At 70.2% G+C, this 56526-nt stretch carries 48 protein-coding genes and 2 pseudogenes (2 of these 50 running past the window's edge); 23 read left to right on the top strand and 27 right to left on the bottom strand.

The features are described from left to right. The 5 genes from B9S57_RS18970 to B9S57_RS18990 all read left to right on the top strand — a co-directional run. Window positions 1-231: the final stretch of a MerR family transcriptional regulator gene (locus B9S57_RS18970; protein WP_103516746.1), read on the top strand. 504 nt of this gene lie to the left of the window's left edge; 231 of the gene's 735 nt are visible here — the last part of the coding sequence; its start codon lies off the left edge, out of view; it ends in the stop codon at window positions 229-231. 5 nt (window positions 232-236) lie between these two features. Further along, entirely contained in the window at window positions 237-1010 is a 774-nt protein-coding gene (locus B9S57_RS18975; protein ID WP_103516802.1) for a TIGR03084 family metal-binding protein, read from the top strand. A gap of 92 nt (window positions 1011-1102) precedes the next feature. Continuing rightward, complete coding sequence (locus B9S57_RS18980; protein ID WP_103516747.1) at window positions 1103-2413, top strand: AarF/ABC1/UbiB kinase family protein; 1311 nt, start codon at window positions 1103-1105, stop codon at window positions 2411-2413. A 202-nt stretch (window positions 2414-2615) separates the two neighbouring features. After that, a complete protein-coding gene (locus tag B9S57_RS18985) occupies window positions 2616-3650 on the top strand; it encodes an SDR family NAD(P)-dependent oxidoreductase (RefSeq protein ID WP_103516748.1) in 1035 nt (344 codons plus the stop codon). Beyond that, entirely contained in the window at window positions 3647-4348 is a 702-nt protein-coding gene (locus tag B9S57_RS18990) for a maleylpyruvate isomerase family mycothiol-dependent enzyme (protein ID WP_103516749.1), read from the top strand. Before B9S57_RS18985 ends, B9S57_RS18990 begins: the two co-directional genes overlap by 4 nt. Window positions 4349-4414: 66 nt before the next feature. On the opposite strand, the gene B9S57_RS18995 is transcribed toward B9S57_RS18990, so the two are convergent. The 5 genes from B9S57_RS18995 to B9S57_RS19015 form a co-directional block, all read right to left on the bottom strand. Beyond that, the gene (locus B9S57_RS18995) at window positions 4415-5212 is read right to left on the bottom strand and encodes a helix-turn-helix transcriptional regulator (protein WP_103516750.1); all 798 of its coding nucleotides are present in this window, start codon (window positions 5210-5212) and stop codon (window positions 4415-4417) included. Between the two features lie 355 nt (window positions 5213-5567). Beyond that, a complete protein-coding gene (locus B9S57_RS19000; protein WP_103516751.1) occupies window positions 5568-6623 on the bottom strand; it encodes a carboxymuconolactone decarboxylase family protein in 1056 nt (351 codons plus the stop codon). Between the two features lie 276 nt (window positions 6624-6899). Then, window positions 6900-7778, bottom strand: coding sequence for an SDR family NAD(P)-dependent oxidoreductase (locus B9S57_RS19005; protein ID WP_103516752.1), 879 nt, complete (start codon window positions 7776-7778; stop codon window positions 6900-6902). Further along, complete coding sequence (locus tag B9S57_RS19010; RefSeq protein ID WP_103516753.1) at window positions 7775-8410, bottom strand: carboxymuconolactone decarboxylase family protein; 636 nt, start codon at window positions 8408-8410, stop codon at window positions 7775-7777. The genes B9S57_RS19005 and B9S57_RS19010 overlap by 4 nt, the downstream gene beginning before the upstream one ends. Before the next feature lie 257 nt (window positions 8411-8667). Beyond that, window positions 8668-10215 (bottom strand): GMC family oxidoreductase, encoded by a 1548-nt coding sequence (locus tag B9S57_RS19015; protein ID WP_103516754.1) that lies wholly within the window; start codon window positions 10213-10215, stop codon window positions 8668-8670. Window positions 10216-10536: 321 nt separating this feature from the next. Between B9S57_RS19015 and B9S57_RS19020 the strand changes: the two genes are divergently transcribed. From B9S57_RS19020 to B9S57_RS19040, 5 genes are read left to right on the top strand one after another with little or no spacing between them, the layout of a single operon-like run. After that, on the top strand, window positions 10537-12477 hold the full coding sequence (locus B9S57_RS19020) for an ASPIC/UnbV domain-containing protein (RefSeq protein WP_374935961.1): 1941 nt from the start codon (window positions 10537-10539) through the stop codon (window positions 12475-12477). Continuing rightward, window positions 12474-13493: an enediyne biosynthesis protein gene (locus tag B9S57_RS19025; protein WP_103516756.1), complete on the top strand. Its 1020-nt coding sequence runs from the start codon at window positions 12474-12476 to the stop codon at window positions 13491-13493. The genes B9S57_RS19020 and B9S57_RS19025 overlap by 4 nt, the downstream gene beginning before the upstream one ends. Continuing rightward, window positions 13490-19375: a type I polyketide synthase gene (locus B9S57_RS19030; RefSeq protein WP_258036454.1), complete on the top strand. Its 5886-nt coding sequence runs from the start codon at window positions 13490-13492 to the stop codon at window positions 19373-19375. The genes B9S57_RS19025 and B9S57_RS19030 overlap by 4 nt, the downstream gene beginning before the upstream one ends. Then, the gene (locus B9S57_RS19035; protein ID WP_103516758.1) at window positions 19372-19848 is read left to right on the top strand and encodes a thioesterase family protein; all 477 of its coding nucleotides are present in this window, start codon (window positions 19372-19374) and stop codon (window positions 19846-19848) included. Before B9S57_RS19030 ends, B9S57_RS19035 begins: the two co-directional genes overlap by 4 nt. 5 nt (window positions 19849-19853) lie before the next feature. Further along, a complete protein-coding gene (locus B9S57_RS19040; protein WP_374935962.1) occupies window positions 19854-20423 on the top strand; it encodes a flavin reductase family protein in 570 nt (189 codons plus the stop codon). Window positions 20424-20577: 154 nt separating this feature from the next. Here the strand turns inward: B9S57_RS19040 and B9S57_RS19045 are convergent, their stop codons facing one another. Together B9S57_RS19045 and B9S57_RS19050 are read right to left on the bottom strand one after the other, a co-directional pair. Then, the gene (locus tag B9S57_RS19045) at window positions 20578-21975 is read right to left on the bottom strand and encodes a cytochrome P450 (protein ID WP_103516759.1); all 1398 of its coding nucleotides are present in this window, start codon (window positions 21973-21975) and stop codon (window positions 20578-20580) included. Continuing rightward, window positions 21972-22955, bottom strand: a complete 984-nt coding sequence (locus B9S57_RS19050; RefSeq protein ID WP_103516760.1) for a DUF1702 family protein — start codon at window positions 22953-22955, stop codon at window positions 21972-21974. The genes B9S57_RS19045 and B9S57_RS19050 overlap by 4 nt, the downstream gene beginning before the upstream one ends. Before the next feature lie 266 nt (window positions 22956-23221). Here B9S57_RS19050 and B9S57_RS19055 point away from each other — a divergent pair, with 266 nt between their 5' ends. Continuing rightward, window positions 23222-24190: a hypothetical protein gene (locus tag B9S57_RS19055; protein ID WP_103516761.1), complete on the top strand. Its 969-nt coding sequence runs from the start codon at window positions 23222-23224 to the stop codon at window positions 24188-24190. A 47-nt stretch (window positions 24191-24237) separates the two neighbouring features. Here the strand turns inward: B9S57_RS19055 and B9S57_RS19060 are convergent, their stop codons facing one another. Next, window positions 24238-24888 carry a TetR/AcrR family transcriptional regulator gene (locus B9S57_RS19060; protein WP_103516762.1) on the bottom strand — a complete coding sequence of 217 codons (651 nt, stop codon included), beginning with the start codon at window positions 24886-24888 and terminating at the stop codon, window positions 24238-24240. Between the two features lie 80 nt (window positions 24889-24968). On the opposite strand from B9S57_RS19060, the gene B9S57_RS19065 reads away from it, so the two are divergent. Beyond that, a complete protein-coding gene (locus tag B9S57_RS19065) occupies window positions 24969-26354 on the top strand; it encodes a carotenoid oxygenase family protein (protein WP_103516763.1) in 1386 nt (461 codons plus the stop codon). Window positions 26355-26493: 139 nt separating this feature from the next. On the opposite strand, the gene B9S57_RS19070 is transcribed toward B9S57_RS19065, so the two are convergent. The 3 genes from B9S57_RS19070 to B9S57_RS19080 form a co-directional block, all read right to left on the bottom strand. Next, window positions 26494-27867, bottom strand: coding sequence for an MFS transporter (locus tag B9S57_RS19070; protein ID WP_103516764.1), 1374 nt, complete (start codon window positions 27865-27867; stop codon window positions 26494-26496). A gap of 294 nt (window positions 27868-28161) precedes the next feature. Beyond that, a complete protein-coding gene (locus tag B9S57_RS19075; RefSeq protein ID WP_103516765.1) occupies window positions 28162-28518 on the bottom strand; it encodes a metalloregulator ArsR/SmtB family transcription factor in 357 nt (118 codons plus the stop codon). After that, window positions 28515-28961, bottom strand: coding sequence for an SRPBCC domain-containing protein (locus B9S57_RS19080; RefSeq protein ID WP_103516804.1), 447 nt, complete (start codon window positions 28959-28961; stop codon window positions 28515-28517). Before B9S57_RS19080 ends, B9S57_RS19075 begins: the two co-directional genes overlap by 4 nt. Window positions 28962-29430: 469 nt before the next feature. Here B9S57_RS19080 and B9S57_RS19085 point away from each other — a divergent pair, with 469 nt between their 5' ends. Further along, window positions 29431-29772: a VOC family protein gene (locus B9S57_RS19085; protein WP_096627468.1), complete on the top strand. Its 342-nt coding sequence runs from the start codon at window positions 29431-29433 to the stop codon at window positions 29770-29772. 190 nt (window positions 29773-29962) lie between these two features. Here the strand turns inward: B9S57_RS19085 and B9S57_RS19090 are convergent, their stop codons facing one another. The 9 genes from B9S57_RS19090 to B9S57_RS19130 form a co-directional block, all read right to left on the bottom strand. Beyond that, a complete protein-coding gene (locus B9S57_RS19090) occupies window positions 29963-30466 on the bottom strand; it encodes a pyridoxamine 5'-phosphate oxidase family protein (protein WP_103516766.1) in 504 nt (167 codons plus the stop codon). A 104-nt stretch (window positions 30467-30570) separates the two neighbouring features. Next, the gene (locus tag B9S57_RS19095) at window positions 30571-30978 is read right to left on the bottom strand and encodes a GFA family protein (protein ID WP_103516767.1); all 408 of its coding nucleotides are present in this window, start codon (window positions 30976-30978) and stop codon (window positions 30571-30573) included. A gap of 95 nt (window positions 30979-31073) precedes the next feature. Then, window positions 31074-31790, bottom strand: coding sequence for an NADPH-dependent F420 reductase (locus B9S57_RS19100; RefSeq protein ID WP_103516768.1), 717 nt, complete (start codon window positions 31788-31790; stop codon window positions 31074-31076). A gap of 57 nt (window positions 31791-31847) precedes the next feature. Further along, on the bottom strand, window positions 31848-33032 hold the full coding sequence (locus B9S57_RS19105; protein ID WP_103516769.1) for an acyl-CoA dehydrogenase family protein: 1185 nt from the start codon (window positions 33030-33032) through the stop codon (window positions 31848-31850). A gap of 33 nt (window positions 33033-33065) precedes the next feature. Further along, window positions 33066-34013 (bottom strand): alpha/beta fold hydrolase, encoded by a 948-nt coding sequence (locus B9S57_RS19110; RefSeq protein WP_103516770.1) that lies wholly within the window; start codon window positions 34011-34013, stop codon window positions 33066-33068. A 279-nt stretch (window positions 34014-34292) separates the two neighbouring features. Further along, entirely contained in the window at window positions 34293-35030 is a 738-nt protein-coding gene (locus B9S57_RS19115; protein WP_103516771.1) for an SDR family NAD(P)-dependent oxidoreductase, read from the bottom strand. A 140-nt stretch (window positions 35031-35170) separates the two neighbouring features. Then, window positions 35171-35869: a DUF899 domain-containing protein gene (locus B9S57_RS19120; RefSeq protein WP_103516772.1), complete on the bottom strand. Its 699-nt coding sequence runs from the start codon at window positions 35867-35869 to the stop codon at window positions 35171-35173. A gap of 35 nt (window positions 35870-35904) precedes the next feature. Continuing rightward, a complete protein-coding gene (locus tag B9S57_RS19125) occupies window positions 35905-37455 on the bottom strand; it encodes an AMP-binding protein (RefSeq protein ID WP_103516773.1) in 1551 nt (516 codons plus the stop codon). After that, window positions 37452-38276 (bottom strand): p-hydroxycinnamoyl CoA hydratase/lyase, encoded by an 825-nt coding sequence (locus B9S57_RS19130; RefSeq protein WP_103516774.1) that lies wholly within the window; start codon window positions 38274-38276, stop codon window positions 37452-37454. Before B9S57_RS19130 ends, B9S57_RS19125 begins: the two co-directional genes overlap by 4 nt. A 497-nt stretch (window positions 38277-38773) precedes the next feature. Between B9S57_RS19130 and B9S57_RS19135 the strand changes: the two genes are divergently transcribed. After that, window positions 38774-39547: a DUF6008 family protein gene (locus B9S57_RS19135; protein WP_219818570.1), complete on the top strand. Its 774-nt coding sequence runs from the start codon at window positions 38774-38776 to the stop codon at window positions 39545-39547. A gap of 1214 nt (window positions 39548-40761) precedes the next feature. Further along, a complete protein-coding gene (locus B9S57_RS19140) occupies window positions 40762-41640 on the top strand; it encodes a helix-turn-helix transcriptional regulator (RefSeq protein WP_103516775.1) in 879 nt (292 codons plus the stop codon). A 207-nt stretch (window positions 41641-41847) separates the two neighbouring features. On the opposite strand, the pseudogene B9S57_RS19145 reads toward B9S57_RS19140, so the two are convergent. Beyond that, window positions 41848-41994 (bottom strand): annotated as a pseudogene (locus B9S57_RS19145) (PEP-utilizing protein); the annotation flags it as partial. A 52-nt stretch (window positions 41995-42046) separates the two neighbouring features. On the opposite strand from B9S57_RS19145, the gene B9S57_RS19150 reads away from it, so the two are divergent. From B9S57_RS19150 to panD, 3 genes are all read left to right on the top strand, one after another. Then, window positions 42047-42337, top strand: a complete 291-nt coding sequence (locus B9S57_RS19150; RefSeq protein WP_103516776.1) for a transposase — start codon at window positions 42047-42049, stop codon at window positions 42335-42337. Window positions 42338-42548: 211 nt separating this feature from the next. Beyond that, a complete protein-coding gene (locus tag B9S57_RS19155; protein ID WP_103516777.1) occupies window positions 42549-42788 on the top strand; it encodes an integrase core domain-containing protein in 240 nt (79 codons plus the stop codon). A 263-nt stretch (window positions 42789-43051) separates the two neighbouring features. Further along, window positions 43052-43477: an aspartate 1-decarboxylase gene (gene panD, locus B9S57_RS19160; RefSeq protein ID WP_103516778.1), complete on the top strand. Its 426-nt coding sequence runs from the start codon at window positions 43052-43054 to the stop codon at window positions 43475-43477. A gap of 399 nt (window positions 43478-43876) precedes the next feature. Here the strand turns inward: panD and B9S57_RS19170 are convergent, their stop codons facing one another. The 4 genes from B9S57_RS19170 to gndA all read right to left on the bottom strand — a co-directional run bounded on the left by B9S57_RS19170 (window position 43877) and on the right by gndA (window position 48711). Beyond that, complete coding sequence (locus B9S57_RS19170) at window positions 43877-45163, bottom strand: diaminopimelate decarboxylase (RefSeq protein WP_103516780.1); 1287 nt, start codon at window positions 45161-45163, stop codon at window positions 43877-43879. A 125-nt stretch (window positions 45164-45288) separates the two neighbouring features. Beyond that, window positions 45289-46086 (bottom strand): family 1 encapsulin nanocompartment shell protein, encoded by a 798-nt coding sequence (locus tag B9S57_RS19175; RefSeq protein ID WP_103516781.1) that lies wholly within the window; start codon window positions 46084-46086, stop codon window positions 45289-45291. Then, on the bottom strand, window positions 46086-47153 hold the full coding sequence (locus B9S57_RS19180; RefSeq protein ID WP_103516782.1) for a Dyp-type peroxidase: 1068 nt from the start codon (window positions 47151-47153) through the stop codon (window positions 46086-46088). The genes B9S57_RS19175 and B9S57_RS19180 overlap by 1 nt, the downstream gene beginning before the upstream one ends. A gap of 118 nt (window positions 47154-47271) precedes the next feature. Beyond that, entirely contained in the window at window positions 47272-48711 is a 1440-nt protein-coding gene (gene gndA / locus B9S57_RS19185) for an NADP-dependent phosphogluconate dehydrogenase (RefSeq protein ID WP_103516783.1), read from the bottom strand. A gap of 161 nt (window positions 48712-48872) precedes the next feature. Here gndA and B9S57_RS36440 point away from each other — a divergent pair. After that, window positions 48873-49288: pseudogene (locus B9S57_RS36440) on the top strand (alpha/beta hydrolase); the annotation flags it as partial. A 33-nt stretch (window positions 49289-49321) separates the two neighbouring features. Here B9S57_RS36440 and B9S57_RS19195 read toward each other — a convergent pair. Both B9S57_RS19195 and B9S57_RS19200 read right to left on the bottom strand, forming a co-directional pair. After that, a complete protein-coding gene (locus tag B9S57_RS19195; protein WP_103516784.1) occupies window positions 49322-51151 on the bottom strand; it encodes an ABC transporter ATP-binding protein in 1830 nt (609 codons plus the stop codon). Between the two features lie 679 nt (window positions 51152-51830). Next, on the bottom strand, window positions 51831-52307 hold the full coding sequence (locus tag B9S57_RS19200) for a DUF5709 domain-containing protein (protein WP_103516785.1): 477 nt from the start codon (window positions 52305-52307) through the stop codon (window positions 51831-51833). Between the two features lie 215 nt (window positions 52308-52522). Between B9S57_RS19200 and B9S57_RS19205 the strand changes: the two genes are divergently transcribed. The 4 genes in view from B9S57_RS19205 to B9S57_RS19220 are tightly spaced (at most 41 nt apart) and all read left to right on the top strand, a layout consistent with a single transcriptional unit that may run on beyond the window. After that, the gene (locus tag B9S57_RS19205) at window positions 52523-53779 is read left to right on the top strand and encodes an ATP-grasp domain-containing protein (protein WP_103516786.1); all 1257 of its coding nucleotides are present in this window, start codon (window positions 52523-52525) and stop codon (window positions 53777-53779) included. A gap of 41 nt (window positions 53780-53820) precedes the next feature. Next, complete coding sequence (locus B9S57_RS19210; protein WP_103516806.1) at window positions 53821-54609, top strand: Rossmann-like domain-containing protein; 789 nt, start codon at window positions 53821-53823, stop codon at window positions 54607-54609. Continuing rightward, on the top strand, window positions 54606-55691 hold the full coding sequence (locus B9S57_RS19215; protein WP_103516787.1) for a PLP-dependent cysteine synthase family protein: 1086 nt from the start codon (window positions 54606-54608) through the stop codon (window positions 55689-55691). Before B9S57_RS19210 ends, B9S57_RS19215 begins: the two co-directional genes overlap by 4 nt. Further along, window positions 55688-56526, top strand: the 5' portion of a protein-coding gene (locus B9S57_RS19220; RefSeq protein ID WP_103516788.1) for an enolase C-terminal domain-like protein. It continues 265 nt past the right edge of the window; 839 of the gene's 1104 nt are visible here — the first part of the coding sequence; its start codon is at window positions 55688-55690; the stop codon falls past the right edge of the window. Before B9S57_RS19215 ends, B9S57_RS19220 begins: the two co-directional genes overlap by 4 nt.

Below are 56526 nucleotides of genomic sequence, written 5' to 3' on the forward strand. Positions count from 1 at the left end.
TGGGGACCCGGGGAGGCCGCCGAACGCGCCGTGGTGGTGATTCTCCTGCTGGAACCGGCGCTGCTCGCGCTGCGGCGCCTCGCCGTGGAGGACAAATCAGTCCGTCACTTCCAGGGCGTCGAAGGCGGCGCGGAGAGCACGTGCGAAGAAGCGGCGGTCCGCCCGCGCCCGGAGGATGGACGCGGTTCGCCCGATGCGTTCTTCGGCGCGTCGAAAGGAATGGCCACGTGACCGCGATGCAGGACGTGTACGCCGACCTGGCTGTGGAGGGCACCGAACTCGGTGATCTCGTGTCAGGACTGAGTCCCGAGGAATGGGCGGCGGAGACCCCCGCCGCCTCCTGGACGGTCCGTCACCAGGTGGCTCACCTGGCGTACGTCTCCCGTCTGGTGCGGCTCGCGGTGAGCGACGAGGAGGCCTTCGCGGCCGAGACCGCGCAGGTCCGGGAGGACTTCCAGTCCGGGATGGACGCCGGGCTCGCCGAGTACGTCGCGGAGCCGGTCCCCCGTCTGCTGCGTCGCTGGGCCGAGGAACGGGCTGCCGCCGAGAAGGGGCTGTCCGCACTGGAGCGCCATGACCAGGTGCCGTGGCCGGCCGGGCCGCTGCCGGCCAGTGTGCTCGCTGCGGTCGCGCTGACGGAGCTGTTCGCGCACGGCCAGGACATCCGCGACGCCCTCGGGCGTCCGCGCGTGCTCACCGACCGGATCGGCCACATCGTCTTCCTCGGGACCCGCACCCGGGACCTGGCCTACCGAGCCCGGGGTCTGCGGCCTCCGGCCGAACCGTTCCGTTTCGAGCTGACGGCCCCGTCCGGGGAGCTGTGGGCCTTCGGCCCGCCGGAGGCCGGGCAGCGGATCGCCGGCCCGGCCCAGGACTTCTGCCTGCTCGTCACCCGGCGCAGACACCGCGACGACCTCGCGCTGACAGGGGTCGGGACGGAGGCCGGCCACTGGCTGGACATCGCACAGTCCTACGTCGGACCGCCTGGCACGAGCCGGGCACCGCAGTGAGCAATATGGCGTATAGCTCACCGGCCCAGGGGCTGCTTTCTTAGCTGGCGGGCCTTCTTCGGTCCGCCCGACACGAGGGATCTGGAGATGCCGTGCGAGAACAACGGACCAGCTGGTGGCTGCTGCCGAAGCGCGCCTGTGCCACCGCCCTGATCGTCACCGGACATCTGATCGCCGCACTGCCGCACACGATGACCCGCGGCGGCCGGGCCAGGCTGGCGCACCGCGCTCCCCGGCTGCTGACCACGCTGGGGCCGTTCTTCGTCAAGGCCGGGCAACTGCTCAGCACACGCCGTGACCTGGTCCCCGAACGCTGGTGCGACGCGTTGGGCGAACTGGCCGACGAGGTGCGGCAGCCGAGACGGGCGGCGGTGGCACGCACCCTCGCCGAGGCCGGATTCTCCGATGCCTTCGCCGAGTTCGACTGGGAGCCGGTGGCCTGCGGCAGTATCGCCAGTGTGCACCGCGCACGGCTCGCCGACGGCACCGAGGTCGCCGTCAAGGTGCAGCGGCACGGCATCCGCCCGGTGCTGGAGGCCGATCTGCGGCTGGCCCTGCTCGGCGCGCGGGCCGGCCGGCTGCTGCCGAGCATGCGGGACCTGCCCGCCGAGGAGATGATCGGACAGCTCGGCGGCGCCGTCCTGCGCCAGCTCGACTTCACCGCCGAACACGATTCCCTGCTCGCGCTGCGCGGGAACCTCTCCGACCACACCGAACTGCGCATCCCCGCGCCCGTCGAGGGACTGTGCGGACCGACGGTGCTCACCATGGAGTTCGTCCCGGACATCGGCCGGTTCAGGCCCCAGGGCATGTCGATGGCCCGCCGCCAGGAGGTGGTCCGAGACGTGCTCCGGGCGGTCTACCGGATGCTCTTTGTGGACGGCGTGGTGCACTGCGACCTGCATCCGGGCAACCTATGCCTGGACGGTGAGGGACGGGTCGTGGTGCTGGACGCCGGCTTCGTGGTGCAGCTGCCCGACGCGGTGCGGCGCTCCTTCGCCGGCTTCTTCCTCAATATGGCCCAGGGCAACGGCCCGAAGTGTGCGGACATCGTGCTCGACAGCGCCGCGCGGCTCCCCGCGGACATGGACCGGGAGGGCTTCCGCAGCGCGGTGACGGAGCTGGTGGACGAGGTGGCCGGGGCGCTGTCGAAGGACTTCGACCTCGGGGCGTTCGCTCCGCGGCTGTTCAAGCTCCAGAAGGATTACGGCGTCTTCGCCGCTGCCGAGTTCGCCTTTCCGCTGCTGTCGCTGCTGGTGCTGGAAGGAATGATCAAGGAGTTCGACTCCGAGGTCGACTTCCAGGCCGAGGCGGTTCCCGTACTCATGGCCTCCTTCGCCAAGGACGTCCAAGCGGACTCCGAGCGCCGCGAGAACGGCCCCTCCGGCGGGTGGGCCGCCTGAGAACCGTGCCGGCCCCGCCGCACCCCGCACGGTCAGCGGTCGCATGTACGCGCCCTCGTGTGGCCCGGGCCGGACGGCACGATCCGCCGCATGGCGGACATCACCCGACAGCTCCTGCCGGACCGACTGTGCACGCCTGTGGGCCGGCCGCGCCGGCGGGCGAAGCGGCACGTCGAGCAGGGGACGGAAAAGGAGGAACGACATGTTGGTCTGTGTGACAGGAGGCACCGGCTTCCTCGGCTCGCACACGGTCGCCGCCCTCGCGGCCGGTGGAGCACGGATCCGGCTGCTGGTGCGCGATCCGTCACGGCTGGCGCCCGCGCTCGGCCCGCTCGGCATCGACCCGGACACGGTGGAAACCGTCACCGGCGACGTCGCCGACGAGGCGGCGGCGGCCCGCGCGGTACGCGGCGCCGACGCCGTGATCCACCTGGGCTCGGTCTATTCCTTCGACCGCCGGCGCCGTGACGACATCACCCGCACCAATGTGGCGGGCACCGAAGCGGTCCTGAAGGCGGCGGTCCGGGCCGGGACCGGCACGGTGCTGTACGTCTCGACCGTTGGCGCGCTGATTCCCACCACCGAATCCGAACTGCGCGCCGAAAGCCCGGTGGGGGAGCCCGACGAGCCCTACCTGGCGAGCAAGGCGGCCTGCGAGACGCTCGCCCGGCGGCACCAGGACGACGGGGCGCCGGTCCACATCGTCTACCCCCCGGCGCTGCTGGGCCCGGACGACCCGAGGCTCGGTGACCAGACCGGCCGGCTGCGCGACGCGCTGCGCGGCCTGATGCCGCTGTGGCCCACCGGCGGCTTCCCGCTGGGCGACGTGCGTGACACCGCCGCGGTACTCGGGGAACTGACCCTCGGCCCGCCGCCGGACAAGCCGGTACGGGTCTTCGGGCCCAACCGGTACGTGACGACGGCCGCCTACCTGACGGAGCTCCGCGCGGCGACCGGCCGCAGGCTCACGACTCTGCGGCTGCCGGGGCGGGCCATGCTTCCCGCCGCCCGGGTCGCCGATGAGGTCCAGCGGTGGTGGCCGTGGCACATACCCGCCGAGTTCGGCGCCGCCTACACCTGCGTGCACGCGGTGCCGGTGGCCCGGGCCGCTACGGCCGACGTCCTCACGGCGCGGCCCGTCGCGACGACGATGGCCGACACCGCTCACTGGCTCCGCCGGGCCGGCCTGCTGACGCGGCGCCAGGCCGGTACCGCGGGCGAGCGGAGCGGGTCATGACGGCGACGGGGACCGGACACGATCCGGCCGAGCAGTACCACGCCTACCGGCGGACCAGGAGAAACATCACCGGTCTGGTCACCCGGACGCCGGACACGGCCGCCGCCGGTGTGCCCGCGTGCCCCGACTGGACCGTGCGCGACCTGATCGGGCACCTGGTCCACATATGCGAGTCGTTCGTCGCCCTGGAGGACAACCAGATAGATCTGCGCCCGTCGGAGGGCGTTGACCTGCCCGGCCTGCTGGACCGGTGGGACGCCCTGGACAGCGAGTTGAGCGAGGCACTGGACCGCACCCCCGAACTGCGGCGGCGCATCCTGTTGCTCGACGTGTTCTCGCACGAGATGGACCTGCGCGTCGGTCTGGGCGAGACGGTCGCGCCGTCCGGCCATCCGGCGTTCCCCGGCGCGCTGGATCTGGCCACCATGGGCTTCGGCCTGGCGTTGCACGGAGAGAACCTGCCGGCGCTGCGGATCGACACCCCGGAGCGGAACTGGGTGGTGGGAGAGGGGGAGCCCGTCGCCACGGTCCACGGCCCGGCCTTCGACGTGTTCCGGTCGCTGACCGGCCGCCGCACGCGGCACCAGATCGAGGACCTGCGCTGGTCCGGGGACCCGTCGGTGACCTGGATGCCGGCCTTCGTCTGGGGGCCGTTCGCGCCGCCCGCGAGCGAGGTGGAGCCGGTCCACGGGTTCTGATCCACCGGGCCCCGCGAGGGCCACGGCAGGATCGCACCGGCCTGTGCGTCTCCTTCGCACCTGCGGTCAGGTGCCGGTGATGGCGGACAGTTCGAAGGGAGCGCCGCCCGCCTTCGGCAGACCCGAGAAGTCCAGCTCCGGCAGCGCCAGCAGGATCGGAAGGTCCAGGGGGGTCATCGGACGCCCGATCAGGTTGACCCGGGTGTCCTGGCCCCGCCGCACGTTCAGTACCTGGCTCGAAGCCACCAGCAGCGGGCGCCGCTGACCGAGCGGCGAGGGCGGGTCGTCCATGGCGAGTACGGCCGCCCGGATGTACCAGGCGCCCTCCGGCAGGCGTAGCGAGAACGAGCCGGGCCCGTCCAGGATCGCGCAGGCGGTCGGACGGCCCTGCACGATGGACTCGCGGAACGCACCGACGTAGATCCGTACCGGCTGTGCGGCGCCGGGGAGACGAATGGTGCCTTCGAGGTCACCGGTAAGCCGGGCACCGTCGAGGAGGTGCTGCGGCCCCGTGGCGGGCCCGCCACTCGGCGCGAGCAGCCCCGCACGGGCCAGTGCCCGGTAGCGGGCCGGGGAGTGGCTCACACTGCGGGTAAAACGACTGGTGAAGGTGCCGAGACTGTTGTAACCGACCCGGTAGGAGATCTCGGTGACGCTGAGATTGGTCTCCAGCAACAGGCTCTTCGCCTGGTGCAGCCGGACCACGGAAAGGAATCGGCCCGGAGAAGTCCCGGTGAGATTGCGGAACACCCGGGAGAAGTAGAACTTGCTGAGAATCGCGGTGTTGGCGATCTCGTCGAGCGAGAGTGGTTCCTCGTATCGGTCCCACATCGTCGCTATCGCGCGCTCAACGGCGACCTGCATGGCAGTGCTCCAAGCTTGTCGATGAATCGAATGCGTCCTGACGGAAATGGCCGAGCAACATCTCAGAACTGACGCTCTGTTGGTGCGATAATGTGTACCGCAAAAATTTGCACGGTATTTCTCCGAGCGTGCCGATGAAGCGAGTGCGTCCTGACCGGACGCGCAGGGCAGCGCCTGCCGACCTCAGGTCGGCGGGGGAAAGGGACCCGCTTTCGGGCGATGAAAGTGTTGGATCCCGCTGCGGTGCATCGGTTATCAACACCTGGAGAATTCAGGGCGCACGGACCTTATATCGGAACACCACCGCGAGGCGGTGGGCGGAACAACTGCTTCCGACCCGGGGGGAGCTGGGTATTCAGTTGTCGCGGAGCAGCTGGCCGCTGCGCCGCTGGGCCGCCCGCTGGGCGGCCCACGACGTGACCGCGAGGATCTCCCGGTCCCCCCCGCCGTTCTGCCGGAATGCCGCGATGACCTTGTCGTCCACCCGGTAGGAAGCCAGGGCGGTGAGCAGCGCGAGGGTGCCCGCCGGTCGGTTGGCCGGCGGCAGTTCCCGCAGCGGTGCGTCCAGCCAGGCCCGGCCGAGGCCGGGGTCGCCGCCGTCCCAGCGGGCCAGTTCGGCGGCCACCAGGTCCCGGACCGGCTCCGGCACCAGTTCGGTCGCTGCCAGCTCGACGGCCGCCGTACTGCGGGCCAGCGCCGCGGCGATCCGCAGATCGGCCGCCGCCCAGCCCAGGTCCGCCGGCAGCGGGGCGTCGGGCAGTAGGGACAGCGACGTACCCGCTCGGGGCCCGGCTCGGACGGAGCTGCGCATCAGGCCGGTCAGCACCCGCAGCACCGGGCCCACCGCCCGGTCCGGGGCGTGCGGCGGCAGCGGTTGCGCGCCCAGGAAGACGTTGACCATCCGGTTGAGGTACTGGAGGCAGAGCGCCGTACCGGCCAGCTCCGGCATCAGTTCGGGTGCGAACGGAGGCCTGCCCGCCGAGCTGATCCACGCCGTCAACTGGCCCGGCGCCGTCCCCGCGCCGCGGTTCGGTCCTGCCTTCACGCCCCGCCCGGACGAAGTGGGCCGGGCGGCCAGGGAGTTGTGCATCGTGGAGTGCATGGTGGTGCAGAAGGGGCACTGGTTGCTCCGGGACACGGCGGCGGCCACCGCTTCCTTCGCGGCCCGCGCCACCAGCCCGTCGACCAGCATGGTCTCGCGCAGCGTCATCCAGGAAGCAGCGAGCAGTTCCGGCACCGGGGCGTGCAGGGCGATGGGCGGAGCCAGCACCCCGAAGTCCTGTTCGAGCTCCCGGTAGACCCGGGCGGTGTCGCCGGTCGCCTCACCGAACTGCACGGTCGCGATGTGCCGGACCTGGAGCAGGGACAGCCTCCTGAGCGGCGACTGGACGAGTAGTCTCGGGTCCTTCATGCGTCCGCTCCGGGACCCCGACCGGTGACGCCGCGCCGCGGTGGCTCCGCGTGGCCTTCAAACATCGGTGGCACTTCCCTCAGCTCCTCGGCGGATGTCCTTCGGTGCGCCAGTCAATCGTCACACCGATGCGGGGTTCCTCCTTCTTCATTCTTGCGGTCTGACGGCCGGCGCCAAACGAGTTGAAGGCGCGGCCTGCCATCAGGTTCCGCCTTCGTGCGGCCGCACCACCGGGCCCCGCCGACGTTCCGGGCGGAGCCACGGTGACGGCACGCCCTAAGGAACGGGAAAGAACGCCCGGACGAAGCGTTCGAACATCCTGTCCCCGATGGTCCACCGCATCCGCGGCAACAACCGGGACGGCATCCCGATCCGGTACCTGATCTTCGGGTTGTCACTGGTCACCGCCTTCTCGATGACCTTCGCCACGGTCTCCGCGCGCACCGCCATCCGACCGCGGCCGCTCGGCTTCTCCGTCTCCCGGTAGGCGCCGTGCCAGTCGACGAAGTACCGCCAGAAGTCGTCGTACAGACCGCCACGTTCCTGCCCGGACATCCCGAGGTCGGCGACCGACATCGGTACGAACCCGCCGAGTACCGGCGACGGCTCCACCAGCACCACCTTGATGCCGAACGCGTCCACTTCCAGGCGCAGCGAGTCGCTGATGGCCTCCAACGCGTGCTTGGTGGCCTGGTAGTAGCCGCGGCCCGGGGTAGCGAACTGACCGAAGATGGACGACATCATGATCACCCGGCCGTTGCCCCGCGCCCGCATGCCGGGCAGCACGAGCTGGGTGAGCCGGCACAGTCCGAAGAGGTTCGTTTCGAACTGGCTGCGCACCTCGTCCATCGGCGTCTCGCCGATGGTGCCGTTGAGGCTGTAGGCAGCGTTGTTGATCAGAGTGCCGACCGAGCCGTGCTCGGCGGTGATCTTGTCGACGACGGCCGTCATCGAATCCTCGTCGTTGACATCCAGTTGGAGGACCCGGATGCCCTCGGCCTCCAGCTCGGCCAGTGCCTCGGGCCGCCGTGCGGTCGCGTAGACCGGCCAGCCGGCCCGGTGCAGCCGCAGTGCCACGGCCTTTCCGGTGCCGGAGGACATGCCGGTGCTCGACGACGCCCCGGTCAGCAGGATCGCTCGCGAGGGGCTGCTCACCGGGGTTCTGCCAGCCGCTGCTCGGACACCGTGGCGTCCTCCGGCTGCGAGGCGATCCGGCTGCGGGCCACCGAATCGCCCAGGCCCAGGCCATCCACCAGGCGGTTGATGAAGGCGAACAGTGAAGCGGTGAACACCGCTTCCAGCATCTCCGCGTTGGTCCAGCCGGCGGCCTCGGTCCTGGCCCAGTCCTCGTCGGTGACCCGGAACGCACCCGTGCAGATCTGGGTGACCAGGCGCATGAGTTCCTTGGTGCGCTCGTCGATCGGCAGGTCCTCCACCGAGGCGGATTCGGCGATCGCGTCGGTGAGTTCCTGGTCGCCGCCGAACTGAGCCAGGAACCAGTTGTGAGTGCCCACGCAGTACGGGCAGCCGTTGACCTTGGAACTCCAGGCGGAGATCATCTCGCGGGTCGCACGCGGCAGCACGCCGTCGTTGAACACGCCGCCGTAGCCGGCGATCACGACCTCCAGCAGGTCGGGTCGGCTGGACACCAGGCGGAACATGTCCGGCACGAAGGGAATGCCCATCCGGGACTTGATCGCCTCGTACAGCTCGGCGGTCCTGCCCTGGGCTTCGTCCTCCCCCACCAGGGGTACGCGGACCGTGCTCAGCACATTCGGATCGGTCATGGATGATCGCCTCTTCTTCCGATTGCGGGAGCCGCCCCGCGAACCAATTCAGAAGAACGGGAATATATCCGGGTCTGTTGTCCGGCGGGTAATTGCGGCGTTGTTTTCTCTCATGGTGGCAGTAATGGTGACAGCGTTTCGTCTTTCAAATTGCCCTGCGTGCGCCGGCCGGCGGGTCCTGGATCTGGACATACGGGCGGCCGTTCCGGCGCGGCAGGTGCCGGAACGGCCGTCGAGGGAGGCCGGGCGGGTTCAGTTCACTCGGCGCGCAGCCAGTCCGCCAGCCGCTCACCGATCATGATTGAGGTGAGGTTGGTGTTGCAGTTGACGATGCTCGGCATCACCGAGGCGTCGGCCACGTACAGGTCCTCCACCCCGTGCACCCGCAGCTGTTCGTCCACCACGGCGCCCGCGTCGTCAGCGGTGCCCATACGGGCCGTGCCCACCGGGTGGTAGCCGCTGTCCAGGCTCACCTTCACGTACTGCTCGATCATCGCGTCCTTCTCGATGAGCTTGTCGTTCAGCACGATGAAGCCGTCGCCCTGCGACGCGATCCCCGGGTGGTTGGCCAGCTCCCAGCAGGTCCGAACGCCCTGGACCATCTTCTCCAGATCCCGTTCGGTGGAGAGGAAGTCGAGCTGGATGTCCGGCCCCGCCGCCGGGTCGGCCGAGGCCAGCCGCAGCCGGCCGACCGACTCCGGCTGCTGGTCCACCACCATCACGCCGAAGATCTTCGAAGCGCCGGCCAGCATCTGAAGCTCGGGGAAGAGCTCCAGGTCGAAGTGGTTGACCATGTAGTACTGCATGTCGTTGAAGTCGGTTGATCCCTTGGCCGTGGTCCGCACCATGGACTGCAGGAACGGCACGTTCTCGTCCAGAGCTCCCTCCTTGGGCCGCATGAACACGCCGGTCCGCGGGTGGTCCATCAGGTGGGCGCCGACCCCGGGCCGGTCCAGCCGGACGTCGATCCCGAGCCTGGTCAGGTCGTCGGCCGGGCCGATTCCCGAACGCATCAGCAGCGTCGGGGTGTTGACCGCGCCAGCCGACAGGACGATCTTGTGCGCCCGCAGTTCCTCCGGCTTGCCGGCGCCGGCCGAGGCCAGAACGCCGACCGCGCGGTCGCCCTCGAAGAGCACCTCGTGCACCAGCGTCCCGCTCCGGACGGTCAGATTCTCCCGTGCCCTTACCTCGCCCGTCAGGTACGCCATCGCCGTCGAGACTCGGTAGCGAGGGTCGCGCCGGTTGGACGGGATCGGGCCGATACCGGTCGCCTCGGGGTGGTTGTGGTCGGAGACCTCGGGGAATCCGGCCGCCAGGCTCGCTTCGGTGAAGGCGCGCTGCATGGTGGTCATCTCGTCCGGGTGGAACCGGCGGATCGGTACCGGGCCGCCCTTGCCGTGGTATCGGCCCTCGAAGTTCAGGTCGTCCTCCAGGCGTCGGAAGTACGGCAGCACCTGCTCGTACGCCCACGCCGGATTACCCGCCGCCGCCCACTTGTCGTAGTTCTCGGGCACACCGCGCAGCGCGATGGTAGCGCCGACCGCGGACGAGCCACCGGTGATCTTTCCACGGGGGAAGAGGATGCGCCGGCCGTCTATGATCTCCGCGCGGTAGTGCCAGTCGTGCTTGCTCATCGACATGGCATTGCCGTTGGTGATGTCGAGCGGGATGTCGGCGGGATCGGGAAAGTCCGGGCCCGCTTCGATGAGGAGTACCGAACGGGCCGGGTCCTCGCTCAGCCGGGCTGCGAGCGCCGCACCCGCGGAGCCCGACCCGACGATGATCGCGTCATACGTGTGCGTCATGGATTTAAACCTCGCCAGACTGTGATTCGACAGGGTCCGATCACACCCGAGTTTTTCAGGCCGCCAGCATCCGGTCTTCTCCGAGACTGCTCAATGGTCGGGGCCGTGGATATCCCCCGAACTGAAGGCAAGTACTCACTTCGAACCGTGGCAACGTCAGAGAAGCAACCCTTGCCCGGGTGATAGATCCTCAAGTGCCAGGTACTGCGACAGTAATTTCTGAATTGCATTCGCAATGGCCTTGGCCAGTCGTTCGTTTCTCGTTCACGGGAGGGAATTGGGATGTCGTACCGACAGCGATTCCGCAGGCTCATACCAGGGGTGGTCACGATATTGGTGGCGACCTCACTGTTCTTCGTCGTCCGCACATCGGTATCTGTCGCGGGCGGTGACCAGGCTGCTGCGGCGTACAAGTTCAAGGAGATGCCGATTGCGATGCCGCCCGGCTACGACTCGCAACCGATGAATACGACCCGTAAGGTGAATCCGGCCTACGAAAAGATCCGCGCCTGGATCTCCTCGGTCGGCGCCAGCATCGCGATCAACGATGTCACCGGCCACGGAATCGCCAACGGTATGTGCATTGTCGACACCCGTACCGACTCGGTCGTGGTCACCTACACCCCGACCGCTCCTACCGCCGACCGGTTCACCCCGTTCGTGCTGGACGGCAAGCCGCTGCCGATGGACGACGCCATGGCACCCACCGGCTGCACCCCCGGCGACTTCAACGGCGACGGCCGCAACGACTTCCTGGTCACCTACTGGGGACGCACTCCGGTGCTGTTCCTGGCGAAGTCCGACGCCAAGTCCCCGTCCGCGTCCGCTTACGTCCCGCGCGAGGTCGTCGCCTCGCAGAGTCTCGACGGTAAGTACCACGGGCCGCGGTGGAACACCGACGCCGTCTACGTCGCCGACCTCGACGGCAGCGGCCACCCGTCGATGATCGTCGGGAACTACTTCCCGGACTCCGACGTGCTCGACCCGAACGGCCTCAACAACGTCGAGATGAACGACTCGCTGTCCAGCGCGAAGAACGCAGGCGGTGACCGCGTGCTGCGCTGGCACAAGGGCTCGGCCGGCCCCAACCCGGACGTCTCCTTCGTCGAGGAGAAGGACGCCATCCCGTACGCCAACTCCACCGGCTGGACGCTGGCCATCTCCGGCGCCGACCTGACCGGCTCCGGGCTGCCCGATGTCTACATCGCCAACGACTTCGGCCACGGGCACCTCCTGTACAACCGCTCCACTCCCGGCAACATCCGCCTCACGGAGGCCAAGGGCGAGCGCACCGCGACGACCCCGAAGTCGTTCGTGCTCGGCGACGGCTCCTTCAAGGGCATGGGAGTCGACTTCGGTGATGTCGACGGCAACGGCAGCTTCGACATGATGGTCAGCAACATCACTGTCGCCTGGGGCCTGGAGGAGAGCAACTTCCTCTGGGTCAACCAGGCCGACAGCCCGGCCGCCGCGAAGGCCAAACTGCAGGACGGCATCGCCCCGTTCAGGCAGGAGGCACGGAAGAACGGCGTCGCCTGGAGCGGCTGGGGGTGGGACGCCAAGATGGGCGACTTCCTCAACAACGGCCAGCAGAACATCCTGCAGGCCACCGGCTTCGTCAAGGGCGACATCGACCGCTGGCCGTGGCTCCAGGAATTGGCCATGACCAACGACAACCTGCTCTCCGACCCTAAGATGTGGCCGCACGTCGGCCCCGGCGACGACCTGGCCGGCGACGAGGTGATGGCGTTCTACGCCCGTACCAGCAGCGGCAAGTACGCGAACGTGAGCAAGCAGCTCGGCCTCGACGTCCCGATCCCGACCCGCGCGATCGCCACCGCCGACACGACCGGCAGCGGCGCGCTGGACTTCGCGATAGCCCGCCAGTGGGGCCCTCCGGCCTTCTACGCCAACCAGGCCCCGAAGCTGGGCAACGAACTGACACTGCGGCTGTACCGGCCCGCGCCGGACTCCACCGCCGGAGAGGGGCTGGCCGCGACCGGCTCGCCCGCATACGGCACCACGGTGAGCATCACCACGCCGCAGGGGAAGCAGATCGCCCAGCTCGACGGCGGCGGCGGGCACGGGGGCTTCCGCAGCTTCGACGTGCGCTTCGGCCTCGACACCTACACCGGCCCGGTGAAGGCGCACTTCACGTGGCGCGACAGCGGGGGCGGCCTGCACACCAAGACCCAGCAGCTCTCCGCGGGCAGCCACACCCTCATGCTGACCGACGACATCCAGGAGGTGACGAGCCGATGACCGACAACCGTACCCAGACCGTCAACGCGGCTCCGCACGCCGCTCACCCCCACGCCGAGAAGAAGAAGCCCAACCGGGACCCCCGCTACCTGGCACTGCGCAACTTCGCCATCTCCATGACCGTGTTCAACATCCTGGGCTACACCCTGCTCGGCTTCGAGCAGCCCTGGTTGTGGCCGATCATCTGCGCGCCGTTCGCCTACGCGGTCGAGATGGTGCTGGAGGTGATCAGCGCCTGGGCCCAGAAGCGCCGGGCCCGCTTCCTGGGTGGCGGGTTCCGCAGGGTGTACGAGTTCCTGCTGCCCGCCCACATCACCGCGCTCGCGGTGAACATGCTGCTCTACGCCAACGACCTGCTGCTGCCCATCCTGCTCGGTGTCTTCATCGGCGTGGCCGGCAAACACGTCCTCCAGGCGCCGATCAACGGCCGCATGCGGCACTACATGAACCCGTCCAACTTCGGAATCACCGTCTCGCTGCTCATGTTCGGCTCCTGGATCAGCATCGCCCCGCCGTACGAGTTCACCGAGAACGCGAACACGTTCTTCCGGGTCGGCATTCCGCTGGTCATCGCCACCGCCGGCACGGTCATCAACGCCATGCTGACCAAGCGGATCCCGCTGATCGTCGGCTGGCTCGGCGCCTTCGTCATCCAAGCGGTGCTGCGCCACTTCATATGGGACGTGGCGATCTGGTCCGCGCTCGGGCCGATGAGCGGTGTCGCCTTCGTGCTCTTCACCAACTACATGATCACCGACCCCGGAACCACCCCCTCGAAGGGGCGCAACCAGTTCATCTTCGGATCCTCGGTCGCCATGGTCTACGGGCTGCTGATGGTCTTCAACGTCGTGTACACCCTCTTCTTCGCCACCACGATCGTGTGTGCCGTCCGCGGTATCGGCTGGTGGGTTGCCCACGGCCTGCAACGGCGCCGGGGCAACGACGCGACCAGCGGCACGGTGGCGCAACCCGCCGAGCCACAGCGCCTGGCCGGCAACGAGGCGGTGGCGGCATGAGCGTAAGCGAGCCGAGGCCCGTGACCACGGCCGAGAACGACGAGCGGGCACCCTTGGGCCGCATCGCGGTGGTCGGCATCGCCTGCCGCTACCCTGACGCCGAGAACCCCGAACAGCTCTGGCAGAACGTGCTGGCGGGCCGCCGTGCCTTCCGGAAACTGCCCGACCAGCGGATGCGCGCCGAGGACTACTACTCACCCGATCCCGCCGCGCCCGACCGCTTCTACAGCGCCAAGGCAGCGGTGATCGAGGGATTCGAGTTCGACCGGGTCCGCTACCGGGTGGCGGGCAGCACCTTCCGCTCCACCGACATGACCCACTGGCTCGCCCTGGACACCGCGGCCCGCGCCCTGGAGGACGCCGGCTTCCCGTTCGGCGAGGGGCTGGCGGACGTCAACACCGGCGTCATCATCGGCAACACCCTCACCGGGGAGTTCAGCCGGGCCAATCTGATGCGGCTGCGCTGGCCGTACGTCCGTCGCACCGTCGGCGCCGCGCTGCGCGAGCAGGGCTGGGACGACGAGGCGCTCACCGCCTTCCTCGACAGCCTCGAACAGCGCTACAAGAGCGCCTTCCCGCCGATCGGCGAGGACACCCTGGCCGGCGGCCTCGCCAACACCATCGCCGGCCGCATCTGCAACCACTTCGACTTCAAGGGCGGCGGTTTCACCGTCGACGGCGCGTGCTCGTCCTCCCTGCTGTCGGTCTCCACCGCGTGCGACGCGCTGGCCCGCGGCACGATGGACGTGGCGGTGGCCGGCGGTGTGGACCTGAGCATCGACCCCTTCGAGGTGATCGGCTTCGCCAAGACCGGCGCGCTGGCCACCGGCGAGATGCGGGTCTACGACAAGGGCGCCAACGGCTTCTGGCCCGGCGAGGGCTGCGGCATGCTGGTCCTGATGCGGGACGAGGACGCCCGCGCGCAGGGCCGGTTCCGCTACGCCACCATCGCCGGCTGGGGCTACTCCTCCGACGGGAAGGGCGGCATCACCCGGCCCGAGGCCAGCGGCCACCGACTCGCCATACGACGCGCTTACCGCACGGCCGGCTTCGGCATGGAGACCATCGGCCTCCTGGAGGGCCACGGCACCGGAACGGCCGTCGGTGACGCCACCGAACTGCGCGCCTTCTCCGAGGCCCGCCGCGCCTCCGGGGCTCTCGCCCCGGCCGCCCTGGGCACCGTCAAGGGCAACTTCGGCCACACCAAGGCGGCGGCCGGGGTCGCCGGGCTCCTCAAGGCGATCCTCGCGGTCCGCCACCAGGTGATCCCGCCCGCCACCAGCCACGTCGACCCGCATCCCGAACTCCTCGGCCCCGAGCCGGCGCTGCGGGTCCCGGACCGTGCCGAGCTGTGGCCCGAGGACATGCCCATCCGGGCCGGGGTCTCCTCCATGGGCTTCGGCGGCATCAACGCCCACGTCGTGGTCGAGCACGCCGACGGCTTGCGGCGCAACGCCGTGCCGAGCGTCACCCGCAAACTGGTCGCCTCCCGGCAGGACGCCGAGCTGTTCCTGCTGGACGGCGCCGACCCGGAGGAACTGCGGGAGAAGGCGACCCGCCTCGCGGAGTTCTGTGCCCAGCTGTCGTACGCCGAACTCGGTGACCTGGCAGCCACGTTGCAGGGCGAGCTGGACGGCCGGCCGTTGCGCGCCGCGGTGCTCGTCGCCTCGCCCGAACAGGCCACCGAGCGGCTCACCGAGCTGGCCGGGCAACTGGCCGCCGGGGCCCGCTCGCTGCTGGACACCCAGGGGGGCGTCTTCCTGGGCAGCGCCGGATCGGCCCCCCGGATCGCCTTCCTCTTCCCCGGCCAGGGCGCCGGAAAGCGGGGCGACGGAGGCGCGCTGCGCCGCCGGTTCGCCGCCGTGGACGAGTTGTACGACCGGCTCTCGCTGCCCACCGACGGCGACCTGGTCGCCACCGACGTCGCCCAGCCCCGGATCGTGGCCGCCTCGGTCGCGGGCCTGCGGATCCTGGACATCCTCGGCATCGAGGCGGTCCGGGGCACCGGGCACAGCCTCGGGGAACTTACGGCCCTGCACTGGGCGGGCGCGATGGACGAGCCGACCGTGCTGAGCGCGGCCGGCGCCCGTGGCCGGATCATGGCCGCGGCCAGCGACGGCGACGGCACGATGGCCGCGCTCGCGACCACCCCCGAACTCGCCGAGACCCTGACCGCCGGCGAGCCGGTGGTGATCGCCGGCTACAACAGCCCGCGGCAGACCGTGGTGTCCGGCCCGGTCGCGGCGGTCGAACGAGTCTGCGCACTGGCGGCCGGACAGGGCGTCGGCACGGCGAGGATCAATGTCTCTCATGCCTTCCACTCACCGGCCGTCGCCCCGGCCGCGGCCGGACTCGCCGAGCACCTGGCAACCGAGCGGTTCGGCCCGGTCGGCGAGGGACTGGTCTCCACCGTCACCGGCGGGCTGCTGCCCGCCGACACCGACGTGGTGGACCTGCTCACCCGCCAGGTACTTCAACCGGTCCGGTTCACCGAGGCGCTCCAGGAGATGGACGGCGAGGTGGACCTGCTGATCGAGGTCGGACCGGGCCACGTACTGAAGTCACTGGCCGCCGAGATCCTGCCGGATGTGCCCGCGGTCGCCACTGAGGCGGACGCCCTGTCACTGACCGGGCTGCTCGGCACGGTCGCCGCCGCCTGGACGATGGGCGCGCCGGTCCGGCACAGCCGGCTCTTCGCCGGGCGCTTCACCCGGCCGCTCCCGCTGGACAAGGAGTTCCTGTTCTTCGCCAGCCCCTGCGAGTCCAACGGCGAGGACTTCGTGCTGGAGCAGTCGATGCCGACCGCACTGCCCGAGCTCACCGCTCTCGCGGCCACCGCCGGCACCACGGCAGCCGACGGGGAGGACGCCTCCAGCCTGGAAGTGCTGCTCCGGCTTGCCGCCGAGCGGGCCGAACTCCCGGTCGAAACGGTCGATCCGGCGGCCAACCCGCTCGACGAACTGCACCTCAGCTCCATCACCGTCGGCCAGATCATGAACCAGGCCGCCCAGGAGCTGGGCATCTCCGCCCCCATGGTCACCACCGCGTTCGCCACCTCCACGCTGGGGCAACTCGCCGAACTCCTCGACGAGCTGTCAGAGCAGTCGCCCGACGACCACCAGCCGTCCGCCGCCCCCGGCGTCGCGAGCTGGGTACGCCCGTTCGTGGTCGATCTGACACCGGCCGAGCTGCCCGGCGGCCCCGCCGCCGGGCCCGGTGGCGACTGGGAGGTCTTCGCCTCCGACCGGCACCCGCTGGCCGGCCCGCTGGCCGGGAAGCTGCGCGCGACCGGGCCCGACGCGGGCGTCCTGCTCGCCCTGCCCCGCGACTGCGGTCAGGAGCACATCGGCCTGATGCTCGACGCCGCCCGAGCCGCACTCGACCCTGAACGGCGGGCCGCCGGAACCCGGCTGGTCGCCGTCGGCGACCGCAGGGGAGCGGCGGGCCTGGCCAAGACGCTGCACCTGGAGGCACCGGACATCCCGGTCACCGTCGTCACCCTGCCGTTGCCCGGGGACATGACGGCCGACGCCGCCGAACGGATCAGCGTCCGGATCACCGCGGATGTCCTGGCCACCACCGGATTCAGTGAGGTGCACTACGACTCCGAGGGGGTGCGGCGGGAGCCGGTCCTGCGGGCGGTGGAGCTCGCGACGGACTCCACCCACCAGACGCTGGACGACGGCGACGTCCTGCTGATTACCGGCGGCGGCAAGGGCATCACCGCCGAGTGCGCCATCTCGCTGGCCGGGCAGAACGGCGCGGCGATCGGCCTGATGGGCCGCTCCGACCCCGCCGAGGACACCGAACTCGCGGACAACCTGGCCCGGATGGAGGCGGCGGGTGTCCGGGTGTACTACGCGCGGGCCGACGTCACCGACGTCGACCAGGTCAAGACCGCGGTCGGCGAGATCACCAAGGCGCTCGGCCCGGTCACCGGGCTGCTGCACGGTGCGGGCCGCAACCAGCCGCAGGCACTCGCCAACCTGGACGAGGACTCGTTCCGCCGCACACTGGCCACCAAGATCGACGGCGTGGAGGCCGTGCTGGCCGCGATCGACCCGGCGGCGCTGCGGCTCTTCGTGACCTTCGGCAGCATCATCGGCCGGGCGGGACTGCGCGGCGAGGCGGACTACGCCACCGCCAACGACTGGCTCACCGAGTTGACCGTCCAGTTCCAGCAGGACTACCCCGACTGCCGCTGCCTGGCACTGGAGTGGTCGGTCTGGTCCGGTGCTGGCATGGGGGAGCGGCTGGGCGTCCTGGAGGGGCTGGTCCGCGAAGGCATCGAGCCGATCCCCGCCGACCAGGGCGTGGAACTGCTCGGCCGGCTGCTGGCCGACACCGGTGCCCCGCCGGCCCTGGTGGTGATGGGCCGGGCCGGCGGCCTGCCGACGCTCACCCTGGAGCAGCGCGAACCGCCGCTTCTGCGGTTCCTGGAACGCGTCCAGGTCCACTACCCCGGCATCGAACTGGTCGCGGACGCCGAACTCGGCGCCGGCGGCGACCTCTACCTGGCCGACCACCTGCTGGACGGCGACCTGCTCTTCCCCGCCGTCCTCGGCATGGAGGCCATGACCCAGGTGGCCACCGCGTTGACCGGCCACCGGGACACGCCGGTGCTGGAGGACATGCGGTTTCTGCGGCCCATCGTGGTGCCGGTGAACGGCACGACGACTCTGCGGGTGGCCGCCCTGGTCACCGGACCCGGCACCGTCGAGGCGGTCGTGCGCAGCAGTGAGACCGGCTTCCAGGCCGACCACTTCCGGGCCACCCTGCGCTTCGGCGTGCCGGAGCCGGTCGGTCACCCGGCGCCGGTCACCGACCAGGTGCCGCGGGTGCCGCTGGCCCCTGGTGAGCTGTACGGGCCGGTGCTCTTCCAGGGCGACCGCTTCCAGCGGCTGCTCGGCTACCGGGACCTGGCCGCCAAGCACTGCCTGGCCGAGATCGACGACACTCCCCGGAACGACTGGTTCGCCGCCTACCACCCGGACGAACTGGTACTGGCCGACCCCGGTACCCGCGACGCGCTCATGCACTCCATCCAGGCCTGCGTGCCCGACGCCACGCTGCTGCCAGTGAGCGTGGCACGGCTGCGTCTCGCGGCCCGGTCGGCGCAACACACCGGCCGACTGCTGTTCCTCGACGCTCGCGAGCGGTCCCGGGACGGCGACAGCTACCTCTACGACCTGGACGTCCGCGACGAGGAGGGCCGGCTGGTCGAGCGCTGGGAGGGCCTGCTGCTTCGGGCGGTGCGCAAGCAGGACGGAGCCGGACCCTGGCTGCCGGCCCTGCTCGGCCCCTTCCTGGAACGGCGCGTCGAGGCGGCGCTCGGCCACCCGCTGCGGTGTGTCGTGCTGCCCGGAGGCCCGATGGGCGGGTCCTCGGTTGACGAGCGTCGGCAGCGCACCGCCCAGGCGGTGAGCTGGGCGCTGGGACGTACCACCGAGGTGCACCACCGGCCCGACGGACGGCCCGAACTGGCCGACATGCGACGGGTGTCCTCCTCGCACGCGGCGGGTGTCACCTTCGCCGTGGTCGCCGCCCAGGCCATCACCTGCGACGTCGAGGTGGCCGCCGAGCGGCCTGCCGAAGCGTGGGCGGCGCTGCTCGGCGCCGACGGCCTGGCGCTGGCACGGCTGCTCGCCGAGGGGCGGGGCGAGGCGCTGAGCCTGGCCGCCACCCGGGTGTGGGGCGCGGTGGAGACACTGCGCAAGGCGGGCCACGCGGTGGCCACGCTGAGTCTGGACGGCGACGCGGGACTGCCGGCCGGCTGGGTGGCCTTCCGCGGCGGCGCACACCGCATCACGTCCTTCGCGACCGCCCTGGAGGGCGTCGCCGATCCGGTGTCGTTCACCGTGCTGACCGAGGGGACCCGATGACGCAACCGGACTACTACGAGTACCGCCACCTGGTCGGCTTCGAGGAGACCAACCTCGTCGGCAACGTCTACTACGTCAACTACCTCCGCTGGCAGGGCCGCTGCCGGGAGATGTTCCTGCGCGACCGGGCTCCCGACGTGCTCGCCGACATCCGGGCCGACCTCAAGCTGTTCACCCTGAAGGTGGACTGCGAGTTCTTCGCCGAGATCACCGCCTTCGACGAACTGTCCATCCGGATGCGGCTGCTGGACCTCACACAGACCCAGGTCGCCTTCACCTTCGACTACGTGCGGCTCGGGCCTGACGGAAGCGAAACCCTGGTCGCGCGCGGGCAGCAGAGGATCGCCTGCATGCGCGGCCCCAACACCGACACCCGCCCGACCAGGGTCCCCGAGCCGCTGCGGCTCGCCCTGGTTCCTTACAGCGTCTCTGGTACGGCGTCCTCCCGGACGCTCACCACTACTGCGGGGTGATCCACATGTCCATCGTCCCATCCGCCTCTGTTCCGCTGCCCGGTCCGCTCGACCTGCCGCCACTTCCCGCGGAGGCGCCCGAGGCGGACATCCATGACCGTCGCGCACTGCGCGGGGTGCTGGGGCGTTTCGCCACCGGGGTGACCGTACTGACCGCGGGACGCGACGCGCCGCGCGGCATGACCGCCAACTCCTTCACCTCCGTCTCCCTCGAACCGGCCCAGGTGCTGGTGTGCGTCGTGAAGTCGGCGGCCATCCATCAACTCGTCCTGGCCGAAAAGGCTTTCGCGGTCTCGGTGCTCAGCCGGGACCAGGAATGGGTGGCCCGCCACTTCGCCGACCACTCACGCCCGCGCGGTGCGGCGGAGTTCGCCGGCATCGACCACGAACCCGGCCGGCACACCGGAGCCCCCGTGCTGGGCCACGTCCAGGCATGGCTGGAGTGCCGGCTCAGCGCCATCCACGACGGGGGTGACCACACCATCTTCGTGGGCTCGGTACTGGGCGCGGGCAATGCGTCGGGCGAGGACCCGCTGCTCTTCCTGGGCGGGGCCTTCCGCCGCGTCGCCGCCTGACCCCGGTTAGAGCAGAAAGCCCGGCCGACTGCCCCGGCCGGGCTTCCCGCGTCGCCCGCCGCACCTCGCGGCGGACTCCGGAACGCGAACGGCCGCCCCGGGCTACTGCTGCCCGGGGCGGCCATCGGCGTGGCCGATCCTTCCTGGCACGCCGTCAGTTCCGCGCCTCCACGGTCATCGGCAGGCCGCCCTTGACCCGCAGGGTCAGCATCGGCTCGGCCCGCACCTTGTGGCCCGGGGGGACCGAGAGCCGCAGCCGGCGCAGCAGGACGGCGAGCACCACCGTGGCCTCCATCATCCCCAGGCTGCTGCCGACACAGACCCGCGGTCCCGCACCGAACGGTACGTAGCTGTACCGGTGCCGGCTCGCGGAGCGGCCCGTGGCGAACCGTTCCGGGTCGAACCGGTCCGGGTCCTCCCAGAAGTCCGGGTGCCGGTGCAGTGTGTAGGGGCACAGCACCACATCGGCGCCGGCCGGCACCCGGTAGCCGCCGATCTCGTCCTCCGCGAGCGCCCTGCGCGGCAGCAGCCACACCGCCGGGTACAGCCGCATCACCTCCTGGAGCACCATCGACGTGTACGTGAGCCGGTGGAAGTCCTCGATGGTCGGCAGCCGGTCGCCCAGCACCTCGTCGACCTCGGCGCGTACCCGGTCGCCCGCCTCGGGGTGCCGGTCCAGCAGATACAGCGTCCAGTTGAGGGTACTGGCGGTGGTGTCGTGCCCGGCGAGCAGCAGGGTGATCAGCTCGTCGCGCATCCGGTTCTGCCGGACCGTCGGATCCCGCTCGTCGGCCGTCGCGTCGATGAGGCGCGAGAGTACGTCGTCGCGGGTGCCGTCGGAAGCCGGATGCTGTTCCCGCTCCTGGGCGAGCGCGGCCACGATGCGGTTCAGTTCGGCCCGCGCCCTGCGGAACCGCAGCTGCAGGGGCAGCGGTACCCAGGTTGGCACCGAACTCAGGCTCATCATCTCGAAGACGGCCTGGTTCTGGACGACTTCGAAGGCCTCGCCGATGGACTCGTACGCGCCCAGGTCTGCGTCCAGCAGCGAGCGGCCGAGCACCCCGAGGGTGAGCCCGGTCATCTCCTGCCGGATGTCCACCGTTCCCGCGCCCGCCGACAGCCTCAGCCGGTCGGCCAGCAGCAGCGCCTCCTCGCCGATGGTCCCGATCTGCCGGTTGATCCGGCGCGGCTGGAACACCGGCTGGATCACCTTGCGCTGGGCACGCCACAGCGGGCCCTCACTGGTCAGCAGGCCGTCGCCGAGCGCGCGGCGGGCGTGCACCAGGCCGATGCCCTTGTGGTAGTTGGCGCTGTTGTCGGTCAGCACCCGGCGGATGTGGTCGGGGTGGTTGAAGAAGTACAGGGTCTTGGGGCCGAGCGGCAGCCGTACCGCGTCCCCATAGGTGGCCGCCGCCTCGGTCATCACTGTCAGCCGGTCGGAGGCCATCCGTGCCAGCAGCACCGGGGTGGCGGCCCGCGACGGCCCCGGTGGCCGCCGCGGCCGGCCGCCGCTCGGCAGGGCCGGGGCCGGTACCGAGTCCACGCCGTTCATGCCCGCGCCTCGGGGGCGTCGCTGGAGACCCGCTCGGCGATCTCCCGGCGCCATACCTCGTACGCCGTCAGCCGGCCGTCCACGACGGGATCAGGCCGGGCTCGCGAGCAGACTTCGGTGGCCTGCTGCGGGGTCATACCGCAGAGCAGTTGCGCGGCCATCTCGGTGTGCGGTGTCAGCAGTCCGGACTCCACCCGGGTGGTCGAGGCGAAGGCGATGCCCTGGGCGAGTTGCGGCCGGTAGTGGCCGGCCCGTTCGAGCAGGTACAGCAGCTCGGCCTCGGAGGCACCGCCGGCGTAGCAGGCGGCCAGGCCGACCCCGCTGTAGAGGTCGGCACGCCGGTCGGCCGCGAAGCTGTCCACCAGGTCGGAGACCACGGCCGGGTCGGTGCCGCCGATGAACCAGAGCGCCCGCCCGATGCCCTGGTCGACGGCGTGCCCGGCATACCGCCGGGTCTCGTCGCCGGGCCACCGGAAGGACGGGTCCCGGTACTGCTCGCGCACATAGCGCTGGGTACGGAAGTAGGCCTGGTGGAACCCGTATCCGTCCAGTGCCAGCCAGCGCAGCAGTGGGTCGGTGGGCGCGATGGACGCCCACCGGAAGCGGGGCAGCCGGGCCATCGACCAGCCGACACCGACGTGCACCATGTAGCGGTGCGGGGCGCCATGTCCCGCCAGGAAGGCGGCCACCCGGCCGTTGCCGGGTACCGGAAGTCCGTCCAGCATGGCCAGTCCCATCGCCGCGCCCTCGTAGGCGAAGCCGCGGAACCGCACCGGGACCTGTTCCAGCCGCTGGTGCGTCTCGTCCTGGTCTCGTGCCTCGACGGCGAACGCGTACCCGTCGAGGAAGGTCGCCCCGACCGTTTCGAGCGTCTCCCGCGCCTCGGGGCTCTTCTCGTGGAAGCCTCGGGTCGACAGCTTGGTCTCGTTGTGGCTCGGTGTCATCAGACGGCGCCTGACCGCTCGCCAGCTCGCGCTCATCGTTGCCCTCCAGCCCGCCGCGCGCCCGGACGGCCGCAGCTCTCCGGTTACATGCTCCGGTTCCGCGGCCCGCCGTACTACTTCTGCCGTGCCGGCACCGGGCAATTCAGGAGTAGGCACGGAACGGGTCGGGTCCCGACAATCAGTCGCGTCGCCCGCACGTCCCGGCACCGAGGTCTCGCATGCGGCCGTCCCGAACGTGAGCGGTTGCCTGCGAGACCTCGTGCACCAGTTCCGGCACCACCCCACCCCAGAGGAGGCCTCACATGCCCGATACCACCTCCGTTCCGGCCCCGACGGCACCGCCGCACGCCACGTCGCTCTTCGTCAACGGGCTGTTCCCGCGCCGCCGGGTCCTGCTCCTCGTGCTCAGCCTGCTCGGCGGCTTACTGATCGCCTACGCATGGTCCTCGAAGCTGGCGGACGACGAGATCGGCTTCCGCACCGCCAGCCAACTGCTCGGTCATGACGCCAAGGACACGCCGCTGTCCGGCATCGCCTCCGGGGTGCTCTTCGCCCTGGTGTCCGGCCTGGCGGGTTCCTTCACGGCCTGCAACGTGGCGGTGTTCGGGGCGGTGGGCCCGCTGGTCGGGCAGATCAGCCTCACCCGCCGTCAGCGGTTGGCACACGTGCTGCGGCCGCTCGGCTGGATGGCGGCCGGCATGCTGCCGGTCTCGGCCGCCTACGGGGTGCTGGTCGGTCTCGTCGGCACCCACATGCCACAGTTCTCGATGGCACAGACACACGGCATCTCGCCCCGGATCGCCCAGGCCATGATCGTGTACGGGGTGCTCGGCCTGTTCATGCTGGCGCTCGGGCTCGCCGCGGCCGGTATGATCCCCGACCCGCTGGCGGCAGTCTCGCGCCGGCACCCGAACGCTCCACTGGTGCTGATCGGCGTCATGGTGGGCGCCTTCCTGATCGGCCGCCCCTACCCGCTGTTCCGCAACCTGTTCCGGCAGGCGGCCGAGGAACACAACCCGCTCTTCGGGGCAGTCGCCTTCTCGCTCCAGTCCATCGGCAACTTCCTGGTGATGGCGGTGCTCTTCCTGATCCTGTCCTACAGCCTCAGCCGGCCCGTCCAGCGCTGGCTGGCCACCAAGCCGGGCCGGGTGGCGACGCTGACCGCGTCCGCGTTCCTGGTGGCCGGCGCGTTCACGGTCATCTACTGGGACATCCGGATGCTGGGCAGGCTCGACTACATATGGTTCCCGACTGCTCCCTGGAACGCGTAGCGGCATTCTCTCCGCCCCGGCGGAACCACCAACGGCGGCTCCGGACCCTACTGGGTCCGGAGCCGCCGTTGCGCGGCCCTGGTCAGGGATTCCAGGGCTCGCTGCGGATCGTCCCCCGCGCCCAGGATCATTCCGCTCACCTGCGCCTCGAAGCAGACGTCCGCGGTGTTGGGCTCGACCAGGTAGCCGCCGAGGTCCAGGGTGACCAGGCCGTGCAGGGCGATCCACAGCTGATGGGCGACCAGTTCGGGGTCGAAGGGACGGAAGCGGCCGGTCGCGGCACAGCGCTTGACCGCTCCGACGAGGATGTCCAGGGTGTAGCGGCCGTGCTGCCGGTCGGCGTCGGTGAGGGAGAAACCGCTGAGGCCCGAGCCGCCGAACATCACGTTGTACAGGTGCCAGTGCTCCCGGGCGTTGTCCCGGTACGCCCAGCCGAGCGCGAGCACGTCGGCGACCGGGTCGTCGCTCTCCTCGACCGCCCTCATCCTGTCGCCGAGCAGCCTGAACCCCTCGTGCACCATCGCGCGCACCAGGTCGTCCATTCCGCCGAAGTACGTGTATACGGCCGTGGTCGAGGTGCCCACCATGGCTGCCAGCTTGCGGGTGGACAGTGCGGCCGGCCCCTCTTCGCCGAGCAACTTCGCTGCGGCGTCGATGAGTTGGGGACGGAGGTTCGGGTCAACTCGGCGTGGGCTCACCCTTGACAGTATGGCGGGCGGCTGTGACGCTATTACGTGACAGTGTTACGTAACGGTGATGCTCAACGGAGGGGGCGGCCATGCCTCGCACCACTGACCCGGCCCGCGGCACACTCCCGCACAGCACGGCGCACCTTCTCGGGCGTGGCTACCAGCCGGTGTCGGCCGAGACCGACCACACCGGACTGACGGTGCGCGGCACGTTGCCGCCGCAGCTCGCCGGAACCTTCCTGCGGATCGGGCCCAACACCCGGGGCACCCACGACCCCGCCATCGACCACGCCCTGGGGGGCGACGGCATGGTGCACGCGATCCGGCTGGGCGGCGGCCGCGCGCTGTCGTACCGCAACCGCTGGTTGCGGACCGACGCGATCAGCGGCGCGCTCAACGAGCTGCCCACTCCCGGGCCCCGTAAAGGACCGGACGACAACGTCAACGCGAACCTGGTCCGGCACGCCGGCCGCACCCTGGCCGTGGCCGCCGCCACCGCCCTGCCGCTCGTCATCGACTCCGGTCTCGCCACCCGTGCCCGCACCGACTTCGACGGCACCCTCCCCGGCGGCTTCTGCGCGCACCCCCTCACCGACCCGGTCACCGGCGAACTCCTCGCGGTCGCGACCGACCACGCGAGGGACGAGGCGGTCCTGCTCACCCTCGACGTCGCGGGCCGGGTCCGCGAAACACTGCCGATCCCGGTCAAGGGCCGCCCCTGGATGCACTCCTTCGCCCTCACCGAACGCCACGCCGTCCTCTTCGACCTGCCGGTGACCCACGACCCCGCCGAGGCACGGGCCGGCTCGCCCGTGCCCCACTCCTGGCAGCACGACCACGGCGCCCGGATCGGGATCGTGCCCCGCGGCGGCACGGATGCGGCCGCACTCTGGCTCGATGTCGCACCCTGCTTCGTCTTCCACCCGGTCAACGCCTTCGAAGAGGGCGACGGCCGGATCACCGTGGACGTGATCCGCCACGAGCGGGCCTTCGACCGTGACCGGCTGCACGCCAGCGAGTCGGCGCCCACCCTGTGGCGATGGACCCTCGATCCGCGGGGGAGCGCCGTGATGGAGCGGCAACTCGACAGCCGGGTGCAGGAGTTCCCGCTGATCGACGAGCGGTACACGGGGCTGCCGTACCGGTACGCCTTCACCGTCGAGCTCGACGCGGGCCAGGGCGCCGCCCTCTGCGGCCCGGCACTGCTGCGCCACGACCTCGCCACCGGCCGTTCGGAACGTCATGCCCTCGCCGGCGGACGGCTGACCGGCGAACCCGTCTTCCTGCCGCGCGAGGCGCGGGCGGCGGAGGCCGACGGCTGGCTGCTGACCCTGGTGTACGACCCCGCCACCGACCGCAGTGAACTGGTGGTCCTGGACACCGCCGACTTCACGGGGCCGCCCGTCGCCGTGGTCCCGCTGCCGGTGCGGGTGCCGCACGGCTTCCACGCGCAGTGGGTGCCGGGGGAGCGGTGAGCGGCGCGGAGGCCCACGAAGACCCCGCCGGGGACGGCCACCGGGCAATCATCCGGGCCCACCGGTATGAACTCGGCGGATCCGGCCCGAAACGCCACGGAGTCGCACTCGGCCGAGTGCGACTCCGTGGGGCCAGGTGTCAGTCCAGCGGACGGGCCAACGCCTCGTCGGTGTTCCCCGGCAGCGGCACGACCGCCGCCGGAGCCTCCGCGCCGCGGGCACGCAACCCCAGCCAGACCAGGACCACGCTCGCCAGGGTCACCGCGACGTTCACGATCAGCGCGAGGTGGAGGCCGTCCAGTTCCACCGCCTGGGTCGCGGCGACCGCGCTCAGGACCGGGATGCCGATCGTGACGGCCACCTGCTGGGTCATCGCGGTCATGCCCGTGGCCAGGCCCTGCTCCTCGTTGGGCAGGCCCGAAGTTCCGGTCACGGTGTAGGCCACGATGGAGGTCACATGCCCGAAGAACGCGATGAACAGCGCGGGGATCACGATCGGGAGCGCCACCCGGTCGGTACCGAGGAAGATCAGCGGAACGATCGCCAGGCCCTGCACGGACATACCCACCGCCAACACCTTCCGGCTGCCGTGGCGTCCGATGGAGCGCCCGGCGATGACCCCGGCGACCATGGCCGCCAGGCCCGGGACACCGAAGACCAGGCCGGTGATCAGCGGGGAGTAGTGCAAAACGTTCTGAAGGTAGAGGGTCATCAGGAAGATCATGGCGGTCCCCATGGAGAACGTCACGAGACCCCCGTAGTTGCCCCACTTCACCGTCGGCCGCTTGAGGATGCGCACCGGGGCGAGCGGCGCGGGCGAACGCAGCTCGATCATCCAGAACGAGGCCAGCAGAACCACGCCGATGATGGCCGAGTAGATGTTCGTCTCGATGATCGCGTAGATGACGGCCAGCAGACCGCCGGCCGCGGTCACCGCCCCGGGCACGTCCAGCTTCACCCGGTCGGGGACGCTGCTCTCCCTGATCAGCGAGGGGGTGAACGCCAGGATGACCACCGCCACCGGGACGTTGATGAAGAACGCTGCCCGCCAGCTGAGCAGGCTGACCAGGACTCCGCCGACCAGTGCGCCGACCGTGAAGCCGCCGGAGAGCAGCGCGCCGTTGAGGCCGAGGACCCGGTCTCGCTGAGCGCCTTCCGCGAAGGTGCTGGTGAGCAGGGACAGGGACGCGGGGATCGCCATCGCGGTGGCGAAGCCCTGCAGTGCGCGGGCGGCCAGCAGTACCTCGGGATTCTGGGCGAACCCGCCGAGCAGCGAGGCTGCGGCGAGCAGTGCCAGCCCCATGATGAAGAGCCGGCGACGGCCGAACAGGTCGCCCATCCGTCCGAAGAGGAGGGCGAAGCCCGCCGCCGGGAGGGCGTAGGCCGAGGTGATCCAGGGCAGCCCGGACAGCCCCAGCCCGACGCCCGCGCCGACCTCGGGCAGCGCGACGTTGAGGATCGAGAAGTCGACGGACAACATGAATCCGGACCCGAGCAGGAGGAAAAGGATCATCCGTTCCCTGCTGGTGAAACGTGGAGCTGAGCTCGCTTCGCTCTTACCTGCGTCGGTCGTCATGAGATGGTTCCCTCGATCGAGAGTCCGATTTCGTGAACGGTCACCGGGTCGGCGGACCGTGCCGCCTGGCGGCACGCGTCACCGGACGCCGGGCCGACGCCTGATAGGCCGTCAGTTCGGTGCCCCTGCCGAGGTGACCTGGAGCTGGGGGAGTGCTGGGGGCTGCCGCCCCGTTCCCGTCGTTCGCCCGGCGGGCAGGCCGTGCGACGGACGGGAATGGGACGACAGGGTCTAAGGGGTGTCGTGCCGTTCCGCTGCCTCGGCGATGTGCTTGATCTTCGCCAGACGCCGATCCCAGTCGGCTGCGAGCATGGTCATCCAACGCGCCGTCGCGTCGAGGGTCGCCGGCTTCACCGCGTAGCGGACCTCGCGTCCGACCCGGCTGCCGGAGACCAGTCCGGCGGCGTCCAGGACGGCGAGGTGTTTGGCCACCGCCTGTCGTGATATCGGAAGACTCTCGGCAAGCGTCGTCGCCGTGGCCTCGCCCTGCGCGGCGAGCAGTTGCAACAGCTCGCGTCGCGTGTTGTCGGCCAGCGCGACCAGCACGCTGTCCACCACCCCGACGGAGCCCTGGCGTTCGTCCGTCACACGGACGACGCCTCGACGCGCGTCCTGACCGCGTCGAGCACCTGGGGCCAGCCGTCGGCGTTGTCGCTGTGCGCCTTGGCACGCAGATCCTCGGATCCGGCCAGCGCCGCAAACCCGCTCTCGACGACGCGCAGCCGCGTCTTGTCACCCTCGGCGGTGAGCGTGAACTCCACCAGAGTGCTGTTGTTGTCGCTCAGCTCCTCACCGGGGAACGCGCTGGCCCAGCGGTACGCGACGTAGGTCTGCGGCTCCACCTTCTCCACCCGCACGGGGAAGCTGCCGTGCTCGGGGTTCTCGGCCACCGTCGATTCGCCCTCGACGGCCACGGTGCCGGACGAACTGGCCGGGTCGGCGACCCAGAACCCCGGCTCGGTCACCAGTGACCACACCCGGCCGACGGGGGCTGCGATCAGGGTTTCGCGTTCGATCAACCGGTCGCTCATGAGGGACTCCTTCATTGGTGCTCTTGCCAGCAACCCGATGGTTGCACATCGGATCGTCAGGCGCAATCGAAAGGTTGCGTTCAGTGGGCGGGGCGCGGTACTGCCGCGGAGGGTGCTTCGTCAGGTCTGGGTGCGCGTGTTGCCGCGCTTTCGGCAGCGGTGGCGCGTCGCGCAAGAGTCGGGTTGCGGAAGGGTCGGGCCACGTGCAACACTTTGGTTGCGGAATCCGACGGACCAGCCGCCGGGCAGGTCGGCTGGTCCTCGGCGACGGGTCGGGCGCGCGGTGAGGCAACCTGCGGCTTCCCGGCCGGACGGCACCTTACGGTGGAGGTCTCCGCGGCCGGCCGGTGCCATCGGGCGGTGGGCGTCGAGCGCGCCGCCGAGGCGGACGACTTCACACAGCACCGAGAGGCGTGGCGTGGCGACAGCCGCTGCCGTGACCTCGGATCACACATCAAGGAGATTCGACATGGCGACACTGAAGCCCGGAAGCATGCTGGTCGGCTCGACTCGTCCCGAGGAACTGCGGGCCTGGTACATCAAGGCGCTGGCTCCGGGGTTCACCGGCGAAGGCCCGATCGACCTGGGCGGCTTCCACCTGGTCGTCTGCGAGCGCGACGACATCGACGCGAAGAACGACCAGCCGGGTCGCTCCATCGTCAACTTCCATGTCGACGACTTCGACGCGGTGGAGGCCCAGCTGAGCGCGGCCGGCGCGGAGTGGATCTCGGTCGACGACCGGGAGCCGGGCAAGTTCGGTACCTTCTCCGACCCCGACGGGAATTACCTTCAGATCATCCAGTGGAAGTAGGACGCCCGAGGCCGGGTGTTCTCGCAGCCCCTCTTCCGGTCCGACACGGACCGGAAGAGGGGCTGCCCCGTGTGCGCCGCTCCCCACGCCGCGTCCGTGCGAAGACGGCGGCGCTTCCCTCGGAGCCGTGCGGCGCCGGTTCGTGCCGACGGCGGTGGAGGCCGCCGGGGCGTTCGGTTTCCGGCCGGCCTCAGTCCTGCTCCGCGCCGTAGGCGTGGGCGTAGTCCACAGTCCGCGGTGGCGGGAAGCGGGTGACGAAGTCGCACACGACGACATGAGTGGGGACGATGGTGATCACGGCCATCTCGCTGGTGCTCTCCCGTTTCACCCGCATCCACTCCTCCATCCGCGCCTCGTCGCCGATGTTCCGGCGGGACGCGTCGATGTGCTCCTGGGGGATCCCCTGCCGGATCTCGACCGAGGCTGTTCCGCGTACGTTCATGATCAGCGGTGTGTAGGTGGTGGTGTCGACCGTGAAGGCGACCTGCGGGTGCGCCGTGAGAGCCTTGACCTTGTACGCTCCGGTCGGGGTGGCGAAGACGAAGGCCTTGCCGTTCCAGATGTAGGAGACCGGCACCGCCCTTGGGTGGCCGTCCAGCCCCACGTAACCGAGCCGCATCGGGATCGGTGCCTCGATCAGCGTCCGGATCACCGGGTCAGTTTCCATCAGGTGCAGGATCTCGGCGTAGTTCATGGACACCGCTCCTTCTCGCCGGGCGGAACTCTCGGTCCTGTCTCTTGGGCGTCGTGGACGCCCGCTGTTGTCATCGTGCCCGGCCACAAGGGGGCGGGCCGCGGTCACACGGCGGCTGTGGGCTCCGGTACCTGCGGGAGCCAGGACACGGCGTCGTCGCGGAAGTGCTGGTTCCGCGGAACGAACACAGCGTCGTCGTCCAGGCTCATGATGGTCACGAAGACGGCGTCCGAGCCGTCGTCGAGCGCGCACACCCGGGAGCCGCAGTCGCCGCAGAACCCGCGCCCGGCGCCCGGCGAGGTCGCGTACCAGGTGGGCTCGCCGCCCGGACCGTCCCAGGCGAAGCCGGACAGAGGGAGGCCCACATAGGCCATCATCGGGCCGCCGGAGAGCTTCCTGCAATGCGAGCAGCTGCACACATGGGGATAGAACGGCTGGCTCTTCGCGCTGTACCGGATCTTCCCGCACAAGCAGCCGCCGGTACGGGTCTGCTGCTGGTCGATCTCGCTCATCTTGGTGTCCCCAGGCTCTCGGTCCGTCGGCTGTGCTGCGGGAAGCCCGCCGTCGTCGGCGGGCTTCCCTGTTCTCTCCGGGCGTCGGGCAGGGGTCAGAAGGTGCGCTCCGCCACCCGGACCCTCTCGACGTTCTCCAGTGCGGCCCGCAGCGCGGCGGCCGGCAGGGGAGCCCCGAGGGCTTCGGTCCGGTCCTCGAAGGCGGTGTTCTTGTCGGCCATGTAGAGCCAGGTGTAGGCGGAGGTCTCCGGTTCGATGCGCCAGCTGTCCGCCAGCGAGCCCACGTCGACGGTGTCGAAGCCGATCGTGTGGATCAGCGCCGACGCTCCGGACTTCACGGAGGCGTCGTTGCCGGCGATGGCCACGGCGCTGCGCTCCGGATGGCCAGAGGGACGGGCGAGCTGGGTGATGTGGTGGGCCAGGATGCCGCTGAACGCCTTGACCAGGTGGACCCCGTCGAAGTGCTGCTGGATCAGTTCGCTGGTGGTCAGCTTCTCCGAGTCCAGCTCTTCGATGCGGCCGTCGCGGATCGGGTAGTAGTTGCTGGTGTCCAGCAGGGTCCGACCCCGCAACGGCGCCGCCGGGACGGACCGGTAGTCGGTGACCGGCAGGGCCATCACGACGAAGTCACCGGCTCGTGAGGCCTGTTCGACGGTACCGGCCGTGGCCAGCGGGCCCAGGTCCGCGACGAGGCCGGCGAGGCTCTCGGGGCCGCGGGAGTTGGACATCACGACCGGAATGCCGTTCCCGACGGCGAGCCGGGCGATCACTGTGCCCATGACTCCGCTGCCGATGATTCCAAGGGTGGACATGACGACTCCTCAGGGTTTTTGGTGGACTCTTTCGTGCCGGGGACGGCTCGGCACCGGTCAGATGTAGTAGGTGTTGGGCTCCAGGCCGCAGAGGATCCGGCCGTAGGTCTCGGCGTTGACATCCGGATTCATCATCGCGTGCAGGCCGAAGGTCTGGAGGTCGTTGGCTATCTGCTGCACCGGCACCTTGGTGTAGGCGGCGGAGCCGCCGCTGGACGAGGCGAGGATCTCCACCGCTTCCCGGGTCAGCCGCACGGCCGAGCCCTCGTCCGCGCGGCTGCGGCCGCGATCCGACATCTCCCAGGGCTCGGCCGAGGCGCACTTGGCGTCCAGCTGGGCGGCCAGCCGGGTCGCGTGGAACTCCGCCTCGTCGAGCTTCATCGCCGCTTCGGCGACCCGCAGATGGGTCACCGGGGCCTCGCTCTGGCTCGGGTACTCGGTGTAGGTGATCTTGCGGCCGGGGAGCCGCTCGAAGAAGAGGTCCCGCACCGCCTTGCCCATGCCGACGGCGACCCCGACCGTGGACGCCGCCCCCACCGTGATCAGCGGAGCGCGGTACATCGGCGAGTCGGCGTTCAACTTGGAGACCGACTGGCCACCGAGCACCATGGGCGCCGGCAGAATGCGTTCCTGCGGGATGAACAGGTCCTTCGCGGTCGTGGTGACGCTCCCGGTTCCGCGCAGGCCGCCGGTGTGCCAGTCGTCGACGATCTCGAGCTCCGACACCGGGACCGGGCCCATCACCGGGTACGGCTGCCCGTCCGGGTCCAGGAATATCGCCGCGACCTGCTGCCAGGTGCTGCTGAGAGCGCCGCTGATGAACGGCCACGAGCCGTTGACCAGGACGCCGCCGGGAACGGGGACGGCCGTCGCGGTCCCGGGTCCGATGGTGGCGCAGAGCCCTGTGCCGGACTCCGCGAACACCTCGTCCTGGACCTCGTCCGGGTACAGACCCACGCTCCAGCCGGCGACCCAGGAGCTGGCCACCACCCATGCGGCGGACCCGTCGGCCTTGGCTATCTCCTCGGCCACCGCCACCATGGTCTGCGCGTCGCTCTCGTACCCGCCGTAGCGCAGCGGGATACGCATCCGGAAGACACCCGCGTCGCGCAGGGCGTCTACCGAGTCAGAGTGCAGTCGGCGGTTCTCCGCCGACCACGCGGTGTTGGCCCGCAGCACGGGCGCGATCGCGGACACCTGCCGCACCAGCTGTTCCCGGGTCGGGATGACGGGAGTTGACATGACTTCTCCTTAACGGGCTTGTGGGATCAGAGATCAGACGAAGAAGGCGTTGAACGCGTCGATGACGGCCTGCGGCGCCTCCTCGACGAAGTAGTGGCCCGCGTCCGGCACCAGCACGACCCGCACGTCGCTCCCCTGGGTGGGCAGCGTCGCCTCCATCTGCTTGGCGAACATGCCGTCGGCGAGGTTGGAGACCAGGCCGAGCATGGGCGCGCTCACCTGCTCGTAGGTGCCGAGGTCGGCGATGTCCTGGCCGAACGTCTGGTACCAGCCGTTGCCGCCGCGGATCCCGTCCGCCGTGTCGTAGGCCCGGGTGTAGACGGCCCGGTCCGCCGGGGTCACCGCGCCCGGGTCCAGCAGGAAGTTGTCGAAGACCCAGGCGATGAGGAAGTGGGCGCGTCCGGCCAGCAGTTGTTCGGGCAGGCCGACGACCTGGTTGAAGGCGAACCACCACGGGAAGAAGGGCAGGCCCGGGGCAGGCAGCACGGGGATCTGGTACATCGACGCGTCCGGGTGGAGCACATCGAGCAGGGCGACCCTGCGGGTGGCCTCCGGGTGGTTGACCGCGAAGCTGAAGGCGACCTGTGCGCCGACGTCGTGGCCCGCGATGTCCACCTGGTCGTAGCCGAGGGCGCGGACGAATCCATGGACTACCCCGGCCATCGTCTTCTTGTCGTATCCGGTGGCGGGCTTGTCCGAGCCGCCCATGCCGGGGAGGTCGAGCACGATGACCCTGCGGCCGGCCGCGGCGAGGGCGGGCATCACCTTGCGGAATTCCCACCAGGTCTCCGGCCAGCCGGGCAGCAGGACCAGCGGAGTGCCCTCGCCGCCGGCGACGTAGTGGAGGCGGAGACCGTTCACGGTGGCGTATTCGCTGCTGAAGCCGCCCTCCAGGGAGCTCGCGAGTTCGGCATCGGTCGGGACGCCCGGGGCTTCCCCGCCGGTGTCCGGTGTGCTCGTACTGCTGCTGTTCGTCGTCACTGTTCCCACTCCTCGTCGTCGTGGCCGAAACAGGTGTGCGAAGGACCGGCCCACGGGCTCGGTGCTGCTCAGCCATCATCGAAGATGGGAATCCCCCCGGCCTCTTCCTACGTGCCCTCCCTCGTTCCCGGGTGGGCGGACGTCGGGTTCGGGGCATGCGTGCTCAACGGCTCGGCAGGCCTGTTTCCCTGCCCTGCCCTGCCGTATCCGGGAGGCGCGACGACGTACGGGGCAGGGCCGATCAGCGGCCCTGCCCCGTACCCATGACGTGGAACCGAGTCAGGGCAGCTTCTTCAGTCCGGTCCCGGTCAGGAGGTAGCCGGGCGCGACCGCGGCCGCCTCCGTCCGAACCAGCTCGACCATCGCTGAGCCGGCGATCTCCGGGGTGAGGAGCGGCCCCATCTGCTTCAGGTACTCCTCCTCGGACCGGCCGTCGCGAGCCGCGTACGCGCGGGCCGCCGACCTGCCCAGCTCGGTCACCGGGGTGATCCGGGGAAGCACCGCGGAGAACGTGATGTCCAGTCCGGCGCGCTTCGCCTCGTCCTGGGCGTATCCGGTGATGAAGCGCTGGGTGGCCTTGGCGCCGGCGTAGCCCCCGGAGAGCGGCGAACCCGCTATCGCGGCACCGCTGCTGACCACGATCACCCTGCTGCCGGGCCGCAGCGGAGTGAGCAGGGCCTCGCGCAGCCAGTGGAACGCGATTCTGACATCGGTCTGCCAGTTGACCGAGAAGGTCTCCCAGGTCTGGTGTTGTAGCGGACGCATGTGCGGGCTCGCGCCGGCCGCCAGGACGACGGCCTCGGGCCGGTATCGGTCGAGGAGGCTGCCTGCCACTGTGGGGCCGCCGGCGTCGGCGAGTTCGGGAACGGTGTTGCCGGCCGGATCGGCGATCGGCGCCGCGGTGCGCGAGACGGCGACCACTCGGGAACCGGCCTCGGCGAAGGCCGTGGCGATCCCGTGGCCCAGGCCGCGGCTCGCGCCGACGACGATGGTGGTCTTGCCGGACAGGTCGCTCATGATGTCCTCCAGGTGATGGGCGTGTCCGGTCGCGGACGGTCGAGAACTCCGGACCCGGGACCTGTCGCGGGGAGGCAGCAGGTCCCGGAGCCGGAGTCACGGGCCCTCCCGGCTGTCGCCGGAAGGGGGTAGTCGACGAGCTACGACTTGAAGCGTGTCCCATTCCACCAGTTGTTGCCGGGCATGGCTGCGTCCTTGCTGTCGTAGCTGTCCTTGTAGCGCCACCAGTCCCAGGGGTGCTCGAGTTCGTCCTCCTGCCGGCCCAGGGCGGTGATGTCCAGGTAGTTGTAGAAGTTCTTGAAGATGTCCCCGCCCCGGTCGAAGACCGAGTAGGTGTGGAAGACGTCGTCGCCGTCACGGATGAACGCGCTCACCCCGGGCGACTCGCCCATCTCGGTGGCGGCCTCGAAGTCGTAGTTGAAGTCGGTGCCGAACGACGAGTACCAGGGGTACTTCCAGCCCATCCGGGCCTTGAAGGGTGCGAACTTCGCCAGCGGCGCCCGGGAGACCAGGGTGAAGCTGGTGTCCCGGGCCCACATGTGGGCGAGTTCGCCGACGCTGTCCGTCTGCATGGAGCAGCCGATGCAGCCCTCGTCATCGTTCGGGCCGAACATGAAGTGCCGGACGATGAGCTGGCGGCGGCCCTCGAACAGGTCGAGCAGCGTCGCTGTGCCGTCCGGCCCTTCGAAGAGGTACTCCTTCTCCACCTTGACCATCGGCAGCTTCCGGCGCTCCGCGGCGATCATGTCGCGGGCGTTGGTGACCTCCTTCTCCTTCTCCAGGAGCGCCCTGCGGGCCTCCAGCCACTCCGATCGGGAAACTATCTTCGGAAGGTTCATCGGTTCTCCCTGGGTGGTCTGCTTCAGAGTTGCGATTACCGGCCGGTCCGCTCGCGGGCCAGAAGACTGCGGCGCTCGATCTTGCCGACCGGCGTGCGGGGGATCTGATCGATGAACTCGATCCGCCGGATCTTCTTGTAGGGGGCGACCCGTTCGGCGACGAAGGCCATGATTTCCTTCGGCGTGACCGGTTCGCCGGTCACCACGAATCCCTTGGGGATCTCGCTGGCCTCCTCGTCGGGCACGCCGATCACCGCCGCGTCCGTGACCTTCGGGTGCGACATCAGGACCGCTTCGAGTTCGACAGGGGACACCTGCTGGCCCTTGTACTTGATGAGTTCCTTGATGCGGTCGACGAGGAAGAGCTCTCCGTTCTCGTCCACATGGCCGAGGTCGCCGGTGTGCAGGAAACCGTCCGGTTCGAGCACCTTGGCGGTGGCCTCCGGGGCATTGAGGTAGCCCTTCATCACATGCGGGCCGCGGATGAGGACCTCGCCGTCCTGGTTGTGCCCGAGTTCGTTGCCGGTGGTGATGTCGACGATCTTGCACTCGATGTTGGGGGAGTTGGGGCCGACCGACCCAGATGCCACCGGGTCGGCGAGCTGCATGAACGAGACCAGTGCCTCGGTGAGCCCGTATCCCTGGCCGATGCTCACGCCCAGGCGCCGCCGGCAGAGCTCGGCCGTCCCGGGGTCGAGCGCGGCGCCGCCGGAGACGATCGAGCGGAGCGAGGAGAGGTCGTACCGGTCCGCCAGCGGGCTCTTCGCGAGGAGGACGGCGATGGTCGGCACGACGTAGAGGCGTGTGACGCGGTGGTCCTGGATCGCGTTGAGGTAGGCCTCGGGGTCGAAGCGCGGCATCGTCACGAGTGTCGCGCCCTGGAGCAGACTGGCGTTCATCGTCATGATCAGGCCGAACGCGTGGTGAAAGGGCGGGACGGCGAGCACCGTCTCGTGCTCGTCGAGGGGCGCGACCAGACTGGTCTGGAGGACGTTGGCGATCATGTTCCGATGGGTCAGCAGCACCCCCTTGGGGTAGCCGGTGCTACCGCTGGAGTGGAGCACGGCCACCACGTCGTGCGCCGGGTCGACGGCCGGCTCGGGCGGCACACCGTCGGTGAGCAGCGCGGAGAACGACGTGGCGCCCTCCGCCTCACCGAAAACGATGATCTCTTCGACTTTCGTTCGCGCGGTCACTGCCGCGGCCTTGACCACCTCGGACGGCATGGTCACCAGCAGGCGCGCGCCGGTGTCGTTCAGGTGGGCGGTGAGCTCGTCCGCCGTGTCGAGGGGATTGAGCACCACCACCGTGCCGCCCGCCAGGGCGGCGGCGTGAAACGCGATCGGATACGCGGGCACGTTCGGCGCGAGGATGGCCAGCACGTCGCCCTTGCCGAAGCCGCGGGCATGAAGCCCGGTGGCTGCGCGGCGCACCGCCGATGCGAGCTGGCCGTAGGTGTGACCGTTCTCCCCGTCGATGTCGACCGTCGCCAGGCGGTCCGGGTACTGCTCCGCCTGTCGCAGTATGTAGGCGGTGAACGTGGTCTCGGGGACGTGGACGCGTGGACGTGGGCCGGTGAAAATCACGACGCGGCTTCCACCCGGCTGTACGTGCTCAGGCCGGGCTGGTAGTCGCGCTTTTCGAACTGCTTGAGCGCCACGTTGATCCACTCGTTGCCGCTGAGACGGGAAAGCTCCCAGAGCTTCGCCTGGTCGTAGTCGATCGACGCCGGGAGGTCCATGGTCGTGGTGCGCTCATAGACCTGCTTCGCCAGTTCCAGGGTGATCGGGTTCTTGTTGATGATCCGTCCGACGATCCGGTCGGTCTCCGCGTCCAGTTGAGCCGCCGGCACGGCCTTGTTCACCAGTCCGTACGTCTCCGCCTGCCGCCCGGTGAGAGTGTCCCCGGTGAGGATGTAGTACAGCGCTTGCTTGCGCGGCAGGTTGTGGGTGGCCGCCCAGGTGGCTCCACCCGCCGGGAAGATGCCGAAGTTGATTTCGGAGAGTCCGAACTTCGCGGTCTCCGTCGTGATGGCCAGGTCGCAGATCCCCGCGACCAGGAACCCACCGCCGAAGGCGTACCCGTTCACCTTGGCGATGGTCACCGCGGGAAAGGCCTTCAGCCGCTTGAACCAATTGAGCGCCACCAGATTGGTCCGGTAGAACAACTGCGGGTCATCGAAAGGCTGCAGGAAGCACTCTTCGAGGTCCATTCCGGAGCTGAAACTGTCACCGCTGCCGGTCACGACGACCGCCTTTACCGTTCCGGCTGCCTCGATCGCGTCCAGGGCCTCATTCATATCCAGGTGCATCTGCGGATTCATCGCGTTCTTCTTGCCCGGCCGGTTCAGGTAGATCGTGGCCTTCGGTCCGTCGATCTCGACGTTCACCGTGTCCAGCGTGATCATTTTTTTGGCCTCTTCTCCAGACGAAGTGCGCACGCGCACAGCAATTCACCAGTCCACCGTCCGTGGCTCCGGCCACGGATTCGAGCATCACACTTTCTGTAGCGGGTCGACTTCTCCCAATGTGCTTTGCCGTGAATCGCTGCGGGGCGCTCCGAGGCGGTGCCGGCGGCCAAGGTGCCTCTCCGGGGTCGCACGCGGGCGGATGGCCTTGCCACCGGCGAGATCCCGGCGCGCCTTGCCGAGAACTGAAGAGAGCAATTGGGAAGAGGCGAGCCCGGCGGGCTGGGGGCAGTCTGTTGCGTGGGAGGCACGTAGGCGGGCCAGTTCCAGATCGTGAGCAGCGGGAGGGTGCTGGTTCTGCTCGTGCCGGGGGAACTCAGAACGTGCTTTCTCGCTGGTCTCGGATTTCGGTCGCTGCCTCAGGGTGCTGCCGCATGCCGACAGCTGTTTCTGTGCTCTTTCCGCACAGTCGAGAAACAATCAGGGAGGAACTTCCTATGGATCACTCCGGCATGCCTGGGATGGCACCCACCGTTTCGACGGTGGACACCGTCGGCGGTGTTCTCTTCATCGGCTGGGCCGTCGCGATGTGGGCCGCCGTCGCCGTGCTCGCGGTCGGGAACCGGAAGGCGGTGAAGCCGTGGCTGTACAAACTCGCCGTAGGGCTTGTGGGCGTTGGCGTGGTGGGCCAGGTCGGCCACTTCCAGGAACATGTCACACAGGCGGGCTACTGGATCGCCCATCCCTACGCCCCGGCGTGGATGACTCCGTGGGCTGACAGCTTTGCCCGTGGGATGGGCCAGGTCGACGCTGGCAAGCCCGCCCTCGGGATGGAGATCCTGCACCTGGTTGGCAACTTCATCTTCCTTGCCGGACTGGTCGGCATCGTGCAGATTACGCGCCGGGTCACCGGGCAGCTGAAGGCACGCAAGTGGGCCAGGATGGGCGTCTGGATGCAGGGCATCCACGGCATCGAGCACGTCGTGCTGACGGCTTCCGTGGCTCTGGGCGCGAGCCGGGCCATCGGCCTGTCCACCTGGTTCGGTGCCATCGAACCAGGCCCGGCACTGGTGACGTACCGGGTGTGGTGGCACTTTGTGGCCAACGCGGTGGGCACGGTCGTCCTCGGCATCGCCGTCTATCATCTCTGGAAGGAGAAGCGGGCGGTCAAGGAGAGTTTCGGTCTCCTGAGGAACGTGGAAACCGCGGCTGCCCCGGCCGGCTCCGAGGAGGGTTCCGCGAGCGCACTCGAACCTCTGGGGCGCCGCTGACGGGCGGTGGCTCCCGGGCCCGGTCATCCCGCGGAGCGTGTGGCCGGGCCTGTTCGAAGCCGAGCTTTCGCAGTGCGATCCGCCCCGGTCAGGGTAGCCGCGTCCTCGATGGGGCTCCGCCCCCTGGAGTCGAGTGCGTACTTCGGGAACCCTTGCACCGGCGGTGGTGGCCCCTGTGGAGTGCGACGAGCATGACGGGGAACCGATAGGGCGCCCGTGTTGATGAGTTGAGACTTCGGATGTCTCCTCAACGCACGGGCGCCTCGTGCGCTGCGCCTCCGGCGCCGTCACCTCGTCGGTGGCCACTGCGAATTGCTCACTCATGGGCGCGATCCGGGTCCTGGCCCGTGAACGCCGCGGCCCTGGTGGTTCGAGCACTTCAGCGATTTTATGCTGCACATTCTCGGCGTCGTCGCGAGAGCCGTGCACAAGCACCACGAAGCCGTGCTCGATGAGCGTGGGCAGGGGGGTCGTGGACGGACGGCGGGACCACGAGAACCGCCGGCCGACGCGTACGACGTCGGGCGGAGCGCCGACGTGGCTGTGTCGAACAGCGGCGGAGACAGGCCACCGCACCGTGACGTTCCGGTGCCGACAAGAGCTCCGGCCCCCAACTTCGCTCAGAAATCCAGACTTGAGGAACCACCTCATCACGGCCACGACGATGCGGTGGTGATCGGAGCCGGGAGCGCGTGGACGCGTCCCGGTTCTGCCGGGCCGCTCTCGAACACCCGCGAACGGCCCCCGGCTCCACCAGCAGGTGAAGCCGGTGAAACCCGTTCGGGGCCGGAGATTTATTCCGCATCGCGCTGAACACCGCCATCGGAAGCGGTACTGTAAACGCGATTTTCGGCCATCTTCTCTCGACATCCATCTCAAACCGCAATTTTGAAGATGCGGAAGGTTTCGAACAGTTAAACGATATCCGTCGGCCATACTCGGCCGCCCCGGCGCAGGCCCGGTTCGTAACGTTCGGGAAGGTGTACCGCCACATGAGGGAGCCGCCGCGCGACCGGTGCAGAACGAGCAGGCGCCCCAAAGCGAAGCCGTCGACCTGCAAGGTAACTCGCTGTGATGAACGCGTCGGTGGGTCGAGGTGCGCTGCGACCGCTCACCGGAACAAACCCGATCGGGATTCCGAAATTCCCGACAGGCAATTGGTGATTTCATGCACATCCGAATGCATTATTAGCATCCAAAGCCGGGGGATATGGATGGCCGCAGAGGCAGCGATCGAGCGCAGCATAAGAGCCATGTGGAATCACCACGCCGACCCGCTCTCCCTGGGACAACTGGCGGACACTGCCTTTTACAGCAAGTTCCACTATTCACGGATGTTCAACGAGGTGACCGGGACGTCGCCGGGCCGGTTCCTCGCCGCGATCAGACTGTTCATGGCCAAGCGGCACCTGCTGGAGACCGCGGCCAGCGTCTCGGACATCACCCACCGGGTGGGCTACAACAGCCTGGGCACATTCACCAGCCGCTTCACCCGCAGCGTCGGCCTCGCGCCGACCAGATACCGGTTCCTGGCTCGCGGCGGCATGCCACCGCTCGCCCTGCCGACCGCCCAGACCCGTCACGGGTTGTCCACTGTGGCCGGACGACTGCACTTCCCGGCAGACGTCGGCCCGGTCCGGGTCTATGTGGGCGCGTTCAGCACCCCGATCATGGAGGGACTCCCGCGCTCCTGTGACATTCTGGACGAGTGCCGCCTGTACCGCCTGAACGTCCCCGACGGGCTGTGGTTCATCCGGGCGGCCGCCGTGATGCTGCACGACGGCGCGCCTGGCCCGCAGGTCCGCCTGCCGAGGCTGATCGGCTCTGGGTGGGCGGTCCGCGCCCGCGGAGGACGCATGTACAACGCCGATGTGCAATTGCGGGCGGCCACCCAGCTCGACCTGCCGATCCTGCTGGCTCTGCCGGAACTGGACGGCCCGTACCACCGGCCGCTGCACGCCGCCCCGTCCGGCGAGGCCGGGGTCGCCGACAGCGGGTTCGGTCGGGCTCCCTGCGCGGGCGACTGGCAGGCGGATCCGTGGGGTCGGGCCGGAGCGCACCGGCTGCCGGCCGTGCAGGAGGGCTCACCGTAGGCGGAACCTGCGCCCGGCCCCTGGGAAACGGGCACAACGGACGCGAGCCGGCCGGGCGGCCCGGGGCCCGGCCGAGCGGTCCGGCGAGGAAGCGGTGGCCTCGCCGGACCGGTTGTCGCCGCACGGACCCCGCCGGACGCGTAGCCGGCTCCCGGTGGGGGCTGGCCGCAGCGGCCACCGCCGTACCGGGCGCTCGTCCTGCCGGAGCTACGACCGGAGGATCACCTGCTGGAGTTCGGCTGTGCACATCATGTAGCCGTCCGAGGTCGGCAGCTGCTCCAGGTAGTGGCCGAGGCCCGCCCCCAGCGCGAACACCCTCACCGGGGTGCCCGCGGCGCGCGCGGACCCCACCACTGAGTCTCCCCTCGTAGCGTGGAGTCCGTGACTGCAGGGGAAGTTGAGAGTCATGGCGGAGAAGCGTCGGGTATTCGCGGCTGAGTTTCGTGAGGGGGCTGTACGGATCGTGATGGAGACCGGGAAGCCGGTCCCCGAGGTCGCGCAGGACTTGGGGATCAACGAGACGACGCTGGCGAGCTGGGTCTCGCGGGCCAAGCGGGCCGGCAGCGGCCGGGGCGAGAGCGAGGCCGAGGAGCTCGCCCGGCTGCGGGCCGAGAACACGCAGCTGAGGAAGGACAACAAGGAGCTCGGCATGGAGCGTGATGTCCTCAAACGCTGCATGGTCCTGTGGGTGAAGTAGCTGCCGCGGACCCGGCTGTCGTGGCCGGGGTGATCAGCGACCAGAGGACCGGGCACAACATTCCGCATACCGTTTCCTGCCGTGCGCTGGGCGTGAGCGAGTCGTGGTTCTACAAATGGCGGAGCCGTAGGCCCACCGGGCGTGAGCTGCGACGACAGCAGTTGTCCGAGGAAATCAAGGAGATCTTCAAGGAGTCTGGCGGCACCTGTCCATGGGGCGCGTGGGATTGTGCTTCGACAATGCGGTGAGCGAGGCGTTCAACAGCGTCCTCAAGGTCGAGTACGTCCACCGACGCACCTTCGCCACCCGGGCCGACGCCCGGATCAGGATCGCCACCTGGATCACCGATTTCTACAACACTCGTCGGCTACACAGCGTGTGCGGCTTCAAGAGTCCGATCGACTACGAACGCGAGTACTGGGCCGGCCTCACCGTGGGGCTGGCTGCATAGGAAGGACTCCACAGTTCGAGGGGGATTGACAGGCTCTGCGGGCGCACTGCGTAGGCTTGCGAGGTCGTCGCGGTGGAAACGGGACCTGCGCATGCAGCCCCTCGGCATCGCCTGATGATGAGTCAGGAAAGTCAGCAAGTGGTCAGAATGAGTCCTGAAATACCTAGGGACAGCTGCCTGAACCTGCGACTCGTTGTAGGGTGTGGAAACAGCCCTTGACCTGCAAGAACGCAGGCAGGGAGCCTATGCCCAGGAGTACCTCAATGATACGAACGATATTCAAGTCCAAGATCCACCGTGCCACTGTCACCCAGGCCGACCTGCACTATGTCGGCTCCGTGACGGTCGATGCCGACCTGATGGATGCCGCGGATCTGCTGCCCGGCGAGCTCGTGCACATCGTGGACATCGACAACGGCGCACGCCTCGAGACGTACGTCATCGAGGGGGAGCGTGGGTCCGGCGTCATCGGCATCAACGGCGCCGCCGCCCACCTGGTCCACCCTGGTGACCTGGTCATCCTCATCAGCTACGCCCAGGTCGACGACGCCGAGGCGCGGACCTTGGTGCCGAGTGTCGTGCACGTCGACGCCGGGAACCGCATCGTGGCTCTGGGGACCGACGCGTCGGCACCCGTGCCCGGTACCCGCACCGAGCGCAGCCCGCAGGCCGTGCCCGCGGCGGGCTGATCCACCGGCGCACTCTGCACGAGAAAGGTCCGGACCGCATCCCGGGCCGTTCCGCGGCCGGTCGGGACACACCCACCACAGGTGTCACGGTGCGTACGCATGGACTCGGCAGGCGCGGGCAGCCGCACGGGGAGACGGTGGAGGGGAGATCCGCCCCTCCCGTTCGTCGCAGTTGGAGGACCGAGATGACGCATCCGAATCCCGACCCCGTACCGCCCGCGCCGACGCCCCCGCCTGTGCCGGGGCCGCCGACACCGGTGCCCGCCCCGCCGCCCGTACCGCCGGGCCCCGTACCGCCGGGCCCCGCGCCCGATCCGATTCCGCAGCCGCCGAGCCCGAACCCGGAGCCCGTGCCCGAACCGGAGCCCTCGCCCCAGCCGGCGGGGTGAGCCGGAGCGGTCATGACATCGAGCGGAGGCCGGTCAGCGCGTCCGCGTGGCGCAGTCCGCTCTCCTCCGCCACCGAGTCCAGCGACTGCGCGTCGCGTACCGGGGCGAAGCGCATGACGCCGGTCTTACCGGCGAAGCCGTACACGGCCGGCCGGGGCAGACTGTTGTAGGCCCACGGGGTCGAGAAGTAGTACGCCCCGGTGTCGTACAGGGTCACGTAGTCGCCCTCCCGCAGTTCGGGCAGTTCCCGGGCGTGGGCCACGACGTCCCCGGCGAAGCAGCAGGGCCCGGCGATGTCCTGGACCATCGGCGGCCCGGTCCGGGGGCGGCCCTCCGTGTCGAACGCGCCGACCCGGAGCGGCCAGGCGTCGGGCATGAACACGGTGCGGGTGGCGATCTGCGCCCCCGCGTGGGTCAGCGCGATACGGCGTCCGCCCGCCTCTTTCGTGTATTCGACACGGGCTGCGATGAAGCCGTTCTTGGCGAGCAGGGACCTGCCGAATTCGGTGACCAGGTCGTACCGCCCGTCGAAGATTCCGGGAGCCGCCCTGCGCAGCGCGGCCACGTACTCCGCGAAGGCGGGGCGGGCCTCGTCGTCGGTGAAGTTGACCGGCAGTCCGCCCCCGATGTCGATCCCGGTGACCCGGCGCGTGCCCACCCGCTCGTTGATCTCTTCGGCGAGCCGGTACGTCTCGGCGATGCCCGCGGCGATGAGCTCCAGCGGACAGCCCTGGGAGCCGACGTGGGCGTGCAGCCGGGTCAGCCAGGAACGCCGGGCGAACGCCTCGACGACCTGCTCACGGGCGCCGGGGTCATGCAGGGCCACCCCGAACTTCGAGGTGGCCGTCGCCGTGCTCATGGCCCCGATGGAACCGCCTCCCACCTGCGGATTCACCCGCAGTCCGAGGACGGACCGCGAGCCGGGGGAGTGGAGCTCCTCGATACGGCGGAGCTCCCCGAGACTGTCCGCGTTCACGGAGACACCGAGCGCCAGCGCCAGCCGCAGCTCGTCGCGGGTCTTGGCCGGGGAGTCCAGGACGATCCGTGCCGGGGGGAAACCGGCCTCGACCGCGAGCCTCAGCTCGCCCGGACTGGCGACCTCGCACCCCATGCCGCTGTCGGCGAGCAGTCGTAGCACCGGGATCAGCGAGGCGGCCTTCGCGGCGAAGGTGTGCAGCACCCGTACGTGCGGCGCGGCGGCGAACGCGTCCCGCAGTGCGTCGACGGAGTCGCGGATCCCGTCGGCGTCCAGGAAGCCCGCGAGGGGGCGCTGCTCGCCGAGCAGCCCCTCCGCCACCGCGAGGTGGAGGGCCTCGGCGAATCGGGCGGAGCGCGGGGCGAGGGCGGAGCCCTCGATGGCCGCGGAATCCGGCGGTGACGTACGGCGGGTGTCGTTGATGGGAGCCTCGCAGTTCGGCGCCTTCAGGCGATGAGCGGGACCACGGCCTCCGGGGTCAGCATCCGGAAGGTGAACGCCTGGTGGAAGTAGAGCCGGATGCTCGTCGCGTCGTGGTCCAGATAGCCGATGGACAGGTCCTGGCCCAGGCAGAGCTCGAAGTCGCCGCCGCGGGTGGACAGCAGGACCCCGCCGGTCACGGCGGGCGCCCACAGGATGGGTTCGTCGAGCTGTCGGGCCAGGTGGGTGGCGACCGGATAGCCGTGGTCGGAGGTCTCGGTCGCCTCGGTGAACGCGTCGGCGCCGAGCAGCAGGCGGTACGGTCCGTCGACCCCCGCGAGCCGCAGCCGCGTCAGGGCCTGGCTCACCGCGGCCGGATAGTCCCGTGCGTCGGCGGGCAGGGGCAGCGGAGCGTGCGAGGAGCCGTCCCTCAGCCCGGTGATCCCGGCCGCCGCGTAGCCGTCGATGACGGCCATGTCCTCGGCGAACGCACAGGTGCGGGCCGCGTCCTTGACCGGCTGCCAGTCGCTGTCCTCGGAGCCGCGTTCCACGTCGTCGACGGCCGCCCTGCTCACCGTGAACGGCACCCGCCACTCGATGACCGGCGTCGCGGTGCGGGCGCGGGCGATCACATCCGGGGTGGGCGGGTCGATGTCCCGCAGATGCCCGTCGCCGATCGCGGACAGTCCCGGTCCCTGGGGGGCGCTGACGTCGACGACGCGGCGGCCCGCCACGTGACGGCTGAAGGTGCGCCTGGCCTCCTCCTCGATCTGCTCCCAGGCGGATTCGGTGACGGGGGCGAGCTCGCGGTGCAGATTGTTCATCACGGGGCGCTTTCTTGCAGGCTGCCGATGCGCAGCGAACCGTCGCGGACCGCCGCCGGGCCGCAGGCCCCGGCCTCGGAGGGCTGAGGCTCCGGGACGGCCTTGGCCGCGGTGGGGGAGGGCGGCGGTGGGGGGTCGTCGAGGAAGTCCGCGGTCGGAGCGTGGAAGAGCGTGCCGGTGACCGCCGTGGAGAAGTCGAGAATGCGGTCATGGACGCCTGGCGGGCTGCCCAGGAACATGTTCCGGAGCATCTGCTCGGTGACCCCGGGGTCGGCCGCGTATCCGATGAAGTACGTCCCGAAGTCGCCCTGTTCGAAGCTGCCGAACGGCATGTTGGCGCGCAGGATGTCGCGTTCGGTGCCGTCGTCCTCGGTGATGGTGTTCAGAGCGACATGCGAATCCGCCGGCTTGACGTCGTCTGGGAGCTCCATGTCGCTGAACTTCGTTCGGCCGATGATCCGTTCCTGCTGCTCGGTGCTCAGCTCGTTCCATCCGGCCAGGTCGTGGAGGTACTTCTGCACGACGACGTAACTGCCGCCCTCGAAGGCGGGGTCCTCCCGGCCGATCAGGGCCGCGGTCCTCGCCTCCTCGCCCACCGGGTTCTCCGTACCGTCGACGAAGCCGAGCAGGTCCCGGTGGTCGAAGTAACGGAAGCCGTGGACCTCGTCGACGACCTTCACCGCGCCGCCGAGCCGTCCCAGCAACTGGGAGGCCCACTCGTAGCAGACGTCCATCTGCTCGGCGCGGACATGGAACAGCAGGTCGCCCGGTGTGGCCGGAGCCCGGTGGACGTGGCCCCGCAGCTCCTGGAACGGGTGGAGCCGGGCCGGCCTGGGACCTGCGAACAGCCGGTCCCAGGCGTCCGAGCCGAAGCCCGTGACGCATGCGAGCCCGGCGCTCGGCACCCGGAAGCCGATCGAGCGCGCGAACGCCGCGAGATCGGGCAGCACGTCCCGTACGGCCGGCTCACCGCCCGGTTCGATCGTCGCGACCAGCACCACCGCGGCGCTGGTCAGCGGTGCTACGACGGGCTGGACCACAACGGGATCCGGTACGGCCTCGGACATGCGCGCACTCCGTGGGTGGTGGACGTGGCTCCCTGCCACTTATCCACACCACGCGCCCGGCCGCACCCCGGACCGGCCCGGCCGGGCGACGGGCCGGGCCCGTCAGGTCATCCTCGGGTCAGCTCCCGACCTCGGTCCTGTCGCCGCCCCAGAGGGTGTGGAAGGTGCCGTCGCGGTCGGTGCGCTTGTAGGTGTGTGCGCCGAAGTAGTCGCGCTGTCCCTGGGTGAGGGCGGCGGGGAGGCGTTCGGCGCGCAGGGAGTCGTAGTAGGCGAGGGTGGCGGCGAAGGCGGGGGTGGGGACTCCCTGGGCGACGGCGGTGGCGATGACCGCGCGCCAGTCGTCCTGGGCAGCGGCGATCTCCTCGGCGAAGCTCTTGTCGGCCAGCAGGCTCGGCAGCTGGGGCTGTGCCTCGTAGGCGCTGGTGATCCTGTCGAGGAACGCGGCCCGGATGATGCATCCGCCGCGCCAGATCGAGGCGATCCTGCCGAGGTCGATGTCCCAGTCGTACTCCTCGCTGCCGGCCGTGATCTCGTGGAAGCCCTGGGTGTAGGAGACGATCTTGGAGGCGTAGAGGGCCTGTTCGACCTGGTCGGCGAAGGCCGCCGCCTCGTCCGTGCCGAGTGCGCGGGCGGTCGGTCCGGCGAGGTGGCGTGAGGCCTTGCGGAGGTCGGCGTGGCCGGAGACGGAGCGGGCGAAGACGGCCTCGGCGATACCGGAGACGGGAACGCCCAGATCGAGCGCGATCTGCACGGTCCAGCGGCCGGTGCCCTTCTGCTCCGCCTGGTCGAGCACGACGTCCACGAAAGGCTTGCCGGTCGCCGCGTCGACCTGGGAGAGCACCTCCGCGGTGATCTCGATGAGGTAGGAGTCCAGGCGCCCCGTGTTCCAGGTGCGGAAGACGTCCGCGATCTGCGCGGCGGAGTACCCGGCCACGTCGCGGAGCAGCTGGTACGCCTCGGCGATGAGCTGCATGTCCGCGTACTCGACTCCGTTGTGCACCATCTTCACGAAGTGCCCGGCACCGTCCGGGCCGATGTGGGTGACGCACGGGGCGCCGTCCTTGGCCTTCGCGGAGATCTTCTCCAGCATCGGCCCGAGCGAGCTGTAGGACTCCGTGCTGCCGCCCGGCATGATGCTCGGTCCGTTCAGCGCGCCTTCCTCGCCGCCGGAGACGCCGGTGCCGACGAAGTGGATGCCCTGCTCGCGCAGCTCGTGCTCGCGGCGCCGCGTGTCCGCGAAGTGCGCGTTGCCGCCGTCGATGATCATGTCGCCGGACTCCAGGAGCGGAGCGAACTCCGCGATCACCGCGTCCGTGGCGTCCCCGGCCTTGACCATGACGACCAGGCGCCGGGGCCTCTCCAGGGCCGCCACGAAGTCCTCGGCGCTCTCGGTCGCGATGAAGTCACCTTCGTCGCCGAACTCTTCGACGAGCTCGTGGGTACGGGCGGCCGTCCGGTTGTGCAGGGCGACGGTGTATCCGTTGCGTGCGAAGTTCCGGGCAAGGTTGCGGCCCATGACGGCGAGCCCTGTGACACCGATCTGCGCTGTGCTGCTCATTGTGACCCTGCCTGCTTCCGGTTTCGTCGTGTGCGGGAGTCCGGCCGACCGCCCTGCTGGAGAACGGGCTCCCGAGCCTACGGTGCGGGGCCGGTCGTGTGCCGGGAGCCTTCCAGGGTGTCGCCGAACTTCCCTGCGGTGGCGTCGGCGGTGGGCGGGCACCGTCGCCGGCCTCGCCCACCTCGGCCTCGCCGCTCCCGCCGGCGGTTCCCGTCTTCCGCGCGGACCGGCACCTGCCGGTACGCGACTACCAGGAGTGAACGCCGACGGCCAACCCGCAGCACCGGCTGGAGGCCCGGGACGCTCCACCGGTTCTGCTGTCCAACGCGCTCCCCGACCCCGCCCCCGGTCATCCGTGGGCGGTCTCGGTGGCCCGGCAGTTCGGCCGCAGCGGAGTGCTCGTCACCTACGAGGGCCAGGGCCACGGCAGCGTCGCCCAGGGCCCCCTGCATGGAGCGGGCCGTCGACGGATACCTGACCGATCTGGACGTGCCGGCCCGTGGCACCAGGTGTCCCGCCCTCCCGTCGTGAGCGCACCCCGGCACGGCCGGGGCCGGTACGAGGGCGCGCACGGTGACCGGGGCCGGGGACGCAGGGCAGGGGGCCCCGGTCACCCCGTCCGCTCCGCCGCGGCGGGCTCGCCGTTGACGGTGTCGACGAGGAAGCCACCGGACTGGTGGTGCCAGAGCTTGGCGTAGGCGCCCTCGGTGAGCAGCAGTTCGTGGTGCGTGCCCTGTTCGACGATGCTGCCGTGGTCGAGCACGATCAGGTGGTCCATCGCCGCGACCGTGCTCAGGCGGTGCGCGACGACCAGCGCGGTCCTGCCCTCCATCAGCTGCCACAGGGCCTGCTGGACGAGGGTCTCGCTCTCGGAGTCCAGCGCGCTGGTCGCCTCGTCCAGCAACAGGATCGGTGCGTCGCGCAGGATCGCCCGGGCGAGGGCGACCCGCTGGCGCTGCCCGCCGGAGAGCTTGACGCCGCGCTCCCCGACCATCGTGTCGAATCCCGCCGGAAGCTGGTCGGCGAACTCCGTGACGTGGGCCGCGTCGGCTGCGGCGCGGATCTCCGCGTCGGTGGCGTCCGGACGGGCGAAGAGGATGTTCTCACGCAGCGTGCGGTGGAACATCGCCGGTTCCTGCGGGACGTACGCGATCAGGCTCCGCAGGTCGGACTGGCGGAGCCGGCTGATGTCCTGACCCCCGATCATGATGCGGCCCGACCGGACGTCGGCCATCCGCAGCAGCAGCCGGGTCAGGGTGGTCTTGCCGCCTCCGGACCGACCGACGAGGCCGATCCTCGCGCCGCTCGGTACGTCCAGGTCGAGTCCCCGGAAGATCGGGTCGCCGCCGTCGTGGGCGAAGGTGACGCGCTCGAAGCGTACGTCCGCGGAGTGCTGGGCCAGCGGCTCGGGTGCCGCGGGGTCGAGCACGGTGGGCGGGACCAGGAGCAGCTCGGTGAACTGGGCCGCCTCGGTCATCGAGCTCTCCAGGCGACGGTAGATCTGGTTGAACTCGAACATGATGCGGGTCGAGCCGGTGTAGTACGTGAACGCGACCACGATCGCCTCCACGCTGCCGACGCCCGCACCGATCCCGATGGCGAGGAGCAGACCGAGACCGTTGGTCAGCACGGACATCGGTGCGACCAGGGTGTCGATGCGGAGGTTGCCGTAGTCCCACGAGCGCAGCGTGAGCCTCCGGGACTCCGCGACCCGCGACCGGTGTTCGGCGGCCTCGCGTTCCTCGGCGGCGAACGCGCGCACGGTGTCCATGTTCGTCAGCGCGTCCGAGACGTGGCCCGACACCCTGGCGATCGCCTCCTCACGGCTGTTGACCAGCTTCTGCCGACGCCGGATGAGCGGTGCCGCGCACAGCGCCGTCACCGTGATCATCGTCAGGAGGCCGGCCACCAGCAGGGGGTCGTAACTCCAGAGGATCACCGTGCCGAACAGCAACGGCGCCAGGCTCCCCACGACGTTGAACGTGAGGGTGTCGATGAACTCCTCGAACCGTGTCGCGAAGCTCAGCACCCGCTTGGTCAGGGACCCGGCGAAGTTGTCCTGGAAGAACGCGGCGTCCTTGGCGAACAGTTCGTCCATGCCGACGGAGTAGAGATGCTCGATCCCCCGGGCGTCGACGCGGTTGAGGCAGTGCACGCCCAGGCGCCACATCGTCTCCGCCAGGAGCAGCGCTCCGGCGAACACACCGACGTAGGGGAGCGCCTCGCGGATGCCCAAGGTCCCGTCCTCGGCGATGCGGCCGACGAGCTTGGCGACGACCAGCGGGGCGACGTACGTGATCCCGATGTTGCCCAGTGCCGGGAGCAGGAGCGCCGGAACGGACAGTCTGCGCTGGCGGTTGATCTCCCGCAGGTAGTGACGGAGTGCGAGTCGGACCGGGCCCTTGCCCGGCCCGGTTCCTTGAGGCTGCTGCGATCCCATGCCGACCTCATGTCGTTTCGTGGGCAGTTGCACCGCCCTGCGCCTTCGTGGCAGGTCTCCGCCTCGCGAGGCGCAGCACCGACCCGTGCAAGAGCGCCGGTGCGCCTCCGTGGCAGGGGGTCCGGGTGACAGGAGTCTTCCGTGACCGTCAGGTCGGCGTCCAAGCGTTTTCAGGGGCGCGGGCAGCACGGCGGCGCGTTTCGGCCGGTCCGCCCGCGCCCGCCCGTACCACGGGCGCGACAGGTGTTCACCGGCGTGGGGGCTGACGTCTTCTCTGCGCGGGGAAGTGCCCTCCGCGAGTGTGCCCTCGGCCGTCGAGGTGGCGGTGCGGGGGCAGCCGCAACGGTGGTCGGACGCACTCCACCCTGGGCGACAGCCCCCAGGGGCAGCTCCACGCGTCTCCGCCGAGTCGCGCGGCCCGCTCTCCCGCCGGCGCCGGAAGTACGTCCGGAAACTGCCTGCGCCGGCGCCGAGCCCCACCCCGTGCGGTGCGTCCCGGACCATCGGAGCGTGCACCGCGAAGAGGGTGCCGGTCAGGGACGCCGGTACGGCCGGGCGTGTCAGGGGGTATCCGCCGGCAGCACATCGTACGCGGGTCCGCCCTCGTACGCATGTGCACGAGGGCGGGCATCGCCGAGGGAGGGGCCGCCGTGGACGGGCGATCCGGGGAGCGGCGCCTTCAGAGGGCCGGTGACTGCCCGAACAGATCCTGTTCCTCGGGAATCAGGTGCATCGCCGCTTCCTCCGCGGACGCCGCCGCGCCGTCGATGCCGACGTCCTGGGCGGTGAGGGTGGAGGCCACGTGCCCGTCGCCCTCCTGGGTGAGCCTGCCCGCGCGGTCGGTGCCCACCTCCGTGTCGTAGAGCTCTCCGTCGCCCTCCGCGAGATCACCCAGGCCGTCGTCGGCAGGGTCGCCCTTCTCGGGGTTCTCCCTGGTCAGGCGGCTTTCGAGGGATTCGCCCGTGTGCTGTTCCGTGGCGGTGGTGCCCTTGTCGTCGACGGCCCAGGGCCGGTCCGGCGGGGAGTAGCCCTCGTCCAGGACGTCGGTGAGCCCGGACGCGTCCAGCGTGTCCTCCAGGTCCAGCAGGTCATCGGGGTCGGAGGCCTCCGGCTCCTGCGGCTGGTAGACGTCGTCCCCCCGGTCGCTGTCGGTCATGGCGTGCCCCTTCCTCCGGGTCCCCTCTACGCCCAATTCCACTCCGGTCGGACGCGAGACGCAACGGAAGCAGCTCCCCGCCTCGACTGACGCCCTTTTAGATGACAATGAAAACGATTGTCGATAGCGTGTGGGTCCTCGGGTCCGGAGGTCCCCTCGCAGGGGTGACCTCTGTCTGCCCGGAATCCCAACCGAACTGTGAGAAGAGGGAGTTCGTGGCTCATCTGTTGGTGGTCGAGAGCTGGGTCGGATCGATGAGCAGGCTCCTGCCGCGGGCCATGGAGGAGGCAGGGCACCACTTCACCTTCCTCACCCGCGATCTGCACCACTACCTGCGGTCGGCGCCGGAAGGCGTGGACCATCCCCTGCTCACCGCACGTAATGTCGTCACCGGGCCCACCAACGAGGTGGACGTGCTGCTCCCGCAGGTGGAGCGGCTGCACCGGGCCCTGCGCTTCGACGGGGTGGTCACGTCCTGTGACTACTATCTGCCGACCGCGGCACGGATCGCGGGCCGGCTGAGCCTGCCCGGCCCCTCCGCCGCATCGATGGAGGACGCCTGCCGCAAGGACTCCACCCGCCGCGTTCTCGCCGCCGCGGGTGTCCCCGGCCCCCGGTACGCGGTGTGCGCGGACCTGGCGGAGGCCGAGACGGCCGCCCGCGACCTCGGCTACCCCCTGGTGGTCAAGCCGGTCGACCTCTGCGGTGGCATGCTCGTACGCCGCGTCGACGACGCGCATCAGCTGAGGGAGGCGTGCGGGGCGCTGGCCGGCTTCCCCCGCAATGCCAGGGGGCAGCGGCGCGCGCCCCACATCCTGCTCGAGGAGTTTCTCCGCGGCCCCGAGGTGAGCGTGGAGACCGTGACGTGCCGGGGTGTCGCACACGTCGTCGGTGTGACGGACAAGAGCGTCGGACGGGCTCCTGCCTTCGTCGAGACCGGCCACATGTTCCCCGCTGCCCTGGCGCCGGACGACCTCGACGCCGCGACCGGCTCCGCCCTGCGCGCCGGGGAGGCCCTGGGGCTCGACGACGTCGTGGCGCACACCGAGATCAAGCTGACGGCCGACGGCCCCCGCGTCGTTGAGGTCAACCCCCGCCCCGCGGGCAACCGCATCACCGAACTGGTACGCCACGTCACCGGTGTCGACCTCGCCGCCGCCTGCGTCGACGTCGCGCTGGGCCGGGAGCCCGACCTCCGGCACCGTGACACCGGGCTGCGCAGCGCGGCCATCGGGTTCCTCGTCCCCGACGCCGCGGGCACACTCGCGTCGGTGGAGGGGGCCGACGGTGTGCGGGAGGCCGACGGCGTCCTGGAGGTGCAACTCGCCGAGGCCGGCCGCCCGGTCGGGGCGGCGGACAGCAACAACGACTACCTCGGGCACATCATGGCCGGGGACGCCACCGGGCTCGGCGCCAGGAACCGCGTCGAGTCGCTGCTCGCCGGCGTACGGCCTCTGCTGGTGCGCTCGTGACGACCGCCTCGCGCACCCTCGCGCCGTTCGACGCCCTCCTCATGCAGGCCCTGTGCGGTGAACTCGGCCCGGATCCCCGGACCCGCCGCATCGCCGTGGCCTTCACCACGTCCCAGGCCGTACGCCACGACGGGCGGAACGGCGGATACCGCAACGAGGTCCTCAGCCTCCGCCTCGACCGTGCCGTCGGCTCCTGCGCGGTCGAACCGGGCGCGCTCCCCGACAGCACCGTCGAGGAGTGCGCGGGGGCGGACGTGGCCACCCTCCTCACCCACCCGCTGCTGCCGGTCCGTGTGGCGGCGCTGGACGCCTACCTGATGGACGTCCTCCCGCACTCCCCGGCCCACGGGGCGCAGCCCGTGGCACTCCCCGCCGGAAGCTCGCTCGAGCGCTCCCAGGTGCGGGCCGCCGCCGTCGTCGACCTGCTCGACCTGGTCCCCGGAAGCACTGTCCTCGTCGTCGGTGTCGTCAACTCCCTTCTCGCCGAGCTGCGTTCGCGTGGCCTCGGCGCCATCCCCTGCGACCTGAAGGGCGGCACGACCGAGTGGGGAGAGCGCATCGCCACGGACGCGCTCGGGCGGCTGGGCCGCTGCGACGCGGTGCTGGCCTCCGGCATGACGCTCGGCAACGGAAGCTTCGACGCGCTGCGCCGGGGCGCCCGTCAGCACGGCAAACCGCTGGTCATGTTCGCCCAGACCGGAAGCGCGGTCCTGCCCCGCCTCCTCGGTGCAGGAGTGACCGCGGTGTGCGCGGAGCCGTATCCGTTCTTCTGGCTGGACGGCGGCCCCGGCACCATCCACCGCTACCGCGCCGACGGAGGCACCTCATGACCACCGCGTCCCTGCCCGCCCTGGCCCCCAACCGGGAGCTCCTCGCCCTTCTCGGCCGCACCCCGCTGGCCAGGATCACCACCCGGCTTCCCCTGCCCCACCCCGGCTTCTGGGCCAAGCTCGAGGGGCACGCCGTCGGCGGAATGAAGGCCCGGGCCGCCGTCTCCATGCTGCTGGGCGCCGAGGAGCGCGGCGAACTGCTCCCCGGCGCACCGGTCGTGGAGTCGACCTCCGGCACGCTCGGGATAGGGCTCGCCTTCGCGGGACAGGCACTCGGACACCCCGTCGTGCTGGTCGGGGACAGCGAACTGGAACCCTCGATGCGGCAGTTGCTCCGCTCGTACGGGGCCTGGCTCGAGCTCGTGGACCGCCCCACCGGGCGTGGCGGGTGGCAGGGCGCCCGGCTGGAGCGGCTGCACGACCTCCTGGCCCGCATGCCCGGCGCCTACTGGCCCGACCAGTACAACAACCCCGACAACACCGGCGGTTACGCCGCACTCGCGGCCGAACTCGCCACCCGGCTCGACCACCTGGACATCCTCGTCTGCAGCGTCGGCACCGGCGGACACAGTGCGGGGATCGCTGGCCCCCTGCGCAGGCACTGGCCCGCCCTGCGCGTCATCGCCGTCGACTCCACCGGATCCACCATCTTCGGCCGGCCGGCCGCACCCCGGGTGATGCGCGGGCTCGGCAGCAGCATCCACCCGCGCAACGTGGCCTACGACGCCTTCGACGAGGTCCACTGGATCGGTCCCGCAGAGGCCGCCGACGCCTGCCGCCGGCTGGCCCGGGGCAATTTCGTCAGCGGTGGCTGGAGCACCGGCGCCGTCGCGCGCGTCGCCGCCTGGGCGGCCCGCACCCACCCCGGTGCGGCCGTGGCCACCGTCTTCCCCGACGGACCCCACCGCTACCTCGGCACCGTCTACGACGACGACTTCATGACCGCCCACCACCTGGAGCCGGGCCTCGCGGCCGAGGGCCCCGTCGACGTCCCGCACCCTCGCGCCCCGCAGACCGGGGGATGGACCAGGTGCACCACCGTCACCGACCCGCTGGCGGAACGCCCGGAGAGGCAGCCGTGAGACTCACCCAGCACACCGTGCGACTCGTCCTCGCCCAGCCGCTGCGCATCTCGCGCTCGACCATGACCGCCCGCGACGCCGTGCGCCTCACCGTCGAGCACGAAGGGCTCACCGGCCACGGAGAGGCCGTCACCAGTGTCTTCTACGGGCTCGACACGCCGACCCTGCAACGCCTGGCGGCCCTGGCCGGGGAGCGGCTCACCCGCTTCGCGGGACCCGAGACCGCGCTGTACGCCCTGCGCGTCGGCGAACTCACCGAGCCCGGAACCCCGGCCGCCGTGACCGCGGCCGTGGAGGCCGCACTCCTCGACCTGGTCGGCAAGCGCACCGCCACCCCCGTCCACCGGTTCCTCGGTTCCCCCGTGGCGCCGAGGGCCGCCACCGCCCGTACCGTCTCCCTCGTCTCCCCGGGCCGGGCGGCCGCCCAGGCCCGGGGGCTGGCCGAGGCCGGGTTCTCCGTCATCAAGATCAAGGCGGGCGACCGGGACCAGGACACCGACCTGGACCGGGTCCGCGCGGTCCGTGCGGCGGCACCTGCCGCCCGGCTCCTCCTCGACCCGAACGGCGCCTGGTCCCCGGGGCAGGCACGCACGCTGCTGCCCCTGTTCGCCGAACTCGGCGTCGAGGCCGTGGAACAGCCCCTGACCCCCGGCGACCCGGAGGCCCTCGCGCGGCTCGCCGCCCGGTCGCCCGTGCCCGTCATCGCGGACGAGGACGCGGTCAGCTACGAGGACGCGCGCCGGCTCGCCGGACGCGTCCACGGGATCAACGTCAAACTCGCCAAATGCGGCGGGGTCCACGCCGCTCTGCGCATCGCCGCCCTGATCGAGGGAAG

The sequence above is a fragment of the Streptomyces sp. SM10 genome (genome assembly GCF_002910915.1).
Classification (GTDB): domain Bacteria; phylum Actinomycetota; class Actinomycetes; order Streptomycetales; family Streptomycetaceae; genus Streptomyces.

What these genes read in the sequence shown, in the direction of transcription:
- B9S57_RS18975 (WP_103516802.1), top strand. Translation starts at nt 237, where the DNA reads ATGCAGGACGTGTACGCCGACCTGGCTGTGGAGGGCACCGAACTCGGT.
- B9S57_RS19210 (WP_103516806.1), top strand. Translation starts at nt 53,821, where the DNA reads ATGCAGGCCCTGTGCGGTGAACTCGGCCCGGATCCCCGGACCCGCCGC.
- B9S57_RS19010 (WP_103516753.1), bottom strand. Translation starts at nt 8,410, where the DNA reads ATGACCGATCCGAATGTGCTGAGCACGGTCCGCGTACCCCTGGTGGGG.
- B9S57_RS19155 (WP_103516777.1), top strand. Translation starts at nt 42,549, where the DNA reads ATGGGGCGCGTGGGATTGTGCTTCGACAATGCGGTGAGCGAGGCGTTC.
- B9S57_RS19025 (WP_103516756.1), top strand. Translation starts at nt 12,474, where the DNA reads ATGACCGACAACCGTACCCAGACCGTCAACGCGGCTCCGCACGCCGCT.
- B9S57_RS19175 (WP_103516781.1), bottom strand. Translation starts at nt 46,086, where the DNA reads ATGAACAATCTGCACCGCGAGCTCGCCCCCGTCACCGAATCCGCCTGG.
- B9S57_RS18985 (WP_103516748.1), top strand. Translation starts at nt 2,616, where the DNA reads ATGTTGGTCTGTGTGACAGGAGGCACCGGCTTCCTCGGCTCGCACACG.
- B9S57_RS19015 (WP_103516754.1), bottom strand. Translation starts at nt 10,215, where the DNA reads ATGACGCACACGTATGACGCGATCATCGTCGGGTCGGGCTCCGCGGGT.
- B9S57_RS19195 (WP_103516784.1), bottom strand. Translation starts at nt 51,151, where the DNA reads ATGGGATCGCAGCAGCCTCAAGGAACCGGGCCGGGCAAGGGCCCGGTC.
- gndA (WP_103516783.1), bottom strand. Translation starts at nt 48,711, where the DNA reads ATGAGCAGCACAGCGCAGATCGGTGTCACAGGGCTCGCCGTCATGGGC.
- B9S57_RS19045 (WP_103516759.1), bottom strand. Translation starts at nt 21,975, where the DNA reads ATGAACGGCGTGGACTCGGTACCGGCCCCGGCCCTGCCGAGCGGCGGC.
- B9S57_RS19065 (WP_103516763.1), top strand. Translation starts at nt 24,969, where the DNA reads ATGCCTCGCACCACTGACCCGGCCCGCGGCACACTCCCGCACAGCACG.
- B9S57_RS19215 (WP_103516787.1), top strand. Translation starts at nt 54,606, where the DNA reads ATGACCACCGCGTCCCTGCCCGCCCTGGCCCCCAACCGGGAGCTCCTC.
- B9S57_RS19070 (WP_103516764.1), bottom strand. Translation starts at nt 27,867, where the DNA reads ATGATCCTTTTCCTCCTGCTCGGGTCCGGATTCATGTTGTCCGTCGAC.
- panD (WP_103516778.1), top strand. Translation starts at nt 43,052, where the DNA reads ATGATACGAACGATATTCAAGTCCAAGATCCACCGTGCCACTGTCACC.
- B9S57_RS19100 (WP_103516768.1), bottom strand. Translation starts at nt 31,790, where the DNA reads ATGTCCACCCTTGGAATCATCGGCAGCGGAGTCATGGGCACAGTGATC.
- B9S57_RS19040 (WP_374935962.1), top strand. Translation starts at nt 19,854, where the DNA reads ATGTCCATCGTCCCATCCGCCTCTGTTCCGCTGCCCGGTCCGCTCGAC.
- B9S57_RS19105 (WP_103516769.1), bottom strand. Translation starts at nt 33,032, where the DNA reads ATGTCAACTCCCGTCATCCCGACCCGGGAACAGCTGGTGCGGCAGGTG.
- B9S57_RS19130 (WP_103516774.1), bottom strand. Translation starts at nt 38,276, where the DNA reads ATGATCACGCTGGACACGGTGAACGTCGAGATCGACGGACCGAAGGCC.
- B9S57_RS19115 (WP_103516771.1), bottom strand. Translation starts at nt 35,030, where the DNA reads ATGAGCGACCTGTCCGGCAAGACCACCATCGTCGTCGGCGCGAGCCGC.
- B9S57_RS18995 (WP_103516750.1), bottom strand. Translation starts at nt 5,212, where the DNA reads ATGCAGGTCGCCGTTGAGCGCGCGATAGCGACGATGTGGGACCGATAC.
- B9S57_RS19150 (WP_103516776.1), top strand. Translation starts at nt 42,047, where the DNA reads ATGGCGGAGAAGCGTCGGGTATTCGCGGCTGAGTTTCGTGAGGGGGCT.
- B9S57_RS19000 (WP_103516751.1), bottom strand. Translation starts at nt 6,623, where the DNA reads ATGAAGGACCCGAGACTACTCGTCCAGTCGCCGCTCAGGAGGCTGTCC.
- B9S57_RS19030 (WP_258036454.1), top strand. Translation starts at nt 13,490, where the DNA reads ATGAGCGTAAGCGAGCCGAGGCCCGTGACCACGGCCGAGAACGACGAG.
- B9S57_RS19200 (WP_103516785.1), bottom strand. Translation starts at nt 52,307, where the DNA reads ATGACCGACAGCGACCGGGGGGACGACGTCTACCAGCCGCAGGAGCCG.
- B9S57_RS19180 (WP_103516782.1), bottom strand. Translation starts at nt 47,153, where the DNA reads ATGTCCGAGGCCGTACCGGATCCCGTTGTGGTCCAGCCCGTCGTAGCA.
- B9S57_RS19135 (WP_219818570.1), top strand. Translation starts at nt 38,774, where the DNA reads ATGGATCACTCCGGCATGCCTGGGATGGCACCCACCGTTTCGACGGTG.
- B9S57_RS19090 (WP_103516766.1), bottom strand. Translation starts at nt 30,466, where the DNA reads ATGAACTACGCCGAGATCCTGCACCTGATGGAAACTGACCCGGTGATC.
- B9S57_RS19080 (WP_103516804.1), bottom strand. Translation starts at nt 28,961, where the DNA reads ATGAGCGACCGGTTGATCGAACGCGAAACCCTGATCGCAGCCCCCGTC.
- B9S57_RS18990 (WP_103516749.1), top strand. Translation starts at nt 3,647, where the DNA reads ATGACGGCGACGGGGACCGGACACGATCCGGCCGAGCAGTACCACGCC.
- B9S57_RS19095 (WP_103516767.1), bottom strand. Translation starts at nt 30,978, where the DNA reads ATGAGCGAGATCGACCAGCAGCAGACCCGTACCGGCGGCTGCTTGTGC.
- B9S57_RS19050 (WP_103516760.1), bottom strand. Translation starts at nt 22,955, where the DNA reads ATGAGCGCGAGCTGGCGAGCGGTCAGGCGCCGTCTGATGACACCGAGC.
- B9S57_RS19120 (WP_103516772.1), bottom strand. Translation starts at nt 35,869, where the DNA reads ATGAACCTTCCGAAGATAGTTTCCCGATCGGAGTGGCTGGAGGCCCGC.
- B9S57_RS19085 (WP_096627468.1), top strand. Translation starts at nt 29,431, where the DNA reads ATGGCGACACTGAAGCCCGGAAGCATGCTGGTCGGCTCGACTCGTCCC.
- B9S57_RS19035 (WP_103516758.1), top strand. Translation starts at nt 19,372, where the DNA reads ATGACGCAACCGGACTACTACGAGTACCGCCACCTGGTCGGCTTCGAG.
- B9S57_RS19055 (WP_103516761.1), top strand. Translation starts at nt 23,222, where the DNA reads ATGCCCGATACCACCTCCGTTCCGGCCCCGACGGCACCGCCGCACGCC.
- B9S57_RS19140 (WP_103516775.1), top strand. Translation starts at nt 40,762, where the DNA reads ATGGCCGCAGAGGCAGCGATCGAGCGCAGCATAAGAGCCATGTGGAAT.